Here is a 57,671-nt window from a genome sequence, read left to right as displayed (position 1 = left end):
ATCCACCTGGACCAGTCGCCCGTGATCCATGACCGCGACACGGCTCGCCACGGTCATCGCCTCTTCCTGGTCGTGGGTGACGATGACGAAGGTTGTGCCCGTCTTTTCCTGGATGTCGACCAACTCGAACTGGGTCTGCTGACGCAGTTTCTTATCGAGCGCGCCGAGCGGCTCATCGAGCAGCAGCAGCTTCGGCGCCTTGGCGAGCGAGCGGGCGAGGGCAACGCGCTGGCGCTGTCCGCCGGAAATCTGGTGCGGTTTGCGGCCGGCGAAATCCCTCAGCTGAACGAGGTTCAGCATCTCGTTGACGCGGGCCGGAATGTCGGCCTTCGGCATATCGGAGCGCTTGAGCCCGAAGGCAATGTTCTCGGCGACGGTCAGATGCGGGAACAGCGCATAGGACTGGAACATCATGTTGACGGCGCGCCGGTTCGGCGGCACGGGGCCGATATCGCGCCCGTCCAGCAGGATGCGGCCTTCGGTCGGCTTTTCGAAACCGGCGAGCATGCGCATGAGTGTTGTCTTGCCGCAGCCCGACGGGCCAAGCAGGGCAAAGAACTCGCCCTTGAAGATTTCGACATCCAGCCGGTCAACCGCGGTGAAGGCGCCGAACCGCTTGGTGACCTGCTCGAAACGGATGAGCGGTTCCTCGTTCGGGTCGTCCCAGGGCGAGAAGCTGCCGCCGGTTGCCGTCTGTTGCATCATGTCCCCCGCATGAGCACCTGCCGCCCCCGCGGCGGCAGGCTCTGGTCAGGTTCCGGACTTGATCTTGGTCCACAGGCGCGTCACGTAGCGTTGCGTGCGCGGTACCCAGGCGATCGTCGTATAAAGCGATTTCAGCGTTTCATCGTTGGGATAGATCGCCGTGTCGTTGATCACATCCTCCTCCAGGAATTCCTGCGAGGCGAGATTGCCGTTGGCGTAGTAGACATAGTTGGACGCCGCCGCCATGTTGTTCGGGTCCATCATGAAATTGAGGAATTTATGCGCCGCGTCCGGGTTGGGCGCGTCGGCCGGAACCGCCATCTGATCGAACCACATGACGGCGCCCTCCTTGGGCGCATTGTAGGCGATGGTCACGCCGTTGTCGGCCTCGTCGGCGCGGTCGCGTGCCTGCAGGATGTCGCCCGAATAGCCGAAGGCGACGCAGATATCGCCGTTGGCGAGCGCGTTTATGTACTCGGAACTGTGGAACTTCGTGACATAGGGCCTGATGGCCATCAGCACAGGCTCGGTCCTGGCGATGATATCGGTGTCCTGGGTGTTGGGATCCTCACCGATATAGGTCAGGGCCGCGGGGATCATCTCGGCCGACGCATCGAGGAAATGGACGCCGCAAGCGGCGAGCTTTTCCATGTACTGTGGATTGAAAACGAGTTCCAGTGAATCGACGGGCGCATCACCGCCGAGCACTTCCTTGACCTTGTCGACATTGATGCCGATGCCGGTGGTGCCCCACATGTAATTCACCGAATAGGCATTGTCCGGGTCGTAGGGTGCCGTGCGCTGCTTGATCAGATCCCACAAATGCTTGCTGTTCGGCAGCTTGTCCTGGTCGAGCGGCTGGAACACGCCGGCCTGGATCTGCCGCTGCAGGAAACTGGCAGAAGGCACGACGACGTCATAGCCGGAACTGCCCGCCAGCAGCTTGGTTTCCAATACGTCGTTTGAATCAAAGACGTCATAGATCAGCTTGACGCCGGTCTCGTCCTCGAATTTCTTCAAAAGCTCTTCGTCGATATAGTCGGACCAGTTGTAGACGCGCACTTCCTCGGCCAGTACCGCACTGGCGCCGAGAGACAATGTCAGTGCGACGGCGATTGTTTTCAGTTCCATCGTGGTTCCCTGCTGTAGGCCTGCTACCAGTTTTTGCCCGGTTCCAGGGAACAAATGCCGCGGCGCCACCCGCGACCGATCCGCAGAACCGGCGGTTTTCCGTTAGATTGCACATCAGCCCTCGCCGCGTCGAGAAAAAATGGAAAGGACGGCCGCAACCGGCGCTGCTGCGGCCTGAACCGCCGCCGGGCCGATCACGGTCCGCTGCGGTGGGGAGGAGAATGTGCCGACTAATTGACGCCCCATTGCTCGCTCAAAATCCCGCTGTCCGACCTGGTGATCAATTGGGATCGCCTTTGCGGCGCATGTCGCAGGGAAAATCGGGTCGGCGAATAAAAGTGGGCGACGTATAGGCAGTAAAAAGTGCGGTTTGATGGGCGATTGTGACCGCGGATACGACAGCCGATTACATGTTCCGGCAAGCGGATGGGCGAGCACACAGGCGCATCCGTTGCGGCCGGGTGGGAAAAATCGGGTCCTGGACATGAAAATTCTCGTAGTGGAAGACGCTATCGCACTACAAAAACAAATACAGTTTGAATTGGTGCGTGAGGGGTTTACGGTCGATTTTGCGGCCAATGGCGTGGACGGTCAGTTTCTGGGAGAAACGGAGCGATACGACGCCATCATTCTCGATCTGGAACTGCCGGCGAAGGACGGAATCTCCGTGCTGCGCCACTGGCGGTCGAAAGACGTTCGAACACCGGTTCTCACCGTGACGGAACGTACAGGCTGGCAGGACAGCGTCGGCGCCCTGAATGCGGGCGGCGACGATTTCCTCGCAAAGCCGTTTCAGATGGAAGAGCTGGTCGCCCGGCTGCATGCCCTGATCCGGCGCTCCGCCGGCCTGGCGCAGGCCGATATACGGTACGGCAATGTTTCGCTTAACGTATTGACAGGGCGGGTTTATCGCGGAAGCGAGCCGGTCGATCTGACCGGCAATGAACTGAAGCTGCTGAGGGCGATGATGCTGCGGCCGGACAAGGTGCACAGCAAGTCGGAACTGGCCGAGCAAATCTACGGCTATTTCGAAGAACGCGATTCCAACACAGTCGAAGTATATGTTGCCCACCTGCGCAACAAGATCGATCACCGGTTCATCCGCACGATACGCGGGCGCGGATATACGATCGGAAGCGGTGAAAGCCCGGAACCGTGATGCGCGATTGACGGATGACGCCCAAGGGCGGGCATCGGTTTGAGACACCTGCATGGTGCGCCACCCCGGCGCGCTGCTTTTGCCGTGCGATCATTTAACCTATTGATTATGCGTAATTTTTCGCGCTTTCCGATCAATGCGGGGAAGGTGCTTCCTCCTCTGATTGAACCTTAAGGAAACCTTAAGATCGGCTTCAGCTTTGTTTCAGCCGGCCATCCGCATCTGAACCCCGCAAACCAATCCATTCGAAAGCAAATTCGAGGAGAAAAAAGATGCGACACAGGGGTCAAGGCGAACGGGATTCCCAGAACCGGAGACGAAGAGACGATGATCCGAACGAACCCGACATCCTGGTCACGGCCGTTCGTCCCATCGACGGCACCGGCACTGTCGAGGAAAACACAGACTGGGGAGCGGCCGGGCAGACCCTGCTGCGCCTCGCCGATGTGCGTTTCGAGGACGGCATCGGCACGCCGGTGGAGGGGTTGCCGAGCGCGCGCGAGATCAGCAATGCGGTGGCCCAGCAGACCGGCGATGAACCAAACAGCTTCGGCGTCAGCGATCTGTTCTGGGCGTGGGGCCAGTTCATCGACCATGATCTGGACCTGACCGAGGCCGGCGACTCGGAGGCCTTTCCCATCTCCGTTCCGACCGGCGATCCCCTGTTCGACCCCGACGGCACGGGTGAGGCGACGATTGATTTCTTCCGGGCCGATCCGGTCGAAGGCACGGGCGAGACGACGCCGCGCCAGTACGAAAACGCGATCACGGCCTTTCTGGATGCCTCGATGGTCTACGGTTCCGACGCGGAAACTGCGGCCTCGCTCAGGGGCGAAGGCGGCACACTGCTCCTCGACGCACAGGACCTGCTTGTCCAGCCGAGTGAGAATTCGGTCCTGGCGGGCGACATAAGGGCTGCTGAAAATGTTGCCCTGACTTCGCTTCACACGCTGTTTGCCCGCGAGCACAACCGCATTGTCGACGAACTCGCGGCGGCGGATCCCGGTCTCAGCGACGACGACCTCTTTAACGCGGCGCGCCAGCGCGTCGAGGCGGAAATCCAGGCGATCACCTTCAACGAGTTCCTTCCCGTGCTGCTCGGCGAGGACGCGATCACCGAATATGAGGGCTATGACCCGAACGTCAATCCCGGCATCACCGTCGAGTTCTCGACCGCGGCATACCGGTTCGGCCATAGCCTGCTGTCATCCCAGATACAGCGGCTGAATGAAGACGGTTCGGTCATTGAGGCGGGCAATCTCGAACTGCGCGACGCGTATTTCTCACCGTACCTGATCGCCGAATTCGGCGGCATCGATCCCATTCTTCGCGGTCTTGCCGACAGCACTGCCCAGGAACTCGACGTACAGGTGATCGAGGATGTCCGTTCCTTCCTGTTCGGCGCGCCGGGCTCCGGCGGTCTCGACCTTGCTTCCCTCAACATCCAGCGCGGACGCGACCTGGGTGTCGCCGCCTATAACGATCTGCGCGAAGCGCTCGGTCTCGAGCGGGCGCAGGACTTCAGCGACATCACGTCGGACGCCGATCTCGCCGCCCGGCTCGAGGAGCTCTACGGAGACGTGGATGCCGTCGATGCCTGGATCGGCGGCCTTGCGGAGGATCCGCATGGCAGCGGGATGGTCGGTGAGTTGTTCGCAACGGTGATCACGGATCAGTTCCTCAGGCTGCGCGACGGTGATCCGTTCTGGAGCGAAGGCTCGGAACTGCCGCAAAGGGAACTCGATGCATTGTGGGACACGACGCTGGCCGACGTGATCGAGGCGAATACAGACATCGAATTCATCCAGGACAATGCCCTGATTTCCTACGACCGGACCGGCGGTACCGACGATGACGAGCAGATGAGCGGATCGGATGCCAGCGACTTGCTGCTCGGCATGGCCGGCGATGACGTCCTCGAGGGTCTCGAGGGCAAGGACCAGTTGGAGGGCGGCGAAGGTGCCGACAATCTGGCCGGCGGTTCCGGAGACGACAACCTGCAGGGGGGAAGGGGCGACGACACACTCAATGGCGGCGAGGGCAATGACCTCATGTCCGGCGGCGCCGGCTACGACACCTTCATCTTCGAAGGCATTTTCGGCGACGATACGATCACCGATTTCAATACGGGCAGGAAATCTGACACGCTGGTTTTCGACAGCGACCTGTTCGAGACGACGGAGGCCCTGTTCGATGCCGCCATCCAGGACGGCCGAAACGTGGTTATCGACGCGGGCGATCAGGGCTCCCTTGTGCTCGAGGATGTCGACCTTGCAAACCTGCGACAGGACGATGTGCTGATCGGCTGATTGATCAGGGCATCCATCGGGTCCGCGCAGGAACAACGTGCGGGCCCGATCATAGAATTCCGCAAATTTGACAATCACGGGTGAGCATTGGCAGTTCTTCAAAATCCGGCGACTACAACGAATCCACTGTCCCGCGCGATCGGATCGCTGCGGGACTCGTTCCTGTATGTCGGCGCCTTCTCCTTCGCCATTAACGTATTGATGCTCACCGGACCGCTCTTCATGCTGCAGGTCTACGATCGTGTCCTGGTGAGCCGCTCCATTCCCACACTGGTCGCCCTGTTTGCGATGGTCGCGGTCCTCTATGCGTTTCTGGGCATGTTCGATTTCGTCCGCGCCCGCGTGCTTTCGCGCGCCGGATATCGCCTCGACATAGAGTTGATGACACCGGCACAGGCGGCGTTCATCGGGTCCGGAACCCGAACAGGCGCGGAACCGGTGCGCCCGGTCGGCGATCTCTCGGCGATCAGGCGGTTCCTGTGCTCGAACGGCCTGCCGGCCCTGTTCGACCTGCCCTGGGTGCCGATCTATCTCGGCATCGTCTATCTCCTGCATGTCTGGCTGGGTCTCCTGGCCACCGTCGGGGCATTGGCCGTCGTTGCCGCGACCCTGGTCAATGAGTGGATGACACGCGGTCCCATTGCGCGCTCGGCGGCTGAGGATATTCGCGACACGAACTTCTCCGAGGCGGCGAAGCGGGATGCCGAAGCGATCGTGGCTATGGGCATGGTTGCCGATGTGTGCAGGCACTGGCAGTTGATACGCCATGATGGACTGGCTGAAGCCCAAACAGCGGGCGGCCGCTCGGAAGTTGCTCAGTCGTTCACCAAGGCGATGCGGTTGTTCATCCAGTCCGGCATCCTGGCGCTCGGTGCCTGCCTCGCAATCTTCCAGGAAATTTCCGCCGGATCGATGATCGCTGCCTCGATCCTCGCCGGCCGGGCACTTGCGCCGATCGACGCGGCGGTCGCCAACTGGAAAAACCTGATCGTGTCGCGCCAGGCGTACAAGCGCCTTCTGCAGGTGCTCGAGGGCCAGCCGTCCGGCTTCACTCCGTTTGCCCTGCCGGCGCCCAAGGGCTGTTTGACGGTGAACGGTGTTGTCAAAGTTGCCGAGGCCGACCGGCAGGGGCGCCGCCGGCCGATTCTCAACGGCATTCAGTTCGAGCTGCAACCGGGCGACGGTCTCGGCGTCATCGGCGCGAGCGGTTCCGGCAAGTCGAGCCTCGCCAGACTGCTGATCGGCCTGTGGGCGCCGGATCGCGGCACAGTCCGGCTGGACGGCGGCACCTTCGAGCAGTGGGACAGGGATGCCCTTGGACGCCATGTCGGTTACCTGCCCCAGTCCGTCGATCTTATGGCCGCTACGATCCGGCAGAACATTGCCCGTTTCGACCCGACCGTGACGGATGCGCAGATTGTCGAGGCTGCAACGCTTGCAGGCGTTCACGAACTGATCCTGACGCTTCCCGACGGCTACAGCACCGATCTAGCCAGGGGCAAATCGATCCTGTCGGGTGGGCAGGCCCAGCGCGTCGCCCTGGCGCGTGCCGTATTGCGCTGTCCCAGGCTGGTGGTGCTCGACGAGCCGAATGCGAGCCTCGACGCCGACGGGGAGGCGGCGTTGATCAACGCGATAAAGGTGCTCAGGCAACGCGGGTCCTGCGTCGTCGTCATGGCGCACCGGCCAAGCGCCATCGCGGCGGTCAACAGGATCCTGTTCCTGAAAAACGGTCAGCAGGTCCAGTTCGGCGAAAAGGTCGAGGTACTGCGCAAGCTGACCCGCGCCGTTCCGGGCCGCAATATCGCGCTGGCATCGCACAGGACTTCCAGATGAGGCTATCAATCGATCGACAGCCACAACCGGCCGCTCCGCCCGATGGACCAAGCGTGCGGACATCGGCGCGCAGGACAATCCGTCTCGGGCTCGCCTTGATGGTCCTTCTGTTCGTCGTCGGCGGCGGCTGGGCAAGTTTTGCCCGCTTGTCCGGCGCGGTGGTGTCGCAGGGCAAGGTCTCGGTGGCCGGCCGGCCGAAGGATGTCCAGCATGCCGATGGCGGGTTGATCGCCGAGATCCGTGTTGCCGATGGGGAGCGGGTTGAGCAGGGCGAACCCCTGATCAGGCTCGACGACACGCTGTTGCGGGCGGAATTCAAGGTCCACGCGGCGCGGCTGCGAGAAGCGGTCGCCCGGCTGGCGCGGCTGGAGGCGGAGCGTGACGGCCTTGACGCCATCCGGTGGCGGGATGACCTGCTGGATATCAACCGGATCATATCCGATCCTGCCGTGCGACACGGCCAAGAGCGGTTGTTCGAGGCGCGGCGCCAGTCCCGCAATGGCCAGGTGTCGCGCCTTCGCGAGAAAATCGCGCAGTTCGAGAACCAGGTGAAGGGAACGTTGACTGTCATCCGGTCGAACGGAAGGCAGATCGCCTCGCTCGACCAGGAACTGACCGGGGTCCGCCAGTTGCGGGAAAAGGGACTGGCGACCGCATCGCGGGTCCTGAACCTGGAGCGGCAACGCGAAACGCTGACCGGCCGGATCGGAGAGCTTGAAGCGGCCATCGCGCGTACGGAGAACGCAATCAGCGAGACGGAACTGCAGATCCTGCAGATCGACCACGACTTCCGGGAAGAGGTGCTCGCCACGCTGCGGCAGGCCGCGGGCGAATATGACGAGGTGTCCCAGCTTCTGAAATCCACGCAGGAAAGGATGCGGCGCGTCGAGATCACGGCGCCGGCGTCGGGCATCGTCCATGATCTGAATGTCTTCACCATAGGCGGCGTCGTCGGCGCCGCCGAAACGTTGATGAAGATCGTTCCGCAGGACAAACGGTTCGAGATCGAGACCCGCATAGAACCCGGCTCCATCGACGAGGTATTCGCGGGGCAATCGGCGCAGGTCCGGTTTTCGGCCTTCAACCTGCGCACGACACCGGAGCTTGTCGGCACGGTGACCCGGGTGTCCGCGGACGTTCTTCACGAACCAGGCGGCGGCGCGCCTTACTACACCGTGTATGTTGACGTGGCTGAGGAAGAACTCGCGACCCTGGAGGGGCTGGATCTCATTGCCGGAATGCCCGTCGAGGTGTTCATTCAGACGCGCCGGCGTTCGGTGCTGAATTACGCCTTGAAACCCCTGTCCGACCAGATCAGGCGCGCTTTCCGGGAGTCGTGAAGATACGGTCTCGGACCCGTCTGTCGACCTGATTACCGCTTCGAAAACAGGCCTTTCACATCAGGAATAGGCAATTCGTCGTCTCTTTAAAAAAAGCGTTTCCGCCGGGCCTGCGCGTCGCTACTATGCCGCCTTGTCGAGCGATCCCAGCAGCGATGAAGTGGTGGAGGTGCCGGTTCTAACATGTCGCAACGTTTCGAGAATTCCATTGTCCTTGTGACCGGTGCCAACGACCGCGGATTCGGCGGCGCCATTGCCGAGAAGTTCGCCGAGGAAGGCGCAACGCTGGTGCTTACCGACCGGGTTGCGCCAAAGCGTCTGCTGGGACGGCTCGAGCGGCGCGGCGCGCCGGTGCGCTGGTACGAGGGCGACATAACGGACCTGGGTTTCGTCAGACAGATGGTCGCCGAGACCGCCTCCGAATTCGGCCGCATCGACGCGGTCGTCAACTGTGCCGGGGTCAGCTGTTTCGGCCTGTTCGAGGACCTGACCGACGAGCAGTGGGAGTTCACGTTCGACGTCAACGTCAAGGGTACGGTTCGGGTCACCCGCGAAGCGTTGCCGCATATGACGTCGCCGGGCGGCGTGATCATCAACGTCGCATCGGTGCTGGCCGAGAATGCCTGTGCCGGCAACGCGGCGTACGGTGCCAGCAAGGCCGCGGTGATTGCGCTGACGAACTCGCTGGCGCTGGAAGTGGCGCCGAAGAAAATCCGCGCCGTGTGCATTGCGCCGGCGCTGGCTCACACGCCCATGCTGCACGATTTCGCGAAAGACTTCACGCCGGAGGCCTGGGAGCAGGTCAATGCCTGCCATCCGCTCGGCACCGGGTCGCGTCACGATATCGCCAATGCCGTTGCGTTTCTGGCATCCAGCGATGCCGGTTGGATCACCGGCAGCACATTGCCGCTGGGCTGGACCCAGACCATTCCGCTTCCCATGGTTTCATCGGAGAAACAGCAGTCATGAGCCAATCCGAACAGCAGATCGCCGGGCAGGAACCTGACGCCGGAGCGGACTACCACCTGTGGCATCCGTTCAGCCAGATGCAGAAGATCCTCGGTGCGCAGAACATCGTCGTCGAAAGCGGCGAGGGACCGTATCTCTTCGACCAGAACGGCAAGCGCTACCTCAACCTGACCTCGTGCCTTTGGAACGCGCCGCTGGGCCTCGGGCGGAAGGACATTATCGAGGCCATCAACACGCAGCTCAACGAGCTGAGTTTCGCGGCGCTGTTCCGGACGGCGCACCGGCCGGCCATCGACCTTGCGCGCAAGGTTGCCGAGATCGCGCCGGGCCGCCTCAATCGCGTATTCCTGACATCCAACGGCTCGGAATCGGTGGAAACGGCCATCAAGATGGTACGGCAGTATTTTCATCGCAAGGGATCGGGCAAATACAAGGTCATCTCGCTTGAAAACGCCTATCACGGCGTTTCCTACGGGGCGCTGGCGGCATCCGGGTTCGCTGACGACCAGCAGGGCTTCGGCCCGATGCCGGAGGGATTCATCAAGATCGCGCAGCCCTTCAACCGTGACAGCCAGACCGAGGCCGAACGGGAGGCCTTCGAGGTCGCCTGCGCCGAGCAGCTTGAAAAGGCCATTCTCGCCGAAGGCCCCGAGACGGTCGCCATGTTCATCATGGAGCCGGTGCAGGGCATGGGCGGTGCCATCGTGCCCGGACAAGCCTATTTCGACATCATCAGCGAGACCTGCAAGCGCCACGACATCAAGCTGGTGGTCGACGAGGTGACGACCGGTTTCGGCCGCACCGGGACACTGTTCGCCTCCGAGCGGTTCAATCTCGATCCGGATGTCATGTGCCTCGGCAAGGCGATCAGCGGCGGCTATTTCCCGCTCGGGGCGGCGGTCGCGACCGACGAGATCTGGGATACTTTCCTCGCCGAAACGGATGACATGCGCTTCAACCACGGCTCGACCAATGCGGGTCACCCGGGGGCCTGTGCGGCGGGCCTTGCGGCCATCGATATATTAACGCGGGACAACCTGATCGCGGATGCGGCGGCGCGGGGCGCGGCGTTCCTCGAACGGCTCCAGGAACTGAAGGAACTGCAGGTCGTCGACAATGCCCGCGGCATCGGGATGCTTTTTGCCATCGACCTGGTGCGCGACGGCACCGGGCGCGAGCCGCTTGACGCCGAGGCCATGGACATGGTGGCGAAGGCCTGTTTCGCGCGCGGACTATGGGTGCATATCGCCGGCAGCCGGATCCTGCTGCTGCCGCCGTTCATCCTCGAGGACGCGCATTTCGACGAGGCGTTCGCGGGCCTCAAGCGCATCCTCTCAAGAGTTCCAAACTGGATTTGACGCCGCTCAGCGCAACATCAGCTCGAAATCGTCGGCGGCCGAGGCCTCGATTGTCTCGTCCGCGAACAGCACCACAAGCCGGCCCGGATCGGGGGCCGGCAGGAAACCTGCCGGGATCATGACGCGTGCGCGGAACATGGATGAGCGAAGGGCGGTTGCGATCTGCGCACCCGCCTCGCGTGCTTTCGCGCAGGCGCCGTTCAGGAGGAGCCGCCTGGTCTGATCGTCGCGGGCATCGGCGGCAAGCATGTCGATGACAACGCCGTGGACGGGCCTTTCGTTCCAGACGGGCAGCCGGTGCATGGCGACAAGGCCGATGGCCGACCCGTCGCGATCGGCGACCAGCGCATCCGTGTTGGCGGAACCGATCAGATGCCTGCCGAGGCTTTGGCGGTCCCAGTCCATCGAGCAGTCCGCCCTGGCGGCCTGAGCCCTGAGCAGTTCCAGGCACGCATCGATATCGTCTTCACGGCAGGCCCTGAGTTCGGTGTCCGGCGGCGGGTCAACTTCGCCCCCTGACAGCCGGCCGGCGAGTTGTTCGTCGGCGCGGGCCTGCCCGGCGCGGCTTTCCGCGTCGAGCACGGAAGGATCGAAGGCCCTGATCCAGTATCCGGCGTCGGCAACGAAGCGGCAGTTCTTCGGATAGGCCCTGGCGTAGCTGGTCCAGCACTGATGGGGGCCGGAACCCGGCCCGCCCATGACGAAGCCGAGCGAAAGGGCGTAGCCGTTGTCTCGGTGACGGCGTCGGAGTTTCTCGATCACGTAGGGTGTCAGGCCGCGAAAGGCGGGGTCGATCATCAGGCAGGTCGAATAGGTTCCCCGAAGGGATTCACCGCGCAGATTGAACCTATAGGGTACCGCGAAGAACGATCCGATCAGGCGCCCTCCGTCATAGGCGGCGACCATCAACTCGCGATCGGCGGCAGGGGCCTCGATCTGGCCGCGCAGATAGTCGGCGTCCCACAGCGGCGACCATTTTTCCGCTTCGCCCTCCTGCCCGCGGATGCGCAGACACAATTCGGCAAAGTCGCTTCCGTCGCCGTCATAGGTTCGAATTTCGACCATCCGATTATGCCTTTCGATTTCAATCCAATTCGCCTATTTTGCGTTTTACAAGGGGAATGATATCCCGTCCAACCAATCCCAGTCAGCGAACGGATCGATTGCGCGCAATATGAAGCATGACCTGACGACCGGTTCGTTTCCCCTGGTGTCCGCCCTCCAGGATGGCCTGAACAAGACGCTCTTCGGCTCCTCCGCCTCGGCTGTGGAGGGCCTCCACACCGACTACGGCGATGCCTATCTGGCGGACTTCGAAAACAGCCTTGGCCTCTTGCAAAGGGCGTTCCCGGACAAGGACTTTCCGACCTGGGCGGTGCGCGGCTTCCAGCGCCTGGGAAGCACCATCCTGCGCGAGGAGGTGGCCTTCAAGCAGACGGGTCAGTACTCCGCAAGTGTTGAGGAACTTCAGGCACTTAAAGACGATTTCTACAGCAATCCCGAGGTCATGGAGGGTTATTACCTCGTCGGGCTCTACTGCACCTATTTCCTGTGGCCGCATCACTACCGGCTGCTGAAATTCTACCGGGAAGCGTTTTTGTCGCCGCCGCACGATCCGCAGGGGCTCGTCATGGAATGGGGGCCGGGCCACGGCCTGCTCAGCGTCGAGGCGCTCGGCAGGTGGGCGGACAGCCCATCGCTGCTGATCGATCTCAGCCCGCAGAGCCTGCAGTTCAGCGAGGCCGTGCTCGGCGCCAGCGGCGCGGGCGAGCGGGTGGAAACGCGGCTGGAGGACGTGCTTGCCGTGCCGTCGCTGCCGCAGGCAAGCCGCATCGTGTGCGGGGAACTGCTTGAACACGTGCCGGATCCGAAGGCGCTGGTTGGGCGCATCAAGGAGAGCCTGCAGCCGGGCGGGCTGGCGTTCCTCACCGGCGCGATCAACGCGCCACAGCCGGACCATATCTTCCTGTTCCGAAGCGAGGACGAACTGCTCCGGCTGGTCGAAGAGGGCGGGCTAGACGTGCATGCGCACCTGACGGTCCGGCATCCGAGCAGGGCCGACGACGAAAACCCGCCCGAAGTCACCGCCATGGTGGTCGGACATGGCGTCTGAACCGAAGCCCGTCGCCGGGCTCGCCCTTGACGGGGGGACGAAACCGGCGCTTCCGCTCGATCCCGCGATTCTCTACGGGTTCGGCCACCTGATCCGCGGGGCCGAGGAAACACTGCTCGATCTCTTCAGCAAGGGCCAGCTTTCCGGCACCACCCACACCTGCCTCGGGCAGGAACTTTGCCAGATGGGCATCGTTAGGGCGCTGGACCACGACAATGACGCGGTGTTCTCCAACCATCGCAACCACGGTCATTTCCTGACCTATAGCGGCGATTTCGAGGGGCTCCTTGCGGAAGTCATGGGACGCGAGGCAGGCGTATGCGGCGGCCGGGGCGGCAGCCAGCATCTTGCGTACCGGGGGTTCCACAGCAGTGGCGTCCAGGGCGGCATGACGGCGATTGCAGTCGGCCATGCGCTGGCCCGCAAGCTGGATGGCAAGGGCGGCATCGTCGTGGCGATCATCGGCGACGGAACCCTGGGGCAGGGGCTTGTCTACGAATCGCTCAACCTCGCGGCCGTGTGGGACGTTCCGATCCTGTTTGTGGTTGAAAACAACGGTATCGCCCAGACCACACCGACGGCCGGCACCACGGCCGGATCGCTGACCGCCCGGGGCGAGGCTTTCGGCATGCCGACATGGCGGCTCAGCGACGATGCGCCGGACTTTTTCGAACGGGCCGAAGAGGTGGTGGGCGCTGTCCGGAAAAGCGGCTCGCCGGGTTTCCTGGTCATCGACACCATGCGGCTCGGCCCGCACAGCAAGGGAGACGATCTGCGCGCCGACGACGAGATGGATGCGATCCGTGCCCGCGATCCACTGATGCGGCTCGGCGAGTGTTTGCCGGCATCCGACCGCCGGGCGATCGAGGAACGCAATGCCGCGTTCCTGAAGGCGGCGACCGAGCGTGCGATGCAGTCGCCGCCGGCACGTTTCGACAGCGTGCCGCGCCATCCGTTCGGACACAATGCGCCGGTGCCCGCCGGAGACGAACGCTATGGCGGCAAGGTGCGCCAGGCGCTCAATGCCGCGCTTCACGCGATCCTCGAGGCGTGTCCCGAAGCAATCGTTCTCGGGGAGGACCTGCACGATCCCTATGGCGGAGCGTTCAAGGTCACGGAACGCATGACAAGCGAATATCCGGACCGTGTCCTGTCGACGCCGATCAGCGAGGCCGGCGTCGTCGGATCCGGGATCGGCCTTGCCATGGCGGGCCGGCTGCCGGTCGTGGAGATCATGTTCGCCGATTTCCTCAGCCTCGGCATGGACCAGATCTACAACCACGCGGTCAAGTTCCCGCCGCTCTTCGAGGAGGTCGCGATACCGCTGGTGATCCGCGCCGCCTGCGGCGGCGGGCGCGGATACGGCGCCACGCACAGCCAGACGCCGGAGAGCCTTTGCGCATCGGTCCCCGGCCTGACCGTGGTCTATGGCAGCCACCGCCACGATATGGGTCGCCTTCTGGAAAATGCGGTGCACGACTGGAGGCACCCGACGGTCTTTTTCGAACACAAGCTGCTCTACAGCCGGCCGAACGAGCCGGGCGGATACACGGTCCTGCCAGCCAACGCGGCCGACCCAGCGGCGCAGCTCTTTCCGACGTTGCACAACGACAGGGCCGAGCCGGACGTCACGATCGTCGCCTATGGCGGCATGGCGCCGCTCGTCGAAGAGGTGGCCGAGGAACTGGAGCGTGAGGAGGAGATCGCGGTCGAGATCGTGCTTCCGTCGCTGATCGCGCCGTTGCCGCGCCAAACACTATCGGATGCGCTGGCCGGCCGATCACGCATCATCATCGCCGAGGAATCGCCGACCGAGTTCGGGGTCGGCGCCGAGATCGCCGCGACCCTTGCCGAAAGCGGCTATGTCGGGCTATTGCGGCGGGTCGGCGCACCTTCCGTACCGATCCCGTCGGCCCGTTCGCTGGAAGAGCAGGTTCTGCCGGGCCGCGACCGGCTGATCGCCGAAATCCTCGAGTTGTTCTGAGCCAGACATGCCCCAACCCGTTTTCGTGCCGCGCATCAACAACAATGACGATGAGGTCAGGCTTATCGCCGTCCTGGTTTCGCCGGGAGAGGCGGTGACATCCGGACAGGCGGTGGCGGAGATCGAGTCCGAGAAGGCGACCGTGGTCGTCGAGGCCGAGGCGGACGGCTTTGTTCTCGAGGCGTCGGGCGCCGAGGGCGAGATGCTCGATGTCGGCGCGGTGCTGATGTGGATCGGCGCGACGCCCGACGAGGCGGTGCCGGAGGAGCAACCGGCGAAGCAGGACGCGGCGGCCCTGTCCGCGAGCGACCGGCCGACGGCGGGTGCCCTGGCATTGATGAAAGAGCACGGTATGTCCGCCGGGGACATTCCCGTCTCGGGCGCGCGCATGAAGGTCTCGGATGTCGAGGCCTTCATCGCCGCAAACGCGCCAAACGCCGAACCGGCAAAGGCTGCGGTCGCGCAGACCGGCGCGCCGGATGCCGACGGAAAGAGCGTCGAATTCAGTGCCTATGAGGCGGCGATGCTCAATTCGGTTTCGTGGCACGCAAATGACGCAGCCGCCACCTATCTTGAGGCGGACTATGACGAGGCGGACTGGCAGGCATTCGCCCAGAATTTCCGCGACACGCACGGCCTTCTGAGCAGTCCGCTGGTGCCGCTCATGGCCTACCAGCTCGTCCGTCATGCAGCGGACAACCCGGACCTCAACACCACGGTCCATAACGGCCGGAAATACGTCTATGACTGCGTCAATCTCGGTTTCACCGTCCATATCGGCGGCAAGCTCTTCCTGCCCGTAGTCCACGAGGCCGACGGCATGGATGGCAGGGAATTCGTTGATGCGTTTGCCCGGCTGCACCGCTCGGCCATGCGCGGCAAACTGCAGCCCGCCGAAATGAGCGGCGCCACGGTCGCCATTTCGAGCATGGCGCGCTGGCCGGTGCTCCGGCACATGCCGATCCTGCCGCCCTTTGTTTCGCTGATGGTCGCCCACAGCGCGGCCCGGGACGGCCGGTCGATCCTCGGCGCGACCTACGATCACCGGGTGCTTGACGGCGCCGCCGCGTTCCAGGCGCTCAATCACCTGACGTCGCCTAACGAAAACGCAATTGCTAAAGAATAGCTTTAGGGGAATCCATGGACCCGGATACGGCACGACAGCAAATCCGCGACAAAATAGTCGCGCTTGCGGAGGCAATCGGCAACGAGGCGGACGGTCTCGGCGACGACGCCTTCATCCCGCAGCTGGATATCCTTGATTCCGCCGCCACGATGGAACTGATCATGTGGCTGGAACAGACCTACCGGATTTCGATTCCCGACGATGATTTGACCATCGAGAATTTCGGCACGATCAATCTGATCATCGGTTACGTTACGAAAAACGCCTGACGCCCCGGACCGATCGCGTTTAGCTCTGGTTGCCCCTGTATTGCGGCGCCGCGGCGTCGAATTCCTCGCGCAGATTGACGACGACACGCCGGTTCTGTGCCTTGCAGGAAATGTCCGGGCAGTTGCGGACCAGGCGTTCCTTGCCGTAGCCCTTGGCCCACATGCGCTGCGGGCTGACGCCCTTGGATGCAAGGTAGTCCATCACGGCCTTGGCCCGCCGGTCCGACAGTTTGACATTTGCCGCGCCGGAACCCGGATCGTCGGCGAAGCCCTGCAGCTTGACGAGCCACCTTCGGTGCTGCGTCAGCCAGGCCGCCTGAAGGTCGAGCGTCTCGCGCGCCACATCGTCAAGCTCGGCCGAACCGGAGGTGAAATAGACCCGCCGTCCGGCGGTCATGATGAAGTTTTCCTCGCTGCCGGTGCTGATGTCGGCAAAGCCGACGGCGGCGTCGTCCGTCTGCCCGGAATTGGGATCGCCCAGCGCCGCGCGCGTCGCATTGCAGCCGGACAGCGCCACGCCGGATAAAAGCAGCGCGATGACCGCCACCAGATGGAGAATACTCTTCATACTCATTTCCCCCGTGTTGCGCGCTCCCCGTCGCGCGCATTTTTCAAATCATGCCCTGTCGGAGATGTGCTCCAGAACGAGAACGGCGGTGCCGATCGGCGCGCGCCGGTAAAGGTCGATGATGTCCTCGTTGAACATGCGAATGCAGCCGGACGAGACATCGGATCCGATGGACCAGGGCTCGGCCGTGCCGTGCAGGCGATAGCCTGTGTCGCCGCCCTTGCCGTGCAGATAAAGCGCCCGCGCGCCCAGCGGGTTCCTCGGGCCGCCATCCATGGAGTCGGGCAGGTCGGGCTGGCGCTGCTTCATTGCCTCCGGCGGAACCCAGCGCGGCCAGCGGGCCTTGCGCGCAATGTTGGCGCGCCCGAACCACTGGAAGCCCTCGCGCCCGACGCCGACGCCGTAGCGCATCGCGGTGTTGTTTTCCCAGATCCAGTAGAGATAGTGGTTGCGCGTATCGACAACGACCGTGCCTTCCGGCTCGTCGGAGAAGTACTTGACCATCTGGCGGTGCCAGCGCGGGTCGATCGACTTGAAATTGGTGTTCGGGTAGGTGTACTCGCCGTCCTTCGTCGCGCCCTTGAAGTATTTCGACGACTGGGCCTGGACACTGCTGGTCCAGACAAAGGGTACGCTCAAGCCGGCTGCTGCCGCCAGGGCGCCTTTTAAAAGGCTGCGCCTTTCCATTTGATCCTCCCTGCGCCGGTCATTGCCGGCACGCCGCATCTCCGCCCGGTGCGGCCGTTCGTCACATGGAGGCTATTAAATGCGTAAAAGGCGTTTTGCGTCAACCGCCGGGCAAAACCAGACCTACCAGGTCCGCCGCGGGCCGGTGTCGATGTGATAGTGGCCGGTGCGGGCGTAGTAGCTGTAGCCGCCGACCTCGCGCTGGGAGCGCAGATAGGCAAGGACGGAAGCCGGATCGCCGCGCACGGTAAAGTCAACCGCCTGGCAGTTCAGGTGGTACGAGTTGCGGGCGCCGCCCTTGCGCCAGTTCTCGAACCACCAGCGCTTGGTCGAGTGGACGGTGACGGTGCCGTATTTGCGCGAGACGCGTCCGAGCACGCGCTTGAGCTTGCGCGGCACGCACCATTTGGTGTCGTTGTAGCTCACCTTCGACGAGTAGGAGCCGATGCCGAAGAAACTGGCGCAGCCGGACAGCGGCAGGCCGGCCATGGCCACGATGAGTATGGAAAAGACTGTCTTGCGCATCACGCAGCACCGAGGAACATACTGAACTGGTTGTGAGCATGCAGGCGAACCCTTAAAATTGTCATGAAGGATATGGTTAAGGATTAACCCGTATCGGCGTGTGCGCGTTAAGGAATTGCCCTATTCGACGGGGTCTATCGGTGCTGCGTCCCAGCCGAGGATATCCTCGATGTACCTGGCAAAACGGAACAGCTCGTGTTCGCCGTGCGGCCGGCCGATGAGCTGAATCGCGAGCGGTAGCCCGCCCTCGGTGAAGCCGCAGGGAACGGTGACGACCGGAAGCGTCGCGGCGGACACCACATAGACGATTTTCAGCCAGTCAAAGTAGTCGCTCACGGGGGTCCCGGCGGACGATCCCGGATAGGTTTCGTCCGCGGGGAAGGGCTGCATGACCGTGGCCGGGCAGATCAACAGGTCGTATTCCTGCATGAACTGCACGGCCTTCTGAAACAGCCGGCCCTGCGCCGCAATGGCGCTGCGGATGGACGGTCCGTCGGCGTCGAGACCCTTTTCGATATTCCAGACGACCTCGGGGTTGAAAAGACCGCGCGCATCAGCGAGCGCGTCGCCGAGCTTGACGGCGTATATCAGCGCGCGCTGCACGGTGAACGCCTCTACAGCGTCGGAAAAGTCCGGATGGCCGTCTTCGAGTGCAAGGCCCGCACCCGCCAGTGTCTCCATGGCGGCATTGAACGTATCGCGGACCTCGGCCGCGACCTCGGTCACGCCGAGATCCGTGCTGACGGCAATGCGCGGCGGTCTTTTCGGCGTGCGTGCCGCGTCCAGAAACGAGGATTCCGGCGCGGGTTTCGTCAGCCCGGCTTCGAACGAAAGACCGCTCATGGCGTCGGTCATCAGGGCAACGTCCTCGACGTTGCGCGCCATCGGCCCTTCCTGGCCGAGGACCTGGAACGGCAGTCTCGGTTGGTCTCCCGCGATCAGTCCGGGCGAAGGGCGCAGGCTGGCAACACCGCAAAAGCTGGCCGGCGTTCGCAGCGAACCGGCCATATCGGAGCCGTGGGCGATCCAGGCCATGCCGGTCGCCAGCGCGGCGGCGGCGCCGCCGGAAGACCCGCCGGCGGAGCGCGACCGGTCGCGCGGATTGCGGGTGATGCCGAAGACCTTGTTGCGCGTGTGCCCGCCGGTGCCGAATTCCGGCGTATTGGATTTCGCGTAGACGACCGCGCCGTTCCTTTCGAGGACACGGGCGGGCAGCCCGGTCGTTTCCGATACGTGATCCTCGAACAGGAGGGAGCCGGATGTGGTGCGCACACCGGCGACCTGGGTGAGGTCCTTGATCGGCACCGGAAGGCCGCGCAGCAAACCGCGTTCATCGACGGGCAGGTCCTGCAGCCGCCGCGCCGCGTCGCGGGCGCGCTCGAAACACAGTGTCGGCAGCGCGTTGACCAGCGGGTCGACCTCGGCAATGCGGCTTTCGAGAGCGTCCAGCGCATCGGCCGCGGAAATGGTGCCGGCGTCGAGGAGTTCCACCATGCGGCAGGCGCTGAGGTCGATCAGTTCACGCTGGTTGGTCATGTGCAAGCTCCTGCCGCTAACGGGTCATCCGGCAACCCGCAGCATGTGATTGTCCCAGTGCAGCATACCGCCATCGACATTGCCGCCGGATGTGCTGAAAAGCACACCGTCACCGGTCGAGGCAATGTAGCCGTCAGCCATCTCGGCAACGCCGCAGACATTGTGCATGTGCCGCTGCCCGATCACGCGACCGGTGCGGCCGTCGAGCACCATCATGCAATTGCCGCGCGGCGAGCTGATCGCGACGGTTCCTGCCTGCCGGTTGGCTGCGATCGATCCGACATAGTTCTTCAGTTTCGCGCTGATCTGCGGTTCCATTTCGAACAGGCGGATATCCTGGCCCGGGACCGCGCGACCGCAAAGCGGCGGGCGTTCCGTCGGCGATCCCTCGAACTGGCAGGCAAAATAGACCCCGTTCCGGCCATCCCGTGCCAGGTGGCGGATCGACAGCCGGTGCAGTTCGGCGGGCAATGCCTGACGTTCGATGAGCGATCCGTCAATCCGGTCGACAAAGCACAGTGACGGCGCCATCGTCGCGAGGTTGAGCTTCGCGCGGCCGAAATCCGGATGGGTTTCGATGCCGCCATTGGCAATGGCCAGGGTGCGGCCGTCGCCTAGGAGCAGCATGTCGTGCGGGCCGACGCCGCCGGAGGAAAACTCACCGATCCTGCTGTAGCCGGCTTCGACATCGTAGACGCCAACGACGCCGGCCGCGCCGTCAAAGTTGTTCTCGCTGGCATAAAGCAGCTTGCCGTCCGGCGAATAAACGCCGTGACCGTAAAAGTGCCGCCCGGAAGGCGCGACAATCGACTGCGGTGCGGTCCTGCCGTCGCGGTCGAATGCCACGGCGATCGTGCCGGGCCGACGCGCAAAGGCGAATGCCCGCCCTGAGGCCTTGTGACAGGCAATGTCATGACCGCGCGAGGGCAGGGGAACGGTGGCGAGAAGATCGCCACGCTCGGTCAAAAGGGCTGCCCCGAACCCGCCGCGACCGTCGGCGTATGCCGAGGCGAAAACCGCACCCGCACGCTCAAGCGCTTCGGCACGCGCCGGCGCGAGCGAGGCGACGAAGGCCGCACCGGATGTCGCCAGAAATGCGCGCCTGTCCAAAAGCTGCCTTGCCACGGTCAGTCTCCGTCGAGGCTTGAGAAATTGGCGGTCAGGTCGAGTGCAGCGGTCATGTCGATGCCGAAATTCTCGCCGAGCCCGCGAACGACCGTGCGCACGAAGACGAGCTTGGAGCGTTGCTGTGGGCTCTCGATCAGGTCCGCCGCGGAGCCGCTGAGCGATTCAAGGCCTGCAATGCCATGGCGAAAGCCGAAGACGACCGCCTCGTCGATCCAGGCCGATCCATCGGGAAGCAGCGCAGCCAGTTCAGACGTCCTATAGAGTTCCCGGAAATCCTTCAGTCCCGCCTGCAGGAAGCGGAGCGTATTGCCGGACCGGTGAAAGAGCGCTCGGCGGGGGCGGTCCTTTTCGGGCGTCACACCAAGGAAAGACCCGAGCTCGATGGTGTCATAATATTCCAGTCCGTTGGCGAACAGGCTGACCAATGCGCTCAGCGATTCCTTCTCATCGCGGAACGCGGAATTCTCCGGCCCAGGGTTCTGCCACCCATGTGCGAAGCCCGCAGGCGCCTGCCATTCTTCGAGGACCGCCTTGGCGATCCCGCTGACATTGGTGCCGATGGACCGCGCCAGGCGGCAACGGTAGCCGTTCGGGATCTGCTCCAGTGTCTCCGCGCCTTCACCGAACAGCACGAATTCCAGCGCCGTGAGCCCCTGGACCGCGACGCTCTTGCCGGCAAGGCCGCCGGGATCCGTTGCGGTCGGATCCTGCTTGGCGATGATCACCTGGATCTGCCGCAGCCCAATGCCGCGCCGGTCCGGCCAGAATAGGAGCCTTTCGAGCCGGTTATCCTCGAGGATTGGTCCGATACGCACGATACTGACTGCGGCCATCGCCACCACGGTGTTGCTGAATGCCGACCTGACTTCGTCGAGCCCTTCCGGCGACGGGGATGCACAGAGCGCGCCGATCCGCTCGCTCAGGTCGCCGCTCCGCTTGCTGAAATTTTCATACGCCGGAAGAACGAACCGGGCGATGGCATTGCTTACCGGCGTGACAGGCATCGTTTCGCCTGCCCGGGCGGGCTCAGCGGTTGCCCAAAGGCCAATCGTGACGGCGAAGATGGCCGGTAAAACCCGGCAGAAAATCACTGGCATTTTCATCAGGCCGAACGCGTCCCCGATTGAAGATCAGGTCATGCGGTCCCAGTCGCCGTGCCGCATGTTCAGACTGTATTCCTTACCGTCCTGGCCGTCCGGTGTCACCAACTCGAAGTGCGGCGAACGGTCCATGAATTCATGGAGATGGGCGACAATCTGGTCCCTGTCGGCCAGTACGACGCCGTAGACGGGCGGCTCGAAGTTGCCGGGCACGCTCGTCTGTGGAGCCCGAAGGTCCAGTGCCAGCTGATGATTGAGCCCGCGAATGCAGGTAAAACCGATGCCGCGCCAATTGCCGGAAACCGGCCGGTGAACATGACCGAAGAAGATGTGCCTTATCTTGCCGATATGCGGCTTCAGCACATCAAAGAAAGCTTCCGAATCGAGGAGATCGATGACGTCCATGCCCTTGAGGCCGAGCTTCAGCGGCGGGTGATGCATGAAGATCATCGCCGGTTCGTCGCTCTCCTCGAGCCGCGCGCGCAGCCAATCGCGACGCTTTTCACAATATTCGCCGGCGTCCGTCACCGTGTCCTTCTTGGTGTCCAGAAACAGGCAGCGGCCGGCTTCGGTATCGAGCGTCGACTGGATGAAGCCATCTGCGTCAGAGTCAACACCGGGGACGACCCGCGCAAGCGCGTCGCGGTGGTCATGGTTGCCCATCAGCACCTTGACGGGCATGTCGACACGGGCAATCGCATCGGCCAGCACACCATAGCTGGCGTCGTCGCCCCAATGGGCCTGATCGCCGGTAAAGACGATAAAATCCGCGTCGCCGTGCTCCTCAAGAATGCTGTCGACGGCGGCATGCAGCCGGCGCTCCGGTGAGACGCCATAGAGGCGGCGCCCGCCGCTGATCAGGTGAATATCCGTCAGGTGGATGAATTTCAGCACGTTCGGCACCCTCAACAAGAAACCCCGCGCCATAGTGAACCAGCCGACAATCAAGGTCCACGGCATTTGTGTGAAATTCCGCAGCTAAAGCCGCTCGACTCCCTTCGGCACCACCTCGTAGCCCGGTTCTTCCGGTTCGTCGTCGGTCATCTCGGGCGGGAATCCGGGGGCCAGGATCTCGATGCCGGTCGCTTCCTCCAGCCTTCTGATGATATTCGGCGAGTATTCCCTTGAACCGAAACGCTTTTCGCCATCCCTGAAAATGTCGATCATGATCGGGTTCATCTCGAGCGGAACGCCCGCCCGGTCGGCGACCTGCTGGAACAGGCCGATGTCCTTGGAGACGAGATCCATGGTGAAATTGATGTCGCGCGAGCCGTTGAGGATCACCTGGCTCTCTGTCTCGTGGACGAAGGAGTTGCCGGAGGAAATGCGGATCGCCTCGTAGGCGGTGTTGAGATCCATGCCGGCCGCCTTGGACGTTACCAGTGCCTCGCAGAGCGTGATGAGGTTGGCGGTGGCAAGGTAGTTGGTCACCACCTTCAGGATCGAGGCCGAGCCCAGCGGCCCGGTGTGGAGGATGCGCCGCCCCATCGCCTTCAAGACCGGGAGCATGCGATCGAAGGTCCCGCGGTCGCAGCCCGCGAATATGGCGATATTGCCGGTGGCGGCGCGGTGGCAGCCGCCGGACACCGGACAGTCGACCGGCGTGCCCCCGGCCGCGGATACGAGTGCGCCGAGCCGTCTGACCTCGGCCTCGTCGGTGGTCGACATCTCCGCCCAGATCTTGCCGGGCGAAAGGCCCGCGAGGATCCCGTCCTCGGCCTCCATGACCGCTGCCGAGGCCGCCGGGCTCGGCAGGCAGGTGATCACCACGTCGCAGCGCTCCGCCATTTCCCGCGGGCTTTCGGCCCAGTGCGCGCCCCTTTCGAGGAACGGTTCCGCGATCGAACCGTCCAGATCACGCACCGTCAGGTCGAAGCCGTTGCGCAGAAGGCTGCCGGACAGCTTGCCGCCGACATTGCCGAGCCCGATAAAGCCAACCTTCATTCCGTCCTCCATTTCAGAAAATCCGCGAGCCTAGCGAAGCGGCCGTGTGTCCATCGTCAGATGCAGTTCGTCGCCCTCGTAGGGATGCGCCCGGGCTACCTCCTCGTCGAGCTCGACGCCGAGACCGGGTGTGTCCGGCGGGATCACGTGGCCGTCTTCCCAGCGGATCGGGGTCTTCAGCAGTTCGGCGTGGAAGCCCTCCCATTTCAGGATGCTTTCCAGGATCAGGAAATTGGGAATGCAGGCGGCAAACTGGATGTTGGCGGCGCCGACGACCGGCCCGCAATAGAGATGCGGCGCGATCTGGGCGTAGCGGGTCTCGGCCATCGCGGCGATCTTCTTGGCCTCCAGCAGGCCGCCGACGCGCCCGAGATCCATCTGCAGGATCGACGCGGCGCCGGTGTCGAGGACGCGGGCGAACTCATATTTCGTGCACAGCCGCTCACCGGTGGCGATCGGGATCGATGTCGCGCGCGCCACTTCGGCCATCTGTTCCGGCATTTCCGGCGGTGTCGGCTCCTCGAACCACAGTGGTTCGTACGGCTCAAGTCGTCGGGCCATGCGCTTGGCGCCGGAGACCGTGAACTGGCCATGGGTGCCGAACAAAAGATCGGCGCGTGTTCCGACGGCCTCGCGGATGCGCTTGCAGAACAGTTCCGAGCGTTCGAGATCCTCGAGGCTCGGCTGGTGCCCGTCATAGACGGTGTAGGGTCCGGCCGGGTCGAACTTGACGGCGGTAAATCCCTGATCGACCAGATCGAGGGCGATCTGCGCGGCGATGTCCGGGTCATTGTAGACGTTCGCCGTGTCCGGATCCGGGTACACGTGCTCGTCGCCGGGGGGATAGAGATAGGTGTAGCTGCGCAGCGCTTCGTGCACCCGGCCGCCGAGCAGCTCGTAAACAGGCTTGTCCGCCGCCTTGCCGACAATGTCCCAGCAGGCCATTTCAAGAGCGCTCAGCACGCCCATGACGGTCACGTCCGGGCGCAACGTGTAGCCTGCGCCGTAGGCGTTGCGCCAATGCCGCTCCACATGGTGCGGGTCGTTGCCCTCGAAGACCCGTGCGAACATGTCCTTCGCCATATCGGCGACGAGGTGGGGGCTGAAGGTGGCGTTGTAGATCTCGCCGACGCCGACGACGCCGCAGGCCGTGCGGAGCTGAACGAAGATGAAGTAGCGCCCGCCACGGGAGGGCGGCGGGTTGCCGACGACGAAGGTTTCGATGGATTGCAGCCTCATGATGCGATGCGGCCTTTCTGTCCTAGCCGAGTTCGCTGATCTGGTACTGTGCCCGATCCAGCCACTGCGGATTGATTTCAACGCCCCAGCCGGGCGCGTCCGATACCGTAACACCGCCGTCGGTGACAACGAACGGGTCGTTAACGAAGAGGTTCTGCTGCCAGGGGTAGTAGTCGGCGCCCTCGATTGAGAATTCCAGATAAGACCCGGCATTGGGAATGGCCCGCAGGAAATGCATCGTAAAGAGCGTGACCATGGAAAGGTTGGCCGAGTGGGGCGTACAGGGCAAGCCCGCATCGGCCGCCATCTTGGCAACGCGCATCGCCCGCGCGATGCCGCCGATGTAGCAGATATCCGGCTGGACGATATCGACCGCGCGCATGGCGATCATCTGCCGCCAGATGGTCAGATCGCAATCCTGTTCGCCGCCGGTCACGTCGAGCGACAGGGCATCGCTGACCTTTTTTGTCGCCTCCAGGTCCCAATAGGGGCAGGGCTCTTCAAAGTGGACCACGCCGTTGTCCTCGAGCATGGCGCCGACCTCGATGGCCCTTTGCGCGCTGTAGCCGCTGTTGGCGTCGACAAGCAGAGCCGCGTCGTCACCCAGCGCTGAACGTACGGCCGGAACGATTTCCCCCGTGCGTCCGGGCCACTCGTCGCGGTCGCGTCCGCATTCGCTGGCCACCCGGAACTTGAAGGCGTCGAAGCCGAACCGGTCGCGCAGGTCCGCGAGCCTCCGTGCCTCGGCGTGCGGTTCGATGTCGCGGCGCATGCTGGAGGCATAGCAGCGCAGCCGGCCGGGGCTGCCGCCGATCAGCGCGCATACCGGCTTTTGCTGCTGCTTGCCGCGGATATCCCAGATTGCCGTATCCAGGCCGGCGATCGCACGGCGCAGATAGGAGCCGGGAAATTTGTGCTCCTTTTCGACAATGCGGTCGACGAGCGCATCGATATTGAGAATATCTTCCCCCAGCGCCCATGGTGCGACCTGCCGGTGGAAGACCTGGGCCGTGATATCCGTGTTGTAGGTCGAGACCTGGCCCCAGCCGACACTGCCATCCTCGGCTGTGAGCCTGACAAAGCCGACGAATTCGTTGCTGAAGGTTTCCAGACGTTTGATCTTCATCGCGTTCTAACCCGCCGCCCGGGTGTCTTCGAGAATAATGTCCGCGCCCTTTTGCGCCAGCATGATGGTCGGCGCGTTGGTGTTGCCGGACGTGACGTTTGGAAAGGCCGAAGCGTCGACCACCCGCAGACGGTCGATGCCGTGGACGCGTAACCGCGCGTCGAGAACCGAGTTCCGGGCACTGGTGCCCATGCGGCAGGTGCAGCACGGATGGTAGACGGTCGCGGCGCGCGCCTTGAAATCCTCCAGCGCCCCATCATCGCTGAGAACGGCCAGATCGGGCTGCTTCGGCGCACGGATCAGGCGCTTCATGGTCGGTGTTTCGACCAGCTGCCTCAAGAGACGCGCGCCGCGAACCACCGCGTCACGGTCCTCGTTGGTGGTCAGCGAGTTGGGTTTTATCGCCGGTGGATCGGCCGGGTCGCTCGAAGCAATGTCAATGCGGCCGCGGCTCGTCGGCCGGCACTGCTGGAACGCCAGGAGAAAGCCGGGCTCGGGATCGATCTGCGGTTTCGTCCCGTCGCCGGTCGAGTACGTCGCCGGATTGCAGTAGATCTGAATGTCGGCGCGGGGTGTGTCCGGCGACGACCGGATGAAGCCGCCGCACTGGTTGATGCCGAGGCTGAGCATGCCTCGGCGCGTCAGCGCGTATTGCAGGGCCGCGTATACGCGGCTCGGCCAGGGCTGGAGCTGATTGTTGAGTGTCGGCACCGTGGACCGGTAGTAATAGTTGATGGCCAGGTGGTCCTGAAGACCGCCCCCGACCTCCGGCAGGTCGGTCTGCACGTCGATGCCGTGGGCAGCCAGCTGTTCCGCAGGCCCGACACCGGATTGCTGCAGCAGCTTGGGAGAGTTGACGGCCCCGCCGCTGACAATCACCTCGCGTCGCGCGCGCGCCTCCATTGTCCGATCGCCCTGACGATAGCTTATGCCGACGGCGCGGTTGCCGTCGAAGACGATCCGCTCGACCAGCGCATTCGACGTCATGTTGAGGTTGCCGCGCCGCAGGGCCGGCAGAAGAAACGCGTCGGCCGAAGAACAGCGCCAGCCCCTGCGGGTGGTGTTGTGGAAAATGCCGAGGCCCTCGCGCTCGACGCCATTGATATCGGCCGTTGTCGGCCAACCGGCCTCGCGCGCGGCATCGAGAAATCGGCCGGTAACCGGATGCGCCTGGTCGGCCTCGTCCGTCACCCAGAGCGGGCCAGTGCCGCTGGTGCGCAGCCTGCCGTTCTCGCGCCACGCCTTCTTCTCGGTGCGCTCGAAGACCGGCCGCACGTTCTTCCAGTCCCAGCCGGTCGCACCGCTTTCGGCCCAGTCGTCGAAGTCGTGCGGCAGGCCGCGAATGTAAACCATGGCATTGATTGAGCTCGAACCGCCGACCACCTTGCCGCGCGGCCAGTAGGCCTGACGGCCGCCAAGCTCCGGATCCGGCTCGGCGCCGTAACACCAGTTGACGGAGGGATCCATGAAGGTGAAGCCGTAGCCGATCGGGACCCGGATGCGCAACTTGCGGTCGGTGCCGCCGGCCTCGACAAGAAGGACGGTGTTGCGGCCGTCACGGGTCAGGCGTTCGGCCAGAACGCATCCGGCCGATCCCGCACCAACAACGATAAAATCGAATTCCAATGTGGACATGGCGATACCGTCTTGATTTCGCGCCAGTCTTGTTGGTGATATGACTATAATCAAACGAAGCTTTATCGGTCAAAGACCCAAGAATATTTGTTGATGCGGGAGCAATCCGAATGAGTTACCAACTTCCGCCCGTGGCGTGGCTGCGGGCCTTTGAGGCGGCGGCCCGGCATTCCAGTTTCGTTGCCGCCGCCAACGAGCTCAACATGACATCGGCCGCCATCAGCCACCAGATCAGGTCGCTGGAAAAGCGGCTGGGCTTCGGCCTGTTCGAGCGGCTGCCGCGCGGCGTGCGACTCACCGATATGGGGGCCGCCTATGTACCGGCAGTGCGCAAGGCGTTCGAGGATCTTTCGCTCGCAACGATGGGCATCTTCGGGTCGCTCGGCGACAAGACTCTGCGCATTCGCGTGCCGATCTCCTACGCCTCGCTCGTTCTTGTTCCCAGGCTGCCGGAATTCCGGAATGCCTATCCGGGCATCGAGCTGCAGTTGTGCACGACCGTTTGGGGCGACGGGCTCAACACGGAGTCGGTGGATATCGATATCCGTTACGGCGACGGCAAATGGGCGGATCAGCATGGCCAGGGCGGCTTTGCCGAGAAGATAAGCGACGAGTCGTCGATCGTTGTGTGCAGCCATCGTTACGCCGGCGAGCTAGGCGCCGATGCCGGCCTCGCGGAGCTTGGCTCGGGCAGCCTCATCGAAATCATGGGATGCGAAGGCATGTGGAACGACCTCATGCGGCAGCACGGGCTGGAGGAACGCAAACCGATGGCCGGCGTCAAATCGGATACGTCCCTGGTGGCGCTCGAATATGCTGCAAGCGGCCTGGGTGCGCTGCTGGTGCTCGACGCATTCGCCCAGCCCTATCTCGATTCCGGCCGACTGGTACGACCGGTGGATGCGCGTCTGCCCAACGAGCAGGCGCATTACGTGCTGCGCCGTCCGGGCAGCCAGCACGCGCCGGAAGTGCTGCTCTTTACCGAGTGGCTTCTGGACAGTTTTCGCCAGGCATAGTCCGGCACCCGTTTACTCGCGCTTATTCCTTTGCCAGCCGACCGGCGGCGGGATAGGTTAGGTCAAGGATGAACAAAATCGGGCGGCGGCAGGTCAGCCCTATTCAAGGGAGAACATCATGCCCAATATCTTGCGGCGGGAGGATATTGCGTTCCTGTTGTACGATTTCCTCGATCTGGAGGGGCTGAGCGCGCTGCCGCATTTCGCCGATGCGGATCGCAGCGTCTATGACGCCATCCTCGACAGTGTCGAAAAGATTGCCGAGGAGCGATACCAGCCACACGCCCAGAAGCTCGACGCCAACGAGCCGGCTTTTGACGGCGAAAAGGTGGAGATCATTCCGGAGGTCAAGCAGGCGCTCGACGCCTTCACAGAGGCGGGGCTGATGGGCGCCAGCTTCGATGCCGAGCATGGCGGCCTGCAGCTCCCCTATCTTTTGCAAACTGCCATTTCGGCCTGGTTCTCCGCCGCCAATTGGGGCACCAGCGGCTATACCGGCCTGACGGTCGCGGCCGGCAATCTGCTCGCCGAGCATGCCAGCGAGGAGCAGAAGGAGCGCTATCTGCGGCCGATGATCGAAGGCCGCTATTTCGGGACGATGGCGCTGTCCGAACCGCATGCCGGATCGTCTGTCGGCGATATCCGTACCCGGGCCGAGCCGCAGGACGACGGCAGCTACCGCCTGTTCGGCAACAAGATGTGGATCTCCGGCGCGGACCATGAAATGTCGGAGAACATCATCAACCTGGTGCTGGCGAAAATTCCGGGCGGACCGCCCGGCGTCAAGGGGATCTCGCTGTTCATCGTGCCGCGTTATATCGTCAACGACGACGACACACGCGGGCCGCGCAACGACGTGCGCCTGGCCGGTCTCAACCACAAGATGGGTTGCCGCGGAACTGTCAATTGCGTGCTCAATTTCGGCGATCGAGACGGCGCGGTCGGATACCTCGTCGGCGAACCGAATTGCGGCCTGCAGTACATGTTCTCGATGATGAACGAGATGCGCATCGGGGTTGGTCTCAGCGCCGCGGCGCTTGCCGAGACCGGTTATCTGCACGCGCTGGCCTATGCGAAGGACCGCACGCAGGGCCGCAAACTCTCCGACCGCGACCCGCAAACGCCGATGGTGCCGATCATCGAGCATGCCGATGTCAAGCGCATGCTGTTGCAGCAGAAGGCCTATGCGGAAGGCGCGCTGGCGCTGTGTTTTTACGCAGCGCGTCTTGCCGACGAAAAGCGTGCCGGCGATCCGGCGGCACAGGAAAAGGCGACCGCCTTGCTCGATATCCTGACGCCGATCGTCAAATCCTGGCCCTCGGAGTTCGGCCTGCGCGCCAACGAGATCGCCATCCAGGTGTTCGGCGGGGCGGGCTATACACGCGACTATCCGGTCGAACGGTTCTACCGCGACAACCGCCTCAATCATATCCACGAGGGAACCCGCGGCATCCAGGGGCTGGACCTGCTGGGACGCAAGGTGCCGATGAACGGCGGCGCGCCGCTGCGCACGCTGATCGGCGAGATGCAGGACACGGTGCGCGAGGCCGGCGCCGTGCCGGAGTTCGCGGACATGGCGGCGGACCTCGAAAGGGCGATCAGCCTGGCCGCTGAAACAACGCTCTCGATGACCGGCAAGGCCGAACAGCTCGGACAGGAGGCGTATCTCGCCAACGCCACGATCTATCTGGACATGCTCGGCCATGTCGTCGTCGCCTGGATCTGGCTGCGCCAGGCGCTGGTGGCGCAGACAAACCGGACCCGCGGCGGGGAAAACGCGCCGGACGCGGGCAAAATTACGGCGTGCCGCTATTTCTTCCGCTACGAATTGCCGGCTATCGAGTCGCAATGCGCGCTTCTTGCGCGGTTGGATACGACCTGCCTGGAGGCACCCGCGGAGGCACTCTGACCTTTACTTTCTCCAGCCGTGCTTGCAATGGACCGGCGGTTCTCCTAACGCTCTTGAGCGGGGGAATCATCGCCCCGGGAGTGAACAATTGGCAGAACCGTCCGGCACGCTCAGCCGCTTATTCTGGGTTCATTTCCACCGCAGCGATGCGAGCGCGTCGCTGCGCTGGGCGCTGGGCATATTTCTGGGATTCCTGCTGTTTCCGGGCATCGGCAGCGGCGGCTCCGTTGTTGCCATCGGGTTCTGGCCGTTCGCCGTGCTTTACTGGATCTTCGATCCGCGATGCCGCCGGTTCGACGCCATCGAAAAGCCCGTTATTGCGGCGTTTTCCGCCTATTTTCTCATCATGGCGGCATTTGCCGTCGGCCACGCCATTCGGAACGGATCCATGTCGGGATTCGGCGCGGTTTACGGTAATGTGCTGTTTTTGCTGTTCGCACCCGTGCTGCCCGTGTTGAGACGAGCCGTACGGCCCTACTGGATCGACATGTTCTTTGCCGGGACGGCCGGCGGCGCAATCCTTGCGGCACTGATCGTGATTGTTGCCGGCCAGTTCTCGCATGAATATCTGCGCTCGGCCTTCAGCGGCAATCCGCTGATCCTGGCGCTCGGCGCGATGGTATCGGGCCTGTTGTGCATTCATGGGCTGCTCTTTTTCAGGGGGGCGATGCGCTGGCTGCTGGCCGCCGGGGCGCTGGCCGCGCTGTTTGCGCTTTTGAGCTCGGGAAGCCGTGGCCCGCTGCTTTCCTACTGCATAGTGCTGGTGGCCTACGCATTGGTCATGGGGCACCGCCATTTCGGCCTCGCCTATATGGCGAAACGCGGGCTTCTCGCCGCCCTGGCGATCGGCGTGCTCAGCTTCGGCGTCATCAAGGCCGATCCGGAACTGACGCATCGCATCGAGCTGGCCGCGGAGCGGCTGGGGAATCCCGCAGACGGGCAGATCAGGGAGGAGAGCATTTCCATGCGCCTGCTCCTCTACCGGGCCGGGCTGGCGGCGTTCCAGGAGCGGCCTTTGACCGGTCACGGACGCCATGAAGTGATGCGCGCCGCGATCGCAAAAGATCCTAAAAACGGCGAGGATTTTGATTATTCGCACTTGCACAACGGCTATCTCACCGATCTTGTCGCAACGGGTGTTCTCGGCCCTCTGTCGCTGCTCGCCGTGCTTTTTGTGCCGCTTTTCGTTTTGCGCAACGCGCAACCGGTCGTCTTCGGCGGGATTTTCTGCGTCACGACATCTTATGCGCTCTACGGCATGACCAACCTGCTGTTCTACCACGACGTTTCGACGCTTTATTTCATCTCGCTTGTCGCGGTGCTCTGCTCCCTGGCACGGATACCGGACGGCGGGGCGCAGGCAGCGTAGGGTGCGCATGAATTTTCGCTCGCGCGCCGCATGAGCGGCGATGACCGGTCGGCCTTGCGAGGCTCTTCGAGCTTCAGATTCACTTACCCATGACAGGCATTGAGTTTGGAGCTCAACGCACGCGACTTCGTGCCGCCGATCGTTCGGCCCCGCTTCCGGAGGTTGGCGGTGAAGCCGTGCTCAACCGAGAGGACAGAGAATTAAAGGCCATAGCCTTCGTGCATCCTATCGACGGCGTTTAGTGGAGAATCTTCTTGTAGAGCTCGAAATAGCGCTGGCTCATCGTCTGCGCGCGAAATAGCGTTTCGTACCGTTGTTTGGCAGCTTTGCCGAATGCCCTGCACAACTCGGGATTCTCCGCAAGCGTGAGCATTGCGTTGGCTAAGGCAGCAGGATCGTTTGGCGGCACGATAAACCCTGTTTCGCCGTTGATATTTACATAACTTGTCCCTGTTCCTATTTCACAGCTAATCAACGGTTTGCCCATCATCGCAGCCTCCACCAAGGCAAGACCGAATGCTTCCGAACGAATATTAGACGGAAATACAAACCCGACCGACAACTTAAGCAGTGCGATCTTGTCCAACTCGCCTACCGCGCCAATCAAGTGCACATTCTCCAGCCCCATCTTTTTTTTCGCAGCAAGCAGCCCATCCTTGCATTTGCCCGATCCGGCAATAACGACATGCAAATCGAGAGCGCGCGCCGCCTGCAGCAGATTGTTCAGTCCCTTGTAATGTCTGAGAACCCCGGTGAACAAAAAGAACGGCACATCAATAACCCGGCGCCATTTTTCAAGAGTTTCCCTGGAAGGGGATGGATAGGCCGCGGCGTCAATCCCAAGCGGAATGACCGTTGTCTTGCTTCGATACCGCTGCAATGTCGGGCTCGTTTCGAGATAGTTCTGAGATGTTGGTACGATGGCGTCAACACGGGATAGCAGTACATGTTGCATCGGTGCATACACCGCTTGCAGCAGGCGGCTGCCGAGTGCATCCGAATGATAAGTCAATACCGCCGGTTTGCCGGACGCAAAGGCCAAATAAACCGGATCCATAAAGGGCCAAGGAAAGTGAAGGTGAATGATGTCGGACTGTTTGGCCAATCGCCGAAACTTGCCGATGCTGTCAACCGAGATATCTGTGGACGCGATTGAAAATAGCCGCTTTGCCTGATGAATCGTCTGGCTGCCATGCCGCCGTACATGCTGCGACGGCGACGCGCTCAGCGAAAGAACATGGTGCTCGGCCCCGAGTGGATGCGTGTTCTCGGCGAGGGCATTAATCGTCCGCTCGGTTCCGCCAAATGTGTCCGGCCAATAGGTCTTGTAGAAGTGCAGGATGCGCATGGTGGTCTTGGGACATATGATGGCATTCCCCAATAGAAGGCTTACCTGAACCGGCTACTGGCCTTCCTGGATTGTCGCTACGGATAAAGTGAATTACCGCGTGCAGCGTTTCCGATGCCGATCGATCACCTCCTGAAAAAGTGCCAGCATTTCCTCGGCGGTTCTTGACCACGAGAAGCGGGCGGCGTTGCTCACTGCGAGGCTGCGCAATTTTTTGTACTGAGCATCATCATGCCACAGACGTTGCCATCCTCGGGCTATGTCATGGGGATCCAGCGGATCGACAAACAAACCGGCTTTACCGGCCGCTTCCGGCATGGATGAGACATTGCTGGTCAGCGCCGGCACGCCATATGATCCGGCCTCTATTATGGGAAGGCCGAAACCCTCACAAAGAGACGGCATTGCGAGAAAACGTGCTCCCTGGTAAAGCTCAGCGAGGCCGGCATCGCTGACATATCCAAGGGCACTCACACAATCCGAGAGTCCGAATCTGTCGATCAGCGCGCCGATTTCTTCGTGTCTCCAGCCATGTGCGCCAACAATGATCAGTTTCCCGGTCTCAATTCCTTTGGCTTTTGTGATGGCAATGGCGTGCAACAGGTTGCCGATGTTCTTGCGCGGCTCAATCGTGCCGACGAACAGAGCATAGTCCGCCCTTCGCCGCTGCGCGGGCTTAGCCACCTTGCCGCTGCTCAATTCTGCTAATCGCGAAGCGCCTGGATAGATCACCCGAATCTTGTCGGCAAAGTGCGGAAAGCGCTCGATGACATCGTCCCGAGTTGCATTGGAAATTGCGATAATCGCATCGGCCCGCCTCATCGCATGTGGCGACAGAATACGTTCTGCCAACAATCTCGTGCGTCGCATTGTTTGGGGATATTTTGCCCAGACGAGATCATGGATCGTGACAACACAGGGTACAGACCTGCCCAGTCCCATTGGAAGACGATGGGCGGGCCCCCAAAAAATATCGATCTGTGATCTGTCCAGCTGTCTAGCGCGTTTTGTGGAGAGCCAGGTCAAGTGGCCGATAGCACTCATATGCGCGACGAAAACATTTGGGCCAGCGCCGGGCCCGCCAGGCAACTGGCTGCGGACCTTTGGCTGGCGGGGAGTGATTGTCGCATCGCTCCGGCATATCCTCTTTGTGATTTCCGAAGTCGCACGAGCTATGCCGCTCTTGTGCACCAACGGATCCTTGATGTCTGAAACTACGCGCATGACAATTGACTTTGCGATGCTTGAGCCACTGCCGAGAGCACACAATTCGTGAAATCGCCAACCGGTTCGGACGGCACGTTTGTTGATCCGCGAATTGAATTCCCCACCCACTATCTGTCAGTTTGACTTTTAGCTGTAGTCAGACCGAATAGCAAAATTCAGGTTCTGAATAGAATTGTTCCCGCAGAGTATTCAAGAAGTCGGTTCGGGTAGCGATCTCTTTTGAATCCAATCCGCATGGATTGTATAAGTTTGCAATTTTCTGCCTGGTTAAGCCATGGCGAGCAAACCCGGGGCCAGATAGGGAGCGACTGCTCAAAACAAATGGCAGATTTTGCACTCGAGTTGGCCGCGCAATACTCCGATTGGGCAATGAAATGCTCCAAAGATACACAGTTCCTTCAGATGGGGTTGGCATCAGGTCTTCACATGATGTAACTGTTGCCGGGAAAAGGCATGACTTACTGCAATGATCCACGCAAGGCCCTTGTACGTCTTTTGCGACGTGATGGTGCCCGCTGAGGGCATCAAATTTTAAGGGGCTGGTATTTTGGCGCGCCCAAAGCTCATTTTTCATCACGTTCCGAAGACAGCAGGCACTTCAGTGCAGGCGTGGTTGCGGGAGGCGTTCGGGGACCATAGTGTTTTATGGGGCAACGCATTGGAATTGCGGCAACTGATTGAGCGCAACGGCCCCTCGTACCTAGATCGATTCGAGGTGATCGGAGGACATTTTCCATACAGATCTCCGGTGATCGGGTCATTAAGCGGGCCACTTGTTCGTTGTGCTGTCGTCCGACGGCCGCTGGATCAAGTGATCTCGCGTTTTGAATGGGCCTCCCGTCGCCCCGAACACCCGCTACACTGTGACAAATCGTTGGAAAGCGCTTTGAGTTCGGACACCAAGTTCAGGAATGCTTCAACAAACGGACAGTGCCGATACGTGGGCGGATCGAAAATCGCCAATCAGGTGGCATCAAGAGTGAACAGCGAGGACTTTATTGTTGGGTGTTTCGATTTCTTGTCTGATTTTGTTGACGCGGTTACGGAAACGTTTGAGTTGCCAAATACTCCCCTCACTCGAAAAAACGGTCAGGCAGACGGCTATTTCGATCACCATTACTCTTCTGATGTGGAGCGACTGATTGACAACATCACTGTCGAAGACGACGCGCTATACCACAGCGTTCGCCGGATACGCGTAAAGAAAATCGGCGATAACCTGCCTGTTTGCTGACATGTTCTTGCGCCCATACGATGCGTGGCAGAACCATCTGCCCCAAGGTGCAACCACTCACGGCCACGCGGTGCCATTCGCGTGGGTTGGCTTCATATGTTTTCCGCCGAGCGAACGACTTCGTATCCCATTTCCGTTATCTGACGGGCATATTCCGGTGAGGCAAATAAATCCAAAACGGCATTCGTCCAGATACCCGTGTCGGTCTTGCTGGTAATTCCGGTTGCGATCGAGGTGTCATCGATAGCATGTGAATCATTCACTATTATCTTTTCGTCAATGTATTTCGCTATTCTTTGCAGTACAGCGTCTTTATCTTCTTTTAGTTGTTCGTATTTTATTGTAAGAGAATTATTATTTTTTGACCAATATTTGTAGTGGTGAAAGTAAAAATCCAGACGACTCTTTTTTCCATCGGACCCTTTATAAGGTGAGGCTTCGGTCAGGTAATCGTAAAATCCAATACCTGACTTCACCGCAAATTTCGGCTCCATGCCTGCCAGGTCGAAATAATATAAGGACCGCAGTGTATGGTAGGGATTTCTGAGTATGTACAACTCCTTAATCGGCAATTCATGCTTCTCATATCCATCAAGGATATTTCTAATATGCTTGGCGCGTGAATTGGGTGCGTGATTTTTGACGACAATCTTTTTGTTGAGCAGCTTATGGCGCGGTACTTCCTGAATTTCGAGGAACGTTCCGTGCAGATTGAAGTTCCGGAATAGTGTGTCGATGAGAAAATGGGTCCCCGATCTTCTATGGGAATTGACTATGAGAACCTTCGGTGTCCCCGTGGTGTCGGAGGCAATGAACTTCGGGAGTATGTGTTTTTGGAATTCGGGGCTGCCCAGCAACGTTGAGCGCAGTTCGTGAATGGTTTTGTTGTGACGAATCTTATCATCGATTACCCGGTCGCTTTCGGGATTTCTTCCCAGAATGAAGCGATAGCCCCAAATCACCTCTTCTCTCGACAAGACCATTTCAACTCATCTCCAACCCCTGCCGCAAACTCAACCTGCTCCGTTGCGTGTGGATCCTGAAAGGCTCAGCAGAAACTCGTCCCACAACGGTTTGACCTGCTTAATCTGAAATTTGGCTCCAACGGCCGCGCCCCTTTCAACAAGCCGGCTGCGGTTGTTATTTGCGTCCTCCGAGATAATGCGCATGATCGCATCAACTGCTTGTTGCGTCGAATAGGGATCGAAATACTCGCACGCATCCTCATAGATTTCCCGGTGCACGGGAATGTCAGATGCCGCGACTTTACCCCCGCACAGCATGGCTTCGACTCCACTCAGATCAAATCCTTCCGCAATCGATGGACATATCACTGCCTCGGCGCCGTTATACAGTTTGTGCAGATCAGGCGAGGAAACCCCGGTTAGATGGAATAATTGCCCTTTTCGTTGATGCGGCTTCATGGTCTCGAGCGTATTTTCGACATTCCAACCCGGCTTTCCGATGATGACCAGCTTGAGGTCGGGCATGTAGCTCGCACGTATCTGGTTCCACGCAGATATCAGCCGGCGATGGTTCTTCCGCGGCTCGATTGTTGAAACCATTACAAGAAATCTGAGGCCGCTTGCGTCCAGATTGCGCGCATAAAACGCGTCTTCGACTGTTGCATCGCTGAATATCGGTTCGGTGCTCGGCTCGATATTGGATTGTATTATATCAGATAACTGCTTGCGGCTCGGGTACTGAAAATCATGATTATCCGGAACAGCACACGGAATTACAGATGCCTGCTTTTCAAATTGGGGAAATATCTGCAGCAAATCATTTCTGCTATTTTCGGAGTTACAGACAACAAGCGCTCCATTTCGCAAATTGGACAAGAGTGAAAAGTAGTGGGCGATTTGGTGGATGTGCGGATTTTGGATTGTCTGAGGATATAAAACCGGTATCGCGTCATGATACCGAACCACCAATCGGGTTTGACGGCCAATCACACCCGGCCAGGGTGTCTGGGCGATGAAAACATCATATGGTCTTGTGTCAATGACAGGGTAGCGTCCTTTGAAAGGTGCAATCATGCCTGCGCTGTGCATGGCCGACCAGGGTGGGCGAATAGCAGCGTACTTGGCTGAACTGATAAGATCGTATCGTGTCGGAGGAAGAGATGCCGTGAAGTAGTTTTGCCACACGAATTCGCCTACAACATCGGTGTTGAGATCGTGAACCTTAATTGTGTTTAGCCATTTCCCGAAAGTCAGCAATTTTGAGGTCTGCCACAAATTGCTTAAACGTTCGCTTGCTCTTTCGAGAAAATAACTCCTGCTTCTATTGCTAAGTGATAATATAATCCTGGAATTATAGTATATTTTGTCATTGTTACCGCCGATAGTTTTCGATTTTTCGAGCCATCTCCTGTTATAATTGAGAAGTCCGGTCAATTCGAAATTGTTGTTCTCAAGCATGCTTAAGAACATAAGCCTTGTTTCCTGCGGTATACCCGCAAAGCCGTCGGCGGCCGGACGAAGCTCGGACAGAATTTTTATTTTGGCCGCGCTCATCTCAAAACCGTCACTCTAGTCAGATCTGAATATTTTAAGTACGGGATTGCCTTTCCGCCTAGGCAATCCGGTTCCACTCGCCGCCCACTCATCAAGCCGCGACGATCGGTCTTCGAGCCTGTTGCGATCGACGGAGCCGACATTGTTTCTATGGCTCTTTCGCGGGTAAAGCAAACAATCGCCCCGTTCAGAACGTGGGATAGATAGCCGGCTTTTTTGATCCCATAAGTCAGCCATGATGCAACGGTGTCAGTGGATGCCGCTGCGGAGGTGACCTCGCGGCTGCCTCAATATGGACGTCGGTCGCTGCGACGGCGCAGCAGCCGCTTTCAAAATTGTCTGTGGTCGATGCATAGGCGTGTGCAGCGCATGCCGGCCGAATAGAAAGCAGTTGAACGTAGAAATTCGGCCGCAGGTTGAAGCCGATTACGGGGCCAGCACTGCGGCGACGGTCTTGAAACAGATCCGCAGATCCAGCGCCAGCGACTGGCGCTCCATATATTCGCGGTCGCATTGCGCCAGGTCTGCGGGGCGGGACATGTCGATGCCGCGGATCTGCGACAGACCGGTGACGCCCGGCCGGATCGCGAAGACGCCGTTCTGGCGGCGCTCGGCGATCACCGCGTCCTGGCTCGGCAGGCAGGGGCGGGGTCCGACCAGCGACATCTGGCCGGCAAGAATATTGAGCGCCTGCGGCAACTCGTCGAGCCGCGTGCCGCGCAGCAGAGCCCCGAGGCGCGTGTGCGACTCCGCACCCACCTCATGGCTGCCCCTATGCGGCGTGCCGGCGCGCATTGTGCGCAATTTCCAGATCGTGAACGGCCTTTCCCCGCATCCCAGGCGCGTCTGGGCAAAGAAAGGATTGCCGGGACTTTCAAGGCGGATAAGGAAGGCGAGGAGCAGGATCAACGGCCACAGGAGGGCGAGAATGAGGAAGGCGACGAGGATGTCAACGAGGCGTTTCATTTGCAGCGACTGCCGGTGGGGACGAACATCCATTTGACACAATTGTATTCCCATTGCTATCCGCTGAATGGGGGCATCACACATTCATGTTTGGCCGTGCAGCGAATTGGTACGTTGCCGTGGCCTCCTGATGCACCCTGAGGCTGTGGAAGCAGGATGAAGACGTGAACGCCAAACCTGCTGCTGAAACAGATACCGTTGCTGTATTGATGGGGGTCTACAATGGCGCGCGCTTTCTGCGCGAGCAGATCCGCACAATCGGCAACCAGACTGTCGACCATATAGATCTTTGGGTGAGTGACGATGGCTCGTCGGATGAGTCGCCGGCCATCCTGGACAGCGTCGCATCGCAGTGGACCAAGGGCGGAGTTCATATCGTCGACGGGCCGCAAAAGGGATTTTCAGAGAATTTCAGAAGCCTGATGCGCAACGACGGGATTGATGCCGATTATGTCGCTTTCAGTGACCAGGACGATATCTGGGATGCAGACAAGCTCGAAGTGGCAATCCAGGCGCTGTCATCGTGCGGTCCCGATCGACCCGCACTTTACGGCAGCCGAACGCGCATTGTCGACGACAACGGCCGCCAGACAGGTCTTTCGCCGCATTTCCGGCGCAGCCCGGGTTTTCGCAATGCCATTGTGCAGAACATTGCGGGCGGCAATACCATGGTGGCCAACAGAGCGGCCTGGAACGTGCTTAGCGAAAGTGCGCGCAGAACATCCTTCGTAAGCCACGACTGGTGGTGCTACATTATGGTCACAGGTTGCGGCGGCACGTTCATCTATGACCCGGAACCGCGCCTCGGTTACCGTCAGCATGGCGGCAATCTGGTGGGCGACAACATCAGTTGGCGATCACGTATTGCGCGTGCGAGCCGGTTGTTCAGGGGTCAGCTTGCTGCATGGAGCGATCGCAATCTTGACGGCCTGCGGACATGTTACGACCTGTTGAATGAGGAATCTCGCGCGGTGGTGGACGAGTTTCACTCGATCAGGACCGAGGAATCGACGGCGGGCCGATTGCGGCGTCTGCGCAAATCCGGCATATACCGGCAGACCGCGAACGGCAACTTTGGATTGTATGTCGCCGCGTTAATTGACAGGCTTTGAACATTCACCGGGTATAGAGGATCGTATGAAAGGCATAATCCTTGCGGGCGGCAGCGGAACACGCCTTTACCCGCTTACGCTTGCGGTTTCAAAGCAGTTGCTGCCGGTTTACGACAAGCCGATGATCTACTATCCGCTCAGTGTCCTGATGCTGTCGGGTATTCGGGAAATCCTGGTCATTTCCACGCCGCGGGACCTGCCGGTCTTCGAAGCGATGCTCGGCGACGGAAGCAACTACGGCGTTAGTCTAAGCTATGCGGAACAGCCGCAACCGAACGGGCTGGCGGAGGCTTTCATCATCGGGCGGGCGTTCGTCGGCACGGACAGCGTTTCCATGATCCTGGGCGACAATATCTATTTCGGCGACGGACTTTCGCGGCTGTGCCAGCAGGCGGCGGCGCGCGACAAAGGAGCATCCGTTTTCGCCTATCATGTGGACGATCCGCACCGCTATGGCGTCGTCGAATTCGATCCGCATTCGAAAGTGGCGCTCAGCATCGAGGAAAAGCCGGATGTGCCGAAGTCCAATTGGGCGGTCACCGGGCTCTATTTCTACGACAATGACGTGCTGGATATCGCGCAGTCGATCGCGCCTTCGGACCGCGGCGAACTGGAAATCACGGCCGTCAACAACATCTACCTGGAGCGGGGAGACCTGCTCGTCCACCAGCTGGGCCGCGGCTATGCCTGGCTTGACACCGGAACCCATGACAGCCTGCACGAGGCTTCTGCTTTCGTGCGGACGATCGAACACCGGCAGGGCATCAAGATTGCCTGCCCGGAAGAGATCGGCCTCGTGATGGGCTGGCTCCAGCCGGACGATGTTGTCAAACACGCGCAGGCGCTGGGCAACACGCCCTATGCCCATTATCTCAAGCGGCGCGCCGCGGAGCTGGCCTGATGGAGATGCGCGAGCTCGGCCTTGGGGGCGTCCTGGAAATCCGACCGGATCGGCACGGGGACAGCCGCGGCTTCTTTTCCGAAACCTACAACAGGTCCCGGCTGGAAAATTCGGGAATCCGCCTTGAATTCGTTCAGGACAATTTTTCCTATTCGCGCCACAAGGGGGTGTTGCGGGGGCTGCACTATCAGCTTCCGCCCGCGGCGCAGGACAAGCTCGTGCGGGTCTCGAGGGGATCAATCCTTGATGTCGCCGTCGACATTCGCCGCAACTCCCCCAGTTTCGGCGCCTCGGTCTCGCTGGTCGTCTCGGCCGATGCCTGGAACCAGATTTTTATACCAAAAGGTTTCGCACACGGCTTTCTGACACTGGAGGATGACACCGAGGTCGTCTATAAGGTGACGGATTACTATTCGCCGCAGCATGACCGCGCAATTCGGTTTGACGATCCCGATATCAATATCGAATGGCCGGTAGCGCGGGCTGATATCGTTATGTCGGACAAGGATCGCGCGGCGCCGCTCCTGGCCGACGCCGAGACATTCTAGGGGGTTCGGAGAGGAAAATGCGGGTTCTCGTTACGGGCGGTGCGGGATTCATCGGATCTGCCGTTTGCCGGCACCTGGCGGATGATCCGGCCAATGTCGTCGTCAATCTCGACAAGCTGACCTATGCCGGCAATCTCGCTTCGCTTCGGTCCATCGAAAACCGGCAAAACTACAAACATGTCAAGGCCGATATCTGCGACGAGGCGCGTGTGCTGCAAATCCTGCAGCAGGAGCGCATCGAAGCCGTCATGCACCTAGCCGCGGAAAGCCATGTCGACCGGTCGATCGACGGACCGGCCGCCTTCATTCAGACCAATGTCGTCGGCACCTATCACCTGCTCAGCGCAGCGCTTACCCACTGGCGGTTGTTGCCCGACGAGAGCCAGGCGCGGTTCCGCTTTCATCATGTCTCTACAGATGAGGTCTTCGGCGACCTGCCCCTCGACGGCGGCGTGTTCACCGAGGAAACGCCCTATGCGCCATCGTCGCCCTATTCGGCTTCAAAGGCGGCATCGGACCACCTGGTGCGCGCCTGGGGCGGGACCTACGGCCTCCCGGTCGTCCTTTCCAATTGTTCGAACAATTACGGACCGTTCCATTTCCCGGAAAAACTCATTCCGCTCATCATCTTGAACGCGCTCGACGAAAAGCCGCTGCCGGTTTACGGCAAGGGCGAGAATGTGCGCGACTGGCTGCATGTGGAAGATCACGCGCGGGCACTGGCTGCCGTGCTCGCCCGGGGAACCGTCGGCGAGAGCTACAATATCGGCGGCGATGCGGAGCGCACCAATCTGCAGGTGGTCGAAGCCATTTGCGATATTCTCGACGCGGTGCGCCCGCGCCGGGGCGGCGACAGCCATCGCGACCTGATTGCCTTCGTGACCGACCGGCCGGGCCATGACCGGCGCTATGCGATCGATGCTTCGAAGACACGGCGCGAACTCGGCTGGGCCCCGCGCGAGAGCTTCGAGAGCGGGCTTGAGCGGACCGTTGACTGGTTCCTGCAAAACGAATGGTGGTGGCGGCCGATCCGCGAAGGCGCCTACTCCGGGGAAAGGCTTGGCGATTTGGACAAGGGCGCGGCGTGAAACTTCTCGTGACCGGAACAAAGGGGCAGGTATCGCGCTGTCTGCAGGACAGGGCCGCGGTTCGCGATGACGTGGAACTCATCGCCGTCGGCCGGCCCGAGCTCGATCTGCTGAAGCCGGAGGGAATTGGCCGTATCGTTGAGGCGCACGCGCCGGATGTTGTTGTCTCGGCGGCGGCCTATACGGATGTCGACGGGGCGGAGGACGAAGCGGACATCGCCTTTGCTGTCAACGAAACCGGCGCCGGCGCGGTTGCCGCCGCGGCAAAGGCCATTGACGCGCCGGTCATCCATCTTTCGACCGACTACGTCTTTTCCGGAGACCTCGACCGGCCCTATACGGAAGACGATGAACCGGACCCGCAGACCGTCTACGGCGCCAGCAAGCTCGCCGGCGAGAAGGCGGTGGCCGCCGCCAATCCGCGGCACGTCATCCTGCGCACGGCGTGGGTCTACAGCCCCTACGGAAAGAATTTCAGGAACACCATGCTGAAGCTCGCCGAAACCCGCGATGAGATCGCGGTGGTGGACGACCAGATCGGCAACCCGACTTCGGCTTATGAAATTGCGGATGCTATTCTGGATATCTCCGGGAGGCTGCTTGGCAGTGGTGACCCGTCCTGCTACGGAGTGTTCCATCTTGCCAGCCCGGATTCGATGAGCTGGGCGGATTTCGCAGAGAAGATTATGGATGCGAGCAGGGCGGCAGGCGGGCCCTTTGCCACAATCAGGCGGATATTGTCGGTTAAGTATCAGACAAAGGCGGCAAGGCCGAAAGACTCAAGGCTAAGTGTACAGAAGTTGCGCGGGGATAGTGCGTTGACGTTGTGAGCATGTGCTTGTTTACTCAGCGCAATATCTTAACCAAACAAACCATATTAGAATGCTCTTGATGTTGTAATCCGATGAGGCTGGATTTTCGGCAAATAATTGTTTGGCCATTGCTTATCAGAGGTGCCGTAAGCTCATTACACATGAACGGTGTAACGGGCGCGTTTGCCAAGACAGTCCATATTGTCCGTTCAAAGGGCATCCGCGAGGCTGTGAGGCGGATCCAACAGTCTCTTCGGCTTCATGCGCGTCTTCTTGAAGTCGCTCCCACACAAAAGAACAACCTGACATATATCGAATCGCACAACGAGTATTTGTCGATTCTCGGCCCTCGCGCCAAACCGCGACCGGCGCGCTTTCCAAATGTCGTCATTATATCAGATACGACACTAGAACAGTGTCACCGGTATCGTATTGAAAACAAAATCGCTTTCTTGCGAGGACTGGGGGTAAGGGCAACATTTGTGCACGCTGAAGATATTCCCAATGCGATTAACGCGATTCAATTTTCTAGTGCGGTGATTTTTTACCGTTTGTCCATGAACGACGCGTTCATGAACTATTGTTCAGAAGCAGCTCGACTGGGCGTACCAACGCTTTATGACATTGATGATCCAATGTTTGATCGCGACATCATCATCGCAAACGCAAATGTTAGTGCAATTGATCCACACACGCGCGAAGCGCTCTTACGCGATTCATCGGCCACGCGTGATGCAATGGTGCGCTGTGATTTCATGCTGGCGAGCACCCCGGCTCTTGCGGAAATCATGTGTCTGGCCTCGGGTGGAAAACCCGCATTTGTATGGCGAAATGTTGCTGATAAGGAGGCGTTGGAGCTAGGTGACGAGATTTATTGTGCTAATCCGGAACAACAATCGAGTGCTGTTCGCATCGGATATTTTTCCGGATCACTTGCGCATGAAGCCGATTTTGATGTCGCGGCGCCTGCTATAGCGCGTTTCATGAAAGAGCGGGAGGACGTCAACCTGCTGTTGTTTGGGCACGTAAACGAAAGATCTTTATTTGACGATCTTGGTGGCCGGATTACGAACGCAGCGGTAGCCGATTATAGCGATTATATAAATGCCATAGCGGGGTGTGATTTTGTTGTGGTGCCGCTGGTCGACAATGAGTTCAATCGTTGCAAAAGCATCGTGCGGTATATAGACGCGGCACTGGTTCGAGTTCCTGTCATTGCGTCGCGGGTTGGGGACTACGCAGCCCTTGTTCGAAATGGCGAAACCGGATGGCTCGTGTCTGAAGAGGAGTGGTTGACGGCGCTTGAGCAAGCCCGCGATGATGCGTCTGAGCGACAACAAATGGGATTGCGCGCGCGCGCATTTGTGGAATCAGAATATGCGGTCGGATCTTACCGCCCAGATTTAGGCGCAAGTCTCAATAAAGCACTCCTTGGATATTCTTGTGCGCCTTCTCGTCATTAACATATATTTTGAACCGACCTCTTTTGGGGGAGCGACCGTAGTAGCTGAGCAATTGGCCGCACGAATGAATTCTACTGGGCGGTTTGACGTTACTGCACTTTCAGCGGCGTTTGGTGCACCAGCGACCACTCGAACAATACGTTATCGTACGCGCTTCGGCTTCGACGGTTTTGTTGTTTCATTGAAGAACCGGACCTCGGAAAGCCCGTTGGAGCGCACCAAAAACTCCAAATTTGATGACGCGCTTAAGCAAGTTCTTGATTTTGTTCGCCCTGATGTTGTTCATGTTCACTGTGTGCAGGAGCTGGGTGCATCATTCTTTGATATATTGAAATCTGAGGGTACGCCCTTTGCAGTAACAGTTCATGACTTTTGGTATTTTTGTGAACGCCAGTTCATGATCGATGTAACTGGCGAGTTTTGTGCGCAACGCAAGATCGACGTCAAACGATGCTCTATGTGTTCGCCTGACACAAATGCCACAGTTCAGCGCACAGACTATCTAGTGAACCAGCTATCAAAGGCGAATTTGGTATTGACTCCAAGTGCTTATGCCCGCGACATGTTGATAGCCAATGGGCTTTCCAAGGATCTCGTACGGGTGAACAAAAACGGGGTTGTGCCACCGCCGGACGATGTCGGTCTGGCTCGATTGGATTGGGTCGGAGAGCCAATCCGCGTCGGTTACGTGGGCGGGCCTGGTGCGATAAAGGGGTGGAACCTAATTGTGGCTGCCCTTCGCAGGGCTCCAAATCTCAGGAAGCGGCTACAGATTATCGCCGTTGACGCTGGTGCCAATATTGGCCAGTCATGGAGGGAGGAATTGCTGCACAATACCGCAGACTTACCGGTGGTAGTTGTTCCTGGGTATAGTCCGAACGACATTGACAAAGCGTTCTCGCAATTTGATGCGGTAATCTGCCCATCACGATGGAAGGAAACGTTTGGGCTCGTTGTACGTGAAGCGTTGGTTCGCAAAAAATGGGTGATCGCGTCCGACGCCGGGGGATTGGCAGAAGACATTGTCGATGGCGAGAACGGGCGTATTCTTCCTTTCCCGCCTAACCGGGATAATGTAATCGAGGCGCTTACCGAGCTTGCTGATATGGTCGTGCCGCCCCGCTTTGACGTGAATAATATCAAGTCATCTGATGACCAGGCGAGAGAGGTCGAAAACTGGTTGTGCGAAATAATAGACCAGGATGGAATGCTTTCGGAGAAGCTGGCAATCTCGTGAGATGCCAATTTATTTAAGCCAATGACGATTGAAAGACTTTTCTTGTCGGTCGGGGCCATGAAAGCCGGAACCACATTTCTATACGATGTATTGAGAAAGCACCCCGATATATTCTTTTCACACGAAAAGGAGCTTCACTATTTTGCACATACCGAGTGGTTGTCATGGCGCCTACAGCAGCCACTGGAATCAAATCGTTTCATGCTCAATCGCATAATTTTTCCGCGCCAGGTTTTGAGCAACAACTTTCGACGACATCGCTTGTCGGCCGTTTTGCGTCGGCGATACGCTAAACTGGACAATGCCGATGCATTGCGTTCAATCATGAGTTGGTATGTAGACCGCTACATGGCAAATCCTGTCAACGGTGCCTGGCTAAATGACATATTTGATGGCGCAGGAAATCGGTGGTGTGCCGACTTTTCCAATTACAATGCGCTGCTCAGCGATCGCGGATGGGCTGGTGTTCGTCGGCAGTGCACAAAATTAAAAGTCATGTACGTTCTGCGCGAGCCGGTCTCTCGATGCTGGTCCCATATCAAATTTGAGTTATTGTCGGCAGGTAAACGTGATGAACTCGTCAATGGCGAACTTAGCGTTGTCAATGAATTTTTGCAGAGTACCAGTTCAGCGCATGCACGATATGGTGCCGTCATCAACAGCCTGCGCCGAAATCTCTCGAAAGAGGATCTTTTGGTTGTCCGCTTTGAGGATGTAGTTGCAGAGCCGCAGCGTGAACTCTCTAAAATAGTCGATTTTCTGGGAGTCAGTGAATTTGATTTTTCGACGGTCAACGTTGCCGCTAAGATAAATTCTACTGAGGCACTCGATATTCCGCCGGCTGTGCGCACGCGCCTTGAAAATGCGCTGACGGATGAAATTGTACTTTACCAGAATTTTGGATCAGTCGAATAATCGGCATTGCTGCTATGGGCGGGCGTTTTTCCGCGCCGTTGTTGCCGAATTCCGAGCGTGTTGTTGATTGCCGTACTGCTCGTTGTAGTGTTCATCGACGGTGCTATTGTCGTGCAAGGTGCCGTACGATTGTGGCATCGATTCCAAATCGCATCTGCAATTCGTTGAAAAGAAGCGATAGATTTTGATCGGTTGGATTGTCGCGCACGAGCTCTTTTTTTACAAAAGGCAGATCTGCTTTGAGCGTCTCGCGCCACAAATAAAGTGTTGGGTTAAGGCTTGGAGTTTGCAGCGTGCGTCGCAAACTGCGTAAGGCAGAGCCAAGAGTGTTGAGGCGCAAATTAGCTGCCCAAATAGACAGGCGTTGGGGTGTAGAAAAATCACGCCGCGGTTCATACAAAGCGCCAACTGTATGACCGTGTTTTTCCATGAAAGCGGTCAATGCAACTTCGTAGCGCTGGATAATCTCCTGCTTTTCGGAATTAGGTGCTATGTCATTCCAAAATGCATCGAAAGCCCGCGATCGCAATGGACCAGATTTGTATCGAACAAAATACGACTGAATATGACGCCCAAATTCCCAACTAAGTGTAAGGCCGCAAATGTCGCGCGGATCTGCCGAAAGCCTCTCAAACAAGGATGTTGGATCCGCCAAAGGACCTATTATGCTGTCGTTGGTGAGTATGATCTCTTGAAAATGATCATAGGGTCTTATTGCTTCAAGACCAATCTTCCAGCTCATGAAGTCATAGCCAATGTTGTTTCGCACGATAATCTGTTTGCAAACTCTTGACAGAGAATCATGGGCATCTGTTGGAAGGGTGCTGGTTGACACGAAGGCTATTACATCGACATGGCGTGCGTAAGTTTCTATGGCCCGTAAGACTCCGGGCGAAAGCGAATCTGTTTTCGAAAAATGGGCAAAAACAAGCGCCTTCATATTTCTTCGTGATGCATTGTTGTGTGTGTGCGACTTAGGCAAATACCACTGCTCATAAATTGAGGACACTATACCTGATTGTTCGGGTGTGACGATACAGGCTCCTATAAAACTCGAGAGAACACCCTCTTCCCTGCATCTGAGGCCGAAAGCAACTGATGTGCTTTGCGAGCCCGGGTCTGAATGATAGATGACATTGTCCGACCTTCGTTAAATGTTTGCCATGTTCATTGGATCATTCACTGGTTCTCTTGGGTCATTGCCCCTGGCCCAGCCGACGATCTTGCGGCTGTAGGCATCCAACACGACCGCCAGATTCAGAGAGCTGGCACAGGTCGGCACTAGTGTTATGTCAGCCACCCGAAACATGTTCGGTTCGTTGGCGTCGACATGGGCATGATACCACTTCGTGAAGTGCCGATGCCCCGGTCATCAATTGAATGGAATAATCGGCCTGGTTGGTGGTTACGACTTCGACTTGAGGATGCCCCGTGGTTCTCTGCAAACAAGCCGCGGTCCTTGAGAGTCGCGCTCCTGGCGCAATTGTCAGTTCTCTTTGCGAAGGCGCCAAAGCTCCTCTCGCTCGTTGCTGTTCAGCCTACCATCGCGCAGGCCCATATACCGTTCGGATTGCTTGATCTAGGCGTGGCCGTTCTAAAATCACAGCTGGTCAGGCACATGAGGACGTAGCGCCCAGGTTACAATGGAGGCGATCGAAACCGAAGCAAATTCTGCTGGCTGCCATTGTCTGCGATTCCAATTGATTTCGCACAACCCTGAAGGTTGGGCGAACACCAAACCTATGTCGCAACGTGTCAACATCACGGCTTCTAGGATAGTTGTCACATACGTCGAAAGGCGCGCAAATTACCGTGGGCCTGTCGAAACTGGCTGCCGTCAGGAATTGGCAATGGGATTATGAGGCCGTGACCTAGACAGGCCACGCAGGATTATTCATAGATTGCGGGCTGATCGAGAGATTCATAGGAGTTCAGATGCAGGTCTGCTTCGTAACAAATGAGCTTTTTCCATTCCATCCTGGCGGAATCGGGCGACTGATTCATTCATTTATTTGCGAATTCGGCGGTAACGGCCGCAACTCGATACATATCTTGATGCCAGATGATTGCGGATTGTCGCTTGGATCGTTCGGCGACGGTGAAGATAGCAAGTTTCAGGAATTCGCTTCTCTCCGCAATGTTGCTGAGTTTCATTTCTACGACGCCAAGGCAGCACATCATTTGTCGCAGTTTGGGCTTGAGGCGAGCGATTTGTTTTACGATGGCCAGGACAACTATCTTCGCTCTTTCGCGTGCATGGTGGGGCTTCTCAAACTTCAAGAGAAAGGCATTTTCTTCGATCTTGTTGAATTCGTAGATTTTGGCGGCCTAGCGACGGCCACGATAGAGGCTCGTCGGGTCGGGTTATTGGCAGATATGCGCATCGCCGTTCGGCTGCATTCGACATTTTCAATTATTGCTTTGCATGAGGGCGGTGGCCACCTAATGACCGAATGGGTGGGCCGCATGTATGCGCTTGAAAAATTTGCGCTAAAAAATGCCGATATCGTTGTAGGACATCTGCCATTTGTGTCGGAAACGAATCGCAGACTTTATGGGTTGAGTGACAAATGGGCCGATAAAGTGGTCATCGAAACGCCACCGGTCTTTCCGCAATCAATCTCAATGGTTGAGGATGCCGGTGCAAGTGACGAATCCATATTCTTGTTTTCATCCCGGTTTCAACGATTCAAACGTCCAGACATCTTTATCAAAGCTGCAATTATTGCCTTGGATATGGGCATCGAGAATTCGCGGTTTGTGCTAGCGAGTTATGGATGGGATGCAGACTATATTGCCCAACTCAATGATTTAATCCCGGCTAACTACAAAGGCGAGATTGTTCTTGAGCGTGGTTTAAGTCCGGAAGATCGATTGGCATTAATCGCCAAATCGACGGTGGTGTTGCCTTCAACATATGAGAGTTTGTGTCTCTTTGCCTATGAAGCAGCACTGGCTGGGCGTCCGGTTATTTTGAATGCACGTTGTGAGGCATTTGGCGAAAACACGCCCTGGGTTGACCAAGTAAACTGCCTCAAATTTGACGGCACGGCTGCCGACCTGGCGCAAATGATGATTGATAGCCGCAATTGGCATCCGTTAGAGGTGGTTAGCGTCGCTGCGGATACCCCCTATTGGGATGAGGCTCATTTTCGATCGAATTCAGATGAAGCAGGCACGCCGGCGCAAGATCTTAAGAAGATTGGCTTGATTTGTTTTCTCAACCAGCTTCAGGATTTGGATATCATCAACACTTTGCGCACGGCCAGCACGGAAGACAACATACAGTTATTTGTGTGCTGTAATTCTGGCGATGCCGTGAAATTTAGGCAGATAATTCCTGACGATATTGAGCTTCTTGTGACCTCCTTTGAGGAACTATGCCCAGAACATATTCTTCACGTTGCGAACAATTATGAATTGGCTGGCGTTGCAGTCGTTGACCGAGACATTGAAATTGATTTCGAACTTTATACTCGGGCACATCGTTGCCTTAATGAGCATAATCATAAGGAGCAGCTCTGCGTCGTTACCAGTCACATAGTGGCGGATGGCATTCCATCATTTGTTTCGGGGGACGACGAGACACTCGCAATCATTAGTTGTCATGCACCACATAAATACAGCGTAGTCGGAACTCAATACCTTGCGGCATATAAGCAGAATGACTTTTGGGGCGAAGACTGGCTGAGCAATTTCATTCGTATTCATGTTGCATCAAAACGGGCTCAAGTTTTTGTGCTACCCCATTTTGTAAAAACTAAAGGTAGGCTCGTCAGCGACGATCAATCATACGTTTCTGGCTCCGTCGGATTGAATAAGGCTTACATGGAATGCCTCGGTTTTGTACCGCTAACAAATGCTGCTCCAGTTCGCATTCCAAAAAGGTCGAACGATGGATCAGCAGTGTCAACTGAGATCCTTGAGAGCAACCACGCAATTGGACTGCAAAGGGTTCCTTGGTCCAAAATGTCTACTGCTGTAATGGGGACTCCACCGCCGCCTGATCTCGGATTTGAATGCTTCTCATTCGATCATGAAAATCAGAGAATTCTGACGCACCCAACAGATTTCGGATTGGTATTTGGCCGCATCATAAATGGCGTACCTGCAGGTGTTTCAGCCATCACGGCCTATGTAATGACGTGCCATCCCGATGCCAGCGAGTTGGACTATGCATTATCCGTTTCTGATGGAGTTGATGTCGTTTCCGATGATCTTTCGACCCGGGCACTAAAGAAAATGTGGCGAACAATTAGGGGCGCGTATAGAAATCGTGTCGACGACAAAATGTGGGTGGAACGCGGGGGGTCAGGGTGGCATGCCATCGCACCTATGCGAAAAAGCAGCATAACTTTAAACCTTCCCCAAACACTAAATAATCCGTTGACTTTGAATTTTGGCGTGCGCGCCCACAAAGGCCAACATACCCACCTAGCCTGGGCATACTGGTATCATTTTTGTTTTGCTTGATAAGCTTCTAATATGTCTACATTACACCTTTCTATCAACGCCAATCGAGACACGATGTATATGCACCATGATGAAACGCTTCAGCGCGTTGTGCATATTTTTGATCTCGGTTGGCACGGCATTCGCGCTGCCTCGGGCTACTGTCCGGGAATCAAAATCGGAATAGATCACCGTGTTAGTTATCCGCGCGCCGCGTTAGAAAAAATACTAGCGGCTGTTACCAATGGTGATGCCGTGGCGGTTGTATTTCAAGGATTTTCGGCCGCCGCAGAGGCGGTCGCAATGTACCTGCATGAAAATCTGGGTACGGCCATGCCACTCAACGTGGTTACGCATGTTTCACCGGCACAGTTCGAAAATCATTTTGAGATGGATATGCTAGCCCGCCTTATTCGGCTGAAACGTTTTGGTGTCATTACGCGTATTGGCAGTGTCAAACCCGGATTTTCTGCTATTGACTCCGAATTTAGCAAAGTCCTTATTGTAAATCCGCCGCCGAATATTCCTGACAATAACGGCAATTTGCCCTTTCGAAAAAGCATTTACCGAAATCAGTCCAGCGTATTCATTCCACTGGAAAACACCTGGCGAAAAAATCTCTATACAAATTTTATTGCATTTGAGGGCAATCCCCGAATCGATGCCATATCGATGGTTAATTATCCCAGTTTTATTGATTTGCTATCTCATACGGCAAAACTTCAAATTACGGGATTTATGAATAAGCCGGATCTGCTGGCGCATATGTCGAGTGTTGGGCTTGTCTCAAATGTCACGTTGATCGAATGCCAGCCGATGACTCAGCTGGAAGCGTTAGCTGTCGGAACACCTTGTCTGACTTTACCGCTGTTTTTGCCGGGATTTGAAAAAAGCGAATATCGTCGGCTGACCGAAGTGCGCTATCCCGATGATATTTATTCCATCCGAGAACGAACGAATGGCATTCTCGAAATGTGGGAGCGCGACGAGGATGCAATCTTAGGCATAATGGAAGAGCATTATAATGCGTGTGTGAGGGAAATGCGCCGAAGCTATAGGGAATTTCTGAATCTGTAGGATTGGTGCATCCCGGCCGCTCGTTTCCCGATGGGCGGCTACGGTATTTGCTGCAAGGATGTCTTATGAGCCGCTGGCCGGACGGATATTTTAGTAAGTCAGTCGTGGAGCGGATCAGCGAAATCGGCCATAGGGCCTATGTTGGTGGCTTTACGGATGAATTGTGGTACAAAATCGGCAAACTCCAATACCATTTTTTGGTTGGTGAGGGCTTGTGTTGCGAGCATGTGTTCTACGACGTTGCCTGCGGTTCATTGCGACTGGGGCAATATCTCATACCTTATCTTGGGACCGGTCGATATTTTGGAATAGACCTTGCGCCCGAACTTGTGCAGGCCGGGCTCGATAACGAATTTTTCGGCCGTGTTATTGCTGAAAAGAAGCCATCCTTCTTTTTCAATTCGGAGTTTGATTTTCAGGATGCGCCCAAATTCGACTTTGCAATGGCTCAGTCGCTTTTCACGCATCTGACTCCAGATGATATCGCAAAATGTCTCACAAAAATGCAAGACAAGGCGCATAAAGCCAGCGCATTTTACTTTACCTTTTTCGAAGGTGCGCAGACGGCAGAGCAGTTGTCGCAAACGCGATCCGATCCAAACAAGAACTGGCGCTATGAATTTTCTCAAATTTCGGAAATAGCAAATAGGACGGGCTGGCGCGTGCACTTGGTTGGCGATTGGGAGCACCCGGCTAATCAAAAAATGGTCCGCGCCGAGCCTGCTCGCTAAACGATTCTGAAACGGATAATGACAAGCTTCAAGATCATCCGCGAAAAACAAAGTATCGATGTTCACTGCGAGGGGCGCAACGTCTTCTCGGCGCCAATTGGCCAGTGCGCCAGCGCGGTCGACTTTGCGCTATCCGAAATGGGCGACAATCCTGGGAAAATCCAGTTTGGTGCGGGAAGGTTTGATCTTGACCGTCCGATCCTTGTCGACAAGCAAGTCACCATAGAGGGAACTGGTTACGGCACCTGTCTTGTGCCGGCGGCGGGAACATACGCTGTGGAGGTGAAAGCGAATGCAAACACACCGTTGCGGCGCGAAATCATTCGCGACGCTGATCCATGGCTGCGCGAGATGGAAAATCGGACCCATGGAATCAGCCTGCGAAATCTTCGCATTGATGGGTTTAACCAAGGCAAGGGGCTGTCCGTCGAGTTCCTGATTGAGGGCGATTTTTCCAATCTCTATATCTACCGCGTTGTCGATGGGCCTGCCATACGCCTTGGCCCGTCGGTAATGGAAACGACTTTTACAAAGATCCACCTTCTGGATTGTGGGGCATTGAATAGCGCGGCCATTTCAATCGAGCGTCAAGAAGAGGGTGACGCCTGCAACAACCTTATATTCGACAAGGTTTTTGTAATATTTCCGAATGGTACCGGAATGGAAATAGGTTCAGGGCTAGGCGAAGAGCGGCCGCGCATCATCACATTGCACGATTGTATGTTCCACGGCTGGCTACCTATTGAGCGCGCTGCAGACCGCCCCTTGCTGAAAATCAAGGCGATAGATAGAAGTCGGGGCGCCCGCATTCAGGGAGGGCGTTTTACCAATGCCGGCTTTGGCCACCCGTTGGTGGCCATCCATGAAGGCGATGCCAAGTTCAACATGGCCCTATTTGGCGGCGGCGGCGGAAGTTGTGCAATTATGTCGAAGCCCGGGACAAGTCTCAGCGTTCGGGACAGTATATTTCATAGTCTGCGCGGGCGAGAACGCCACGGCGATCTTGTCCATGCAGGCGGTGTATTGAACTTTGATGGAAATGTCTGCCACAAGAATTTTGGGCGGATTGTGCTGAATCAAAAAGCTGCGGCTCTCATCTGCGGTAACACATTCTACGCCGAAGGGCGCGGTGGGCGGGTGTTTGTTGTCAATCCCGGTGCGCAAGCGCGTATTCGTGACAATATATTCGTTGAGTTTCCTGAAGGCATGCGAAATGATCTCATTGGGGACAATCTATTTACATGAGGGGTGGACACCTTGTGTAGGGAATCCAGCGCAATACGGGGCACTCCGTCCTCCTGCCCGCGTTGCGCCTGCGATCATTCAATAGTATCAACGCTCCCCCGGTGCTGTCGGTGTTTATCTGAGTCGAATTGGCGAAGCGCGCTGGCTGACGCAATTATATGTGAGTTCTGCTGAACTGGTGACAAAACGCAACCAGGGCGTATGTAAAGGAAACAGATGTCGGATTTATCGCTGTTTGGCCTGTTGTTGGCGACGCAACGCTCTGGAACAGGCGCCTTGGGATCGGTTCTTGACCAGCATGCGCAACTAAAATACCTGGGCGAGATATTCCACCCCGACAATATAGGCGATGCCGGTAACTATTTTACCTTCTTCCGCGATCTGGTGCGGGATGACCCCGATCGCGCCATGCCGTGGCGTTTGGCGGAAAATTTCCACGAATTCGTCGAACAAAAAAATGCGCGCTTTCCGGGTAAGCACATTGTCATTGATATCAAATATCGCAGCCTGCACCATCTCAATCAAGGGTGGCATGGACTTTCAGAAATGCCATGGGTGATCCGCTATGCGCGCCAGAGCAAAATGCCGATCATTCACCTTACACGAAGGAATTTTTTGGAAAGCTTCGTGTCTGGACGGTTAGCCGAAGCCAACGAAATCTGGCACACGTCAGATCCGGATGCCGCAAAGGTCAAATCCGTTGTCATCAATATTCGCCAGATGTGCAATTACATTCGCGGCATGGAAGAAGAGGTAAACCTCATGACCCGCTGGACGCGTGGTTATGACAAGCTCGTGCATATTGATTATGGAGATATGTTCGGACCGGCCGGCGATGTGAAGGAAATCCATACGGACGTGATCGCTGTGGCTTTTAGCGTCGACGCGTTCAAAAACCGCGCGCCGAGTTTCGTAAAGCAGGCGCCAGCCAACTTGGAACGGTCAATCGAGAATTATGAATTGGTGAAATCGGCGCTTGCGGGCACGCCGCATGAATGGATGGCGCCATAAGGGCGCTGTCTGATCTATTTGGTCGAACAGCGTTCGATGGGGCTAAGATGAAGCTAGATGATTTGGAACGACGTAACGAACAAGCACGCGCGCAGGTCGCCGCGTTTCGGCGAAGCGCGCATCCCGACCGCTTCGGCGAGATCGATGCTGAGTTTCACAAATACAAAAACGGCTATCCATTTTATGGCCATGTGCCTGTCATTGTCGGCGATATTGAAATCGTCATGTACTGCGGCAATGATGATCTCGTTGCGCTGACCTATTTCTGGCATGGCGCCAATTCATATGAGGCTGGGTCTTTGGACATTTGGTTGCGTCTCGCCAAAAACGCCCAGAATGTATTGGATGTCGGCGCATTTTCAGGCCTCTACTCTCTAGTTGCGGCGTCAGCATGTCCGGATGCTTGCATATGGGCGTTTGAGCCCTCGCGCCGTACCCATGGGCGGCTCTTGCTGAATGCCTACATTAATGGATATCAAAAGCGCATTCGTGCGATAAACAACGCTGTTTCGAATGAAGTTTCCGAACTACGGCTTATGCAGTTCCGTGGTGAGAATATTCTCGGCAATGGTGCTGCGATTGTCGAGAAGCAGTTACCCGTCACTGACGTTACAGAAGTTGTCGGAGTCATTCCGCTCGATGACTTTTGTGTATCCGAAGGCGTGCGGCCGGATTTGTTGAAAATTGATGTTGAAGGTGCTGAGGTCATGGCGCTTGAGGGGATGGCAGAAATGCTCGCCACTGATCAGCCGACTATGCTTGTGGAGGTCACACCGCAAACGGCCAAGGACGTAAAAGCATTTCTCGATCGCCTTGGCTATAAGACTTGCATCGTAGATGACCGGACGGGCGTTATATCTCCGTATGAAGGGCCAATTTCCGCTGTTTCAAATTTGTACGCCGAGCGTTGACCGCAGTTTTTGAGCGTGCATTCTGATTGGGTAATCGTGCCGTCCTTCGTCGAAATTAATTGAAAGCGGATGAATGCAATCAAGGAGAATTTGATGGGGGCCGGCAGCCAATCTACTTGTGAAGTGAATTAATAGATCTGGCGCAATCAAGCGCAAGTATTTACCTTATTTTTCTCGGATTTCTTCAATCCAAGGGAACTTAATAGCTTCATTTTCACTCCAGATGAACTTGCTAAACAGTAGTGTCGAAGTTTTCCGTGAACGAAGAGGGAAGCCACACTCTGCGGCGTTCGGAAAACGCTAGACTCAATCCGAATCTCTTATATGAGTAGCATGGGTGGCGAAATCAGTCTGAGGAGCTGAGGTAGTGGATAAAATACGCATCGGAATCAACGGCTTCGGTCGAATTGGTCGAACCGTGGCGCGAATGGTGCTTGCCGATGAGCGCGTGGAACTCGCCGCGATTAACGACACGGTCGATGATATCGAAAATCTACTCTATCTGTTTAACTACGACTCCCATTACGGGCGGCTGCATGAGCCCGCTTCAACGGCCGAAGGTCAATCGTCGATTTCGGTCAACGGCACGACCGTGCCTGTTTTCTGTGCATCGAGCATCGATGAGGCGCCATGGAGGGGAGAGAGCGTTGATGTGGTGGTCGACAGCTCCGGGGGGGGATGTCCCGTTCTCTGTTGAAAAAGAACTGAGGATTGGGTGGCGTTGCTTCCCCTGAGCATTAAGCTCAGGGCATTGAACCTGAAAGGAAGCAACACCATGAAGACGATTAGCACA

49 protein-coding genes (1 of these 49 running past the window's edge) are annotated in these 57,671 nt (G+C 58.5%); 29 read left to right on the top strand and 20 right to left on the bottom strand.

The window, feature by feature from the left end; genetic code table 11:
* Positions 1-705, bottom strand: partial view of an ABC transporter ATP-binding protein gene (locus tag E4M07_RS24355; protein WP_206057384.1) — the 5' portion only. 438 nt of this gene lie to the left of the window's left edge; only the first 705 of its 1,143 coding nucleotides appear in the window; the start codon lies at positions 703-705; its stop codon lies off the left edge, out of view.
* 45 nt (positions 706-750) lie between these two features.
* The gene (locus E4M07_RS24350) at positions 751-1,836 is read right to left on the bottom strand and encodes a polyamine ABC transporter substrate-binding protein (RefSeq protein WP_136661027.1); all 1,086 of its coding nucleotides are present in this window, start codon (positions 1,834-1,836) and stop codon (positions 751-753) included.
* A 484-nt stretch (positions 1,837-2,320) separates the two neighbouring features.
* Here E4M07_RS24350 and E4M07_RS24345 point away from each other — a divergent pair, with 484 nt between their 5' ends.
* The 6 genes from E4M07_RS24345 to E4M07_RS24320 all read left to right on the top strand — a co-directional run bounded on the left by E4M07_RS24345 (position 2,321) and on the right by E4M07_RS24320 (position 10,807).
* Positions 2,321-2,995, top strand: coding sequence for a response regulator transcription factor (locus E4M07_RS24345; RefSeq protein ID WP_136661026.1), 675 nt, complete (start codon positions 2,321-2,323; stop codon positions 2,993-2,995).
* 272 nt (positions 2,996-3,267) lie between these two features.
* Positions 3,268-5,304, top strand: coding sequence for a peroxidase family protein (locus tag E4M07_RS24340; RefSeq protein ID WP_136661025.1), 2,037 nt, complete (start codon positions 3,268-3,270; stop codon positions 5,302-5,304).
* An 87-nt stretch (positions 5,305-5,391) separates the two neighbouring features.
* The gene (locus E4M07_RS24335) at positions 5,392-7,140 is read left to right on the top strand and encodes a type I secretion system permease/ATPase (RefSeq protein WP_136661024.1); all 1,749 of its coding nucleotides are present in this window, start codon (positions 5,392-5,394) and stop codon (positions 7,138-7,140) included.
* Positions 7,137-8,480: an HlyD family type I secretion periplasmic adaptor subunit gene (locus tag E4M07_RS24330; protein WP_136661023.1), complete on the top strand. Its 1,344-nt coding sequence runs from the start codon at positions 7,137-7,139 to the stop codon at positions 8,478-8,480. The genes E4M07_RS24335 and E4M07_RS24330 overlap by 4 nt, the downstream gene beginning before the upstream one ends.
* A gap of 183 nt (positions 8,481-8,663) precedes the next feature.
* Positions 8,664-9,449, top strand: a complete 786-nt coding sequence (locus E4M07_RS24325; RefSeq protein WP_136661022.1) for an SDR family oxidoreductase — start codon at positions 8,664-8,666, stop codon at positions 9,447-9,449.
* On the top strand, positions 9,446-10,807 hold the full coding sequence (locus E4M07_RS24320; protein WP_136661021.1) for an aspartate aminotransferase family protein: 1,362 nt from the start codon (positions 9,446-9,448) through the stop codon (positions 10,805-10,807). Before E4M07_RS24325 ends, E4M07_RS24320 begins: the two co-directional genes overlap by 4 nt.
* Positions 10,808-10,813: 6 nt before the next feature.
* Here the strand turns inward: E4M07_RS24320 and E4M07_RS24315 are convergent, their stop codons facing one another.
* Positions 10,814-11,872, bottom strand: a complete 1,059-nt coding sequence (locus E4M07_RS24315; protein WP_136661020.1) for a hypothetical protein — start codon at positions 11,870-11,872, stop codon at positions 10,814-10,816.
* Between the two features lie 109 nt (positions 11,873-11,981).
* Here E4M07_RS24315 and E4M07_RS24310 point away from each other — a divergent pair, with 109 nt between their 5' ends.
* Genes E4M07_RS24310 through E4M07_RS24295 form a run of 4 tightly spaced genes read left to right on the top strand, consistent with a single transcriptional unit; the run spans position 11,982 to position 16,299 of the window.
* On the top strand, positions 11,982-12,920 hold the full coding sequence (locus E4M07_RS24310; RefSeq protein WP_136661019.1) for a methyltransferase domain-containing protein: 939 nt from the start codon (positions 11,982-11,984) through the stop codon (positions 12,918-12,920).
* On the top strand, positions 12,910-14,904 hold the full coding sequence (locus tag E4M07_RS24305; RefSeq protein ID WP_136661018.1) for an alpha-ketoacid dehydrogenase subunit alpha/beta: 1,995 nt from the start codon (positions 12,910-12,912) through the stop codon (positions 14,902-14,904). Before E4M07_RS24310 ends, E4M07_RS24305 begins: the two co-directional genes overlap by 11 nt.
* Positions 14,905-14,911: 7 nt before the next feature.
* Positions 14,912-16,030, top strand: coding sequence for a 2-oxo acid dehydrogenase subunit E2 (locus tag E4M07_RS24300; RefSeq protein WP_136661017.1), 1,119 nt, complete (start codon positions 14,912-14,914; stop codon positions 16,028-16,030).
* A gap of 14 nt (positions 16,031-16,044) precedes the next feature.
* Positions 16,045-16,299, top strand: a complete 255-nt coding sequence (locus tag E4M07_RS24295; RefSeq protein WP_136661016.1) for an acyl carrier protein — start codon at positions 16,045-16,047, stop codon at positions 16,297-16,299.
* A 19-nt stretch (positions 16,300-16,318) separates the two neighbouring features.
* Here the strand turns inward: E4M07_RS24295 and E4M07_RS24290 are convergent, their stop codons facing one another.
* The 11 genes from E4M07_RS24290 to E4M07_RS24240 all read right to left on the bottom strand — a co-directional run bounded on the left by E4M07_RS24290 (position 16,319) and on the right by E4M07_RS24240 (position 27,787).
* Positions 16,319-16,867, bottom strand: coding sequence for an OmpA family protein (locus tag E4M07_RS24290; protein WP_246660585.1), 549 nt, complete (start codon positions 16,865-16,867; stop codon positions 16,319-16,321).
* 48 nt (positions 16,868-16,915) lie between these two features.
* A complete protein-coding gene (locus tag E4M07_RS24285) occupies positions 16,916-17,554 on the bottom strand; it encodes a L,D-transpeptidase (RefSeq protein ID WP_136661014.1) in 639 nt (212 codons plus the stop codon).
* A gap of 123 nt (positions 17,555-17,677) precedes the next feature.
* Positions 17,678-18,079: a D-Ala-D-Ala carboxypeptidase family metallohydrolase gene (locus E4M07_RS24280; RefSeq protein WP_136661013.1), complete on the bottom strand. Its 402-nt coding sequence runs from the start codon at positions 18,077-18,079 to the stop codon at positions 17,678-17,680.
* Positions 18,080-18,199: 120 nt separating this feature from the next.
* A complete protein-coding gene (locus tag E4M07_RS24275; protein WP_136661012.1) occupies positions 18,200-19,615 on the bottom strand; it encodes an amidase family protein in 1,416 nt (471 codons plus the stop codon).
* A gap of 24 nt (positions 19,616-19,639) precedes the next feature.
* Entirely contained in the window at positions 19,640-20,740 is a 1,101-nt protein-coding gene (locus tag E4M07_RS24270; RefSeq protein ID WP_169054375.1) for a DUF1513 domain-containing protein, read from the bottom strand.
* Positions 20,741-20,742: 2 nt separating this feature from the next.
* The gene (locus E4M07_RS24265) at positions 20,743-21,747 is read right to left on the bottom strand and encodes an imelysin family protein (RefSeq protein WP_169054374.1); all 1,005 of its coding nucleotides are present in this window, start codon (positions 21,745-21,747) and stop codon (positions 20,743-20,745) included.
* A 126-nt stretch (positions 21,748-21,873) separates the two neighbouring features.
* Positions 21,874-22,803, bottom strand: coding sequence for a phosphodiesterase (locus tag E4M07_RS24260; protein ID WP_206057383.1), 930 nt, complete (start codon positions 22,801-22,803; stop codon positions 21,874-21,876).
* Between the two features lie 18 nt (positions 22,804-22,821).
* Positions 22,822-23,787, bottom strand: a complete 966-nt coding sequence (locus E4M07_RS24255) for an NAD(P)-dependent oxidoreductase (RefSeq protein WP_136661009.1) — start codon at positions 23,785-23,787, stop codon at positions 22,822-22,824.
* A 30-nt stretch (positions 23,788-23,817) separates the two neighbouring features.
* Positions 23,818-25,026, bottom strand: a complete 1,209-nt coding sequence (locus tag E4M07_RS24250) for a mandelate racemase/muconate lactonizing enzyme family protein (RefSeq protein ID WP_136661008.1) — start codon at positions 25,024-25,026, stop codon at positions 23,818-23,820.
* Positions 25,027-25,048: 22 nt separating this feature from the next.
* The gene (locus E4M07_RS24245) at positions 25,049-26,152 is read right to left on the bottom strand and encodes a mandelate racemase/muconate lactonizing enzyme family protein (RefSeq protein WP_136661007.1); all 1,104 of its coding nucleotides are present in this window, start codon (positions 26,150-26,152) and stop codon (positions 25,049-25,051) included.
* Between the two features lie 6 nt (positions 26,153-26,158).
* A complete protein-coding gene (locus tag E4M07_RS24240; protein WP_136661006.1) occupies positions 26,159-27,787 on the bottom strand; it encodes a GMC family oxidoreductase N-terminal domain-containing protein in 1,629 nt (542 codons plus the stop codon).
* 110 nt (positions 27,788-27,897) lie between these two features.
* Here E4M07_RS24240 and E4M07_RS24235 point away from each other — a divergent pair, with 110 nt between their 5' ends.
* From E4M07_RS24235 to E4M07_RS24225, 3 genes are all read left to right on the top strand, one after another.
* A complete protein-coding gene (locus E4M07_RS24235; RefSeq protein ID WP_136661005.1) occupies positions 27,898-28,803 on the top strand; it encodes a LysR substrate-binding domain-containing protein in 906 nt (301 codons plus the stop codon).
* 118 nt (positions 28,804-28,921) lie between these two features.
* Positions 28,922-30,712 carry an acyl-CoA dehydrogenase gene (locus E4M07_RS24230; protein ID WP_136661004.1) on the top strand — a complete coding sequence of 597 codons (1,791 nt, stop codon included), beginning with the start codon at positions 28,922-28,924 and terminating at the stop codon, positions 30,710-30,712.
* Positions 30,713-30,800: 88 nt separating this feature from the next.
* The gene (locus tag E4M07_RS24225) at positions 30,801-32,081 is read left to right on the top strand and encodes an O-antigen ligase family protein (RefSeq protein ID WP_136661003.1); all 1,281 of its coding nucleotides are present in this window, start codon (positions 30,801-30,803) and stop codon (positions 32,079-32,081) included.
* 238 nt (positions 32,082-32,319) lie between these two features.
* On the opposite strand, the gene E4M07_RS24220 is transcribed toward E4M07_RS24225, so the two are convergent.
* Together E4M07_RS24220 and E4M07_RS24215 are read right to left on the bottom strand one after the other, a co-directional pair.
* Positions 32,320-33,429, bottom strand: a complete 1,110-nt coding sequence (locus E4M07_RS24220) for a glycosyltransferase (RefSeq protein ID WP_136661002.1) — start codon at positions 33,427-33,429, stop codon at positions 32,320-32,322.
* 93 nt (positions 33,430-33,522) lie between these two features.
* Positions 33,523-34,653 carry a glycosyltransferase family 1 protein gene (locus tag E4M07_RS24215; RefSeq protein WP_136661001.1) on the bottom strand — a complete coding sequence of 377 codons (1,131 nt, stop codon included), beginning with the start codon at positions 34,651-34,653 and terminating at the stop codon, positions 33,523-33,525.
* 550 nt (positions 34,654-35,203) lie between these two features.
* On the opposite strand from E4M07_RS24215, the gene E4M07_RS24210 reads away from it, so the two are divergent.
* Complete coding sequence (locus E4M07_RS24210; RefSeq protein WP_136661000.1) at positions 35,204-35,890, top strand: hypothetical protein; 687 nt, start codon at positions 35,204-35,206, stop codon at positions 35,888-35,890.
* 92 nt (positions 35,891-35,982) lie between these two features.
* Here E4M07_RS24210 and E4M07_RS24205 read toward each other — a convergent pair whose 3' ends face one another.
* The 3 genes from E4M07_RS24205 to E4M07_RS24195 form a co-directional block, all read right to left on the bottom strand.
* Complete coding sequence (locus E4M07_RS24205) at positions 35,983-36,873, bottom strand: sulfotransferase domain-containing protein (protein WP_136660999.1); 891 nt, start codon at positions 36,871-36,873, stop codon at positions 35,983-35,985.
* Positions 36,874-36,903: 30 nt separating this feature from the next.
* Positions 36,904-38,409, bottom strand: a complete 1,506-nt coding sequence (locus E4M07_RS24200) for a glycosyltransferase family 1 protein (RefSeq protein ID WP_136660998.1) — start codon at positions 38,407-38,409, stop codon at positions 36,904-36,906.
* Positions 38,410-38,835: 426 nt separating this feature from the next.
* Positions 38,836-39,375: a sugar transferase gene (locus E4M07_RS24195; protein WP_136660997.1), complete on the bottom strand. Its 540-nt coding sequence runs from the start codon at positions 39,373-39,375 to the stop codon at positions 38,836-38,838.
* Positions 39,376-39,539: 164 nt separating this feature from the next.
* Here E4M07_RS24195 and E4M07_RS24190 point away from each other — a divergent pair, with 164 nt between their 5' ends.
* From E4M07_RS24190 to E4M07_RS24155, 8 genes are all read left to right on the top strand, one after another.
* On the top strand, positions 39,540-40,487 hold the full coding sequence (locus E4M07_RS24190; RefSeq protein WP_136660996.1) for a glycosyltransferase family 2 protein: 948 nt from the start codon (positions 39,540-39,542) through the stop codon (positions 40,485-40,487).
* A gap of 25 nt (positions 40,488-40,512) precedes the next feature.
* Positions 40,513-41,388 (top strand): glucose-1-phosphate thymidylyltransferase RfbA, encoded by an 876-nt coding sequence (rfbA, locus tag E4M07_RS24185; RefSeq protein WP_136660995.1) that lies wholly within the window; start codon positions 40,513-40,515, stop codon positions 41,386-41,388.
* Complete coding sequence (rfbC, locus tag E4M07_RS24180) at positions 41,388-41,936, top strand: dTDP-4-dehydrorhamnose 3,5-epimerase (protein ID WP_136660994.1); 549 nt, start codon at positions 41,388-41,390, stop codon at positions 41,934-41,936. The genes rfbA and rfbC overlap by 1 nt, the downstream gene beginning before the upstream one ends.
* Before the next feature lie 17 nt (positions 41,937-41,953).
* Positions 41,954-43,024 carry a dTDP-glucose 4,6-dehydratase gene (gene rfbB / locus E4M07_RS24175; protein ID WP_136660993.1) on the top strand — a complete coding sequence of 357 codons (1,071 nt, stop codon included), beginning with the start codon at positions 41,954-41,956 and terminating at the stop codon, positions 43,022-43,024.
* Complete coding sequence (gene rfbD / locus E4M07_RS24170) at positions 43,021-43,854, top strand: dTDP-4-dehydrorhamnose reductase (RefSeq protein WP_136660992.1); 834 nt, start codon at positions 43,021-43,023, stop codon at positions 43,852-43,854. The genes rfbB and rfbD overlap by 4 nt, the downstream gene beginning before the upstream one ends.
* Positions 43,855-43,997: 143 nt before the next feature.
* Positions 43,998-45,299, top strand: a complete 1,302-nt coding sequence (locus E4M07_RS24165) for a glycosyltransferase (RefSeq protein ID WP_169054373.1) — start codon at positions 43,998-44,000, stop codon at positions 45,297-45,299.
* Positions 45,280-46,536 carry a glycosyltransferase gene (locus E4M07_RS24160; RefSeq protein ID WP_136660990.1) on the top strand — a complete coding sequence of 419 codons (1,257 nt, stop codon included), beginning with the start codon at positions 45,280-45,282 and terminating at the stop codon, positions 46,534-46,536. The genes E4M07_RS24165 and E4M07_RS24160 overlap by 20 nt, the downstream gene beginning before the upstream one ends.
* 57 nt (positions 46,537-46,593) lie before the next feature.
* Positions 46,594-47,451: a sulfotransferase gene (locus E4M07_RS24155; RefSeq protein WP_169054372.1), complete on the top strand. Its 858-nt coding sequence runs from the start codon at positions 46,594-46,596 to the stop codon at positions 47,449-47,451.
* Positions 47,452-47,554: 103 nt separating this feature from the next.
* Here E4M07_RS24155 and E4M07_RS24150 read toward each other — a convergent pair whose 3' ends face one another.
* On the bottom strand, positions 47,555-48,391 hold the full coding sequence (locus E4M07_RS24150) for a rhamnan synthesis F family protein (RefSeq protein WP_136660988.1): 837 nt from the start codon (positions 48,389-48,391) through the stop codon (positions 47,555-47,557).
* A gap of 995 nt (positions 48,392-49,386) precedes the next feature.
* Between E4M07_RS24150 and E4M07_RS24145 the strand changes: the two genes are divergently transcribed.
* The 7 genes from E4M07_RS24145 to E4M07_RS24115 all read left to right on the top strand — a co-directional run bounded on the left by E4M07_RS24145 (position 49,387) and on the right by E4M07_RS24115 (position 57,575).
* The gene (locus E4M07_RS24145; RefSeq protein ID WP_136660987.1) at positions 49,387-51,924 is read left to right on the top strand and encodes a DUF6212 domain-containing protein; all 2,538 of its coding nucleotides are present in this window, start codon (positions 49,387-49,389) and stop codon (positions 51,922-51,924) included.
* Positions 51,925-51,978: 54 nt separating this feature from the next.
* Positions 51,979-52,980 (top strand): hypothetical protein, encoded by a 1,002-nt coding sequence (locus E4M07_RS24140; RefSeq protein WP_136660986.1) that lies wholly within the window; start codon positions 51,979-51,981, stop codon positions 52,978-52,980.
* 65 nt (positions 52,981-53,045) lie between these two features.
* Positions 53,046-53,711, top strand: coding sequence for a class I SAM-dependent methyltransferase (locus tag E4M07_RS24135; RefSeq protein WP_136660985.1), 666 nt, complete (start codon positions 53,046-53,048; stop codon positions 53,709-53,711).
* Between the two features lie 18 nt (positions 53,712-53,729).
* Positions 53,730-54,956 carry a hypothetical protein gene (locus E4M07_RS24130; RefSeq protein WP_136660984.1) on the top strand — a complete coding sequence of 409 codons (1,227 nt, stop codon included), beginning with the start codon at positions 53,730-53,732 and terminating at the stop codon, positions 54,954-54,956.
* 216 nt (positions 54,957-55,172) lie between these two features.
* Positions 55,173-55,967, top strand: coding sequence for a hypothetical protein (locus tag E4M07_RS24125; protein WP_136660983.1), 795 nt, complete (start codon positions 55,173-55,175; stop codon positions 55,965-55,967).
* A complete protein-coding gene (locus E4M07_RS24120; RefSeq protein WP_136660982.1) occupies positions 55,952-56,878 on the top strand; it encodes an FkbM family methyltransferase in 927 nt (308 codons plus the stop codon). The genes E4M07_RS24125 and E4M07_RS24120 overlap by 16 nt, the downstream gene beginning before the upstream one ends.
* 367 nt (positions 56,879-57,245) lie before the next feature.
* On the top strand, positions 57,246-57,575 hold the full coding sequence (locus E4M07_RS24115; RefSeq protein WP_136660981.1) for a glyceraldehyde 3-phosphate dehydrogenase NAD-binding domain-containing protein: 330 nt from the start codon (positions 57,246-57,248) through the stop codon (positions 57,573-57,575).
* Positions 57,576-57,671: the final 96 nt, after the last annotated feature.

Source organism: Nitratireductor sp. XY-223, assembly GCF_004959855.1.
Classification (GTDB): Bacteria; Pseudomonadota; Alphaproteobacteria; order Rhizobiales; family Rhizobiaceae; genus Hoeflea_A.
This window is presented reverse-complemented; position numbering and strand designations above follow the sequence as displayed.

Coding starts and splice junctions, on each gene's coding strand:
- E4M07_RS24125 (WP_136660983.1), top strand. CDS start 55,173: ATGTCGGATTTATCGCTGTTTGGCCTGTTGTTGGCGACGCAACGCTCT.
- E4M07_RS24195 (WP_136660997.1), bottom strand. CDS start 39,375: ATGAAACGCCTCGTTGACATCCTCGTCGCCTTCCTCATTCTCGCCCTC.
- E4M07_RS24155 (WP_169054372.1), top strand. CDS start 46,594: ATGAAAGCCGGAACCACATTTCTATACGATGTATTGAGAAAGCACCCC.
- E4M07_RS24290 (WP_246660585.1), bottom strand. CDS start 16,867: ATGAAGAGTATTCTCCATCTGGTGGCGGTCATCGCGCTGCTTTTATCC.
- E4M07_RS24280 (WP_136661013.1), bottom strand. CDS start 18,079: ATGCGCAAGACAGTCTTTTCCATACTCATCGTGGCCATGGCCGGCCTG.
- E4M07_RS24120 (WP_136660982.1), top strand. CDS start 55,952: ATGGATGGCGCCATAAGGGCGCTGTCTGATCTATTTGGTCGAACAGCG.
- E4M07_RS24165 (WP_169054373.1), top strand. CDS start 43,998: ATGAACGGTGTAACGGGCGCGTTTGCCAAGACAGTCCATATTGTCCGT.
- E4M07_RS24260 (WP_206057383.1), bottom strand. CDS start 22,803: ATGCCGTGGACCTTGATTGTCGGCTGGTTCACTATGGCGCGGGGTTTC.
- E4M07_RS24215 (WP_136661001.1), bottom strand. CDS start 34,653: ATGCGCGTAGTTTCAGACATCAAGGATCCGTTGGTGCACAAGAGCGGC.
- E4M07_RS24275 (WP_136661012.1), bottom strand. CDS start 19,615: ATGACCAACCAGCGTGAACTGATCGACCTCAGCGCCTGCCGCATGGTG.
- E4M07_RS24255 (WP_136661009.1), bottom strand. CDS start 23,787: ATGAAGGTTGGCTTTATCGGGCTCGGCAATGTCGGCGGCAAGCTGTCC.
- E4M07_RS24230 (WP_136661004.1), top strand. CDS start 28,922: ATGCCCAATATCTTGCGGCGGGAGGATATTGCGTTCCTGTTGTACGAT.
- E4M07_RS24240 (WP_136661006.1), bottom strand. CDS start 27,787: ATGTCCACATTGGAATTCGATTTTATCGTTGTTGGTGCGGGATCGGCC.
- E4M07_RS24140 (WP_136660986.1), top strand. CDS start 51,979: ATGTATATGCACCATGATGAAACGCTTCAGCGCGTTGTGCATATTTTT.
- E4M07_RS24265 (WP_169054374.1), bottom strand. CDS start 21,747: ATGCCTGTCACGCCGGTAAGCAATGCCATCGCCCGGTTCGTTCTTCCG.
- E4M07_RS24295 (WP_136661016.1), top strand. CDS start 16,045: ATGGACCCGGATACGGCACGACAGCAAATCCGCGACAAAATAGTCGCG.
- E4M07_RS24320 (WP_136661021.1), top strand. CDS start 9,446: ATGAGCCAATCCGAACAGCAGATCGCCGGGCAGGAACCTGACGCCGGA.
- E4M07_RS24345 (WP_136661026.1), top strand. CDS start 2,321: ATGAAAATTCTCGTAGTGGAAGACGCTATCGCACTACAAAAACAAATA.
- E4M07_RS24200 (WP_136660998.1), bottom strand. CDS start 38,409: ATGAGCGCGGCCAAAATAAAAATTCTGTCCGAGCTTCGTCCGGCCGCC.
- rfbB (WP_136660993.1), top strand. CDS start 41,954: ATGCGGGTTCTCGTTACGGGCGGTGCGGGATTCATCGGATCTGCCGTT.
- E4M07_RS24305 (WP_136661018.1), top strand. CDS start 12,910: ATGGCGTCTGAACCGAAGCCCGTCGCCGGGCTCGCCCTTGACGGGGGG.
- E4M07_RS24325 (WP_136661022.1), top strand. CDS start 8,664: ATGTCGCAACGTTTCGAGAATTCCATTGTCCTTGTGACCGGTGCCAAC.
- E4M07_RS24135 (WP_136660985.1), top strand. CDS start 53,046: ATGAGCCGCTGGCCGGACGGATATTTTAGTAAGTCAGTCGTGGAGCGG.
- E4M07_RS24150 (WP_136660988.1), bottom strand. CDS start 48,391: ATGAAGGCGCTTGTTTTTGCCCATTTTTCGAAAACAGATTCGCTTTCG.
- E4M07_RS24245 (WP_136661007.1), bottom strand. CDS start 26,152: ATGAAGATCAAACGTCTGGAAACCTTCAGCAACGAATTCGTCGGCTTT.
- E4M07_RS24235 (WP_136661005.1), top strand. CDS start 27,898: ATGAGTTACCAACTTCCGCCCGTGGCGTGGCTGCGGGCCTTTGAGGCG.
- E4M07_RS24330 (WP_136661023.1), top strand. CDS start 7,137: ATGAGGCTATCAATCGATCGACAGCCACAACCGGCCGCTCCGCCCGAT.
- E4M07_RS24350 (WP_136661027.1), bottom strand. CDS start 1,836: ATGGAACTGAAAACAATCGCCGTCGCACTGACATTGTCTCTCGGCGCC.
- E4M07_RS24300 (WP_136661017.1), top strand. CDS start 14,912: ATGCCCCAACCCGTTTTCGTGCCGCGCATCAACAACAATGACGATGAG.
- E4M07_RS24310 (WP_136661019.1), top strand. CDS start 11,982: ATGAAGCATGACCTGACGACCGGTTCGTTTCCCCTGGTGTCCGCCCTC.
- E4M07_RS24285 (WP_136661014.1), bottom strand. CDS start 17,554: ATGGAAAGGCGCAGCCTTTTAAAAGGCGCCCTGGCGGCAGCAGCCGGC.
- E4M07_RS24205 (WP_136660999.1), bottom strand. CDS start 36,873: ATGGTCTTGTCGAGAGAAGAGGTGATTTGGGGCTATCGCTTCATTCTG.
- rfbC (WP_136660994.1), top strand. CDS start 41,388: ATGGAGATGCGCGAGCTCGGCCTTGGGGGCGTCCTGGAAATCCGACCG.
- rfbA (WP_136660995.1), top strand. CDS start 40,513: ATGAAAGGCATAATCCTTGCGGGCGGCAGCGGAACACGCCTTTACCCG.
- E4M07_RS24145 (WP_136660987.1), top strand. CDS start 49,387: ATGCAGGTCTGCTTCGTAACAAATGAGCTTTTTCCATTCCATCCTGGC.
- E4M07_RS24250 (WP_136661008.1), bottom strand. CDS start 25,026: ATGAGGCTGCAATCCATCGAAACCTTCGTCGTCGGCAACCCGCCGCCC.
- E4M07_RS24315 (WP_136661020.1), bottom strand. CDS start 11,872: ATGGTCGAAATTCGAACCTATGACGGCGACGGAAGCGACTTTGCCGAA.
- E4M07_RS24130 (WP_136660984.1), top strand. CDS start 53,730: ATGACAAGCTTCAAGATCATCCGCGAAAAACAAAGTATCGATGTTCAC.
- E4M07_RS24220 (WP_136661002.1), bottom strand. CDS start 33,429: ATGCGCATCCTGCACTTCTACAAGACCTATTGGCCGGACACATTTGGC.
- E4M07_RS24340 (WP_136661025.1), top strand. CDS start 3,268: ATGCGACACAGGGGTCAAGGCGAACGGGATTCCCAGAACCGGAGACGA.